This is a genomic window from Pseudomonas sp. SMN5 (genome assembly GCF_052041925.1).
Lineage (GTDB): Bacteria > Pseudomonadota > Gammaproteobacteria > Pseudomonadales > Pseudomonadaceae > Aquipseudomonas.
Genome location: NZ_JBKGGX010000003.1, coordinates 230685 through 287273, shown reverse-complemented (window position 1 = coordinate 287273; position 56589 = coordinate 230685). Strand labels below are relative to the sequence as shown.

The window sequence follows — 56589 nt, the reverse complement described above, 5'->3', positions numbered from 1 at the left end:
TCGAATCGGCCCATCCACGCGGCTCGTTGCGCCTGGGCATCGGACGGATGATCAGCCCGTCGCTGCGGCGTACCCAAGCCATGTCCCGTCGTTGCGCATCCAGTTTCCAACAAAGGGATACGAAGGGCGCCGGCTGCCAGGTGACGGTGCGGAACGCGGCCTCAGGGGCATCGCTCGGCGCAAGCACAAAACCCTCTCCCAAGACCTGTGACCAGCGTGTCAGCGTTTCGCCGGCACTCAGGATGGACTCCAGGGCCGGGTCCAGCCCGCGGGTGATCGAACTCAACAGCAATTGCTCGTCGTGGATCACATACACCAGGACATCGACGGACTGATCTTCGCGGGTGATGTGCTGGACGACATGGACCACACCCTGCGCATCGGCCTCGACGCGCTCGATGCGGGTTGCCACGTTGCTGGTGCTCCACAACCAGTAACGATGGCTCAACAGCCCGGTGACTGCATCGACTTGCCAGATGATCAGGTTCTGCGGGTCGTAGAAGTAGCCGAAATCGTCCACCACCGCCCCCAGCACCGCTTCATCGACGCCCGGCAGGTCATTGCGGATGTAGAGGAAACGATCGCCCTGCGCGTCGTACCAGGCGGTGATATAGCGCGGCTCATCCGGTTTCTCGAAGGGAACCAGGAAGTGATGAATCGGTGTAAATGGCATGACCAGACGATGTTCTCGCGCCAGGGTTCGCAGCCGATCCTGCAGTGCCTGGCGCGCCATGCCCGGTGGCACCTCCTCCTCGACCAGGGTAAGCCTGCGCTCCCCCGACTCGACCTGGAACACCTGCCCATTGGCGAGCCTGAGCAGCGTCTGATGGCGACCGGTCCCGGTGAATGCCAGCTGCACATCGCCGATGAACAGCTTGCCGTAGCCCTCGAACCGAACATCCCCTTCAGCGGCCCAAGGAACATCCAGGACCCAATTCGATTGCTTCAGGCTCGGTGAGTCGAGGGTCACGCTGATCCCGGGATGAAGCACCAATGCGCAACGCTTGCCGGCGCCGCGGATCTTGTAGGCGACCTTGCCGTGCCAGGGCGTCGGCAGGACCGGGACGACCAGCGACCGGTCGACTTCGTCGAGCACCACATCGATGGTCGTGGGCCGATAGTCAGGAACCATGCGATAGAGGATGTAGTCGCTCGGAAACGAGTAGAAGGAAAACAGAAACAACCAGCCGCCATCGGCTTTCTTTTTCTCCAGGCGCCGCGCGATGTCGAAGCCGGGGTCATGGCGCAGTCGTGCGAACGGTAGCGCCTTGTATTCGTAGCGATAACAGGTTTGCGGTGTGCAGGGCAGGACGATGACTGAACCGGCGGCCGGGCTGAAGGTGCTGCGTCCCGGCAGCCTCAACTCACGCCGTATATCGATCGCCCTGGCGTAATCATCATCGAAGGTCGGTACCCCGAAATGGTCACGCAGCGGATACAGCCGGGGGCCGTCCAGCACCAGCTCGGCGCGGGTCAGGTCCAGCGTCTGGAGGATCAACGACGAATGCGGCGACCAGGTTCCCTGCCTGGCATCGAAGCGATAAGCCTCCAGGTGCGCCTTGCTCAGCTCTTCGAAAAGCAACCCGACCTGCCGGGCCTCTTCGGCAATGCTGGCGAACCCTTGAGCCAGGGCTGTCACGCCGACCGCGAGGCCACCGAGCATCACCGCCGCACCGCCCAGGAACGCTCCGGCGGCCGTGGCACCGACCGCGTAGGCGCCTCCGGACAAGACCAGGCTGGCCGAGTCGAACGCCAGCTGGGTCCCGAACTGGGCACGCTCGACCGCGTTTTGCGCTGTCGCCAGTTGATAGATATCAAACCCGACGTTCGCCAGTTGCAGCAGTCCGCCGGTCGCCTCACTGACACTGCTCCCCACCGCGGCCTTGACCACCGGCGCCACGGTTCGGGCAATCAGTTTTTCTTCCGCCAGGGCCTGGCGGACCAATCCCAGCAGTCCCGCGACATCTGCCGCGTTGCCATGCACCAGTTGCGCGTAATTGACATAGGCATGCAGTCGGACCGCCAGGGTCAGGGGCCGGTCCGCCCCTTCCCGCCCTCGCAACGCGTTCATCAGCGCCTGGATGGCGAAGCCGGCGTTCAGAGTATGGACGCTGCCCACTTCAGCGGGCTCGCTCGGCACGAGCGGCCTGTTGGCCAAGGTGGAAAAACGCTCCGCGAGATAATGCTTGATGCGCAGCAGCCGCGGGTCAGTGGAAACGATCCGCACCGGATGCTCAGGAACGGTCGGATCGATCAGGTTCATTCGGTACGCGCCGTCCGAGGTCACCTCCAGGGTGTCGAACAGCGGCACGAGATGCGTTCCCAGTTTGTTTTCCTGCTGGAGGCGAGCCGTAGCCTGCTCGATCTGCCGGCCCCACCCATAAGCGTCCAGCGTCAGCAGGCAGTTGCCGAGCCGAGGATTACTCTGCAGCGATTGCCCGCGTGCACTGGCCAGCCGTTGCCGGACCGGGCGCTGGGACTGTCCGGGCAAGGCACCGGGTTGGAGCAGTTTCGAAACGTCCATTTCACCCGGCAAGGCGACGCTTGCCACTCGCCCGCCATCCAACTCGATCAGGTCGAAGGTCGGGCGCGCCGCCTCGCCATAGGCCGCGTAATGAGCAGCCATGCCCTCGTCGAGGAAAAACCGTTCCAATGCCTGCCTGAACCGTGCCGAGTGCTCGAACTCGAACACCCCGAAATTCGGGTCATAGAAGTGATAAGTGCTGGTCTCGCCTTCGAAGGTCTTGGCCACCAGCATCGCGTGATTGTCGGAGTTGAGCATCAGCGTGCCGGTCGTTGTCCTGGCGTGCAACAGGTCCACCGCCTCGTTCAGACCCGATCGCGCCAACGTGCGGCCGACGTCGCCGAGCTGCACGTCTCGCAGTGATTCGATGCTGTCGAGGAAAGTGGCCGAGTCGCTGGCGCCGGGTTCGATCACACCGAGATAGAAGCGCTCGCGCAGGGTATTGACCGCCGACTTGCCTTGGGACAACGCGGCGGCCATTGCCAGGCTCAGGGGATAACAACGTCCCCCCACCCTGTCGCCCTCACCCTGGAGCAGCAGATCCTGGGGCACCAGCTTGATGGTGTCGGCTTCGAACCCGTCCAATACACCGCCGAGGCGCTCGACGATTCGCGTCCGGAACTCAAGCTGCGCCACCTGCCTGATCCGCGCCACATGCCGGCCCCACTGGCGCAACGTCAAGGATTGCGCCAGTGCGGCTCTCTTGAGTCCCAGGGCGGTTTCACCGTGCGCTGGCGCGTCATCGCCGGCACTGCGCAGCCCCGCCAGGAAAGCGGGCGCCTGACGTTGATACAGCAACTGCTCGAGCGCGGCATAGCGGCCAGCGGTACCGTGTCCGGAGAAGCTGTTGGTCAGGTTGTCCAACTGCGGACGAATCGCGTCGAAGCTGCGGTTATCCAGGGCGTCAGCACCGATCAAGCCCCCCAGCAACAGGCGCTGTAACGGGCTCAGTTGAATGATCTCGAACCGGCCTTGGGCAAAGCCGTCCAGCAACTGCGCGACAGACAATGAGCGTGTCTGTGCATCGCTTGACGAGACGGGCGGCAACACCTTGGCGCTCTGGCCGCGAATCGACTGGCGCTGATCGAACCCCAGCGGTATCGGCTTGCCAAAGACGACCGTACCGTTATGGCTTCGCCCCATCGCCTGGATAAACGGCTCACCCAGTTCATCGGCCAGGTGCTGCAACAGCTCGGTGGACAAGACATGGCGCCCCTCGACCACCGGCCAGCCTTCATCGAATTTCAGGGTGCGGTACTTGAGCAACTCGGCCATGTCACCGGCATAACGAGTCTTGAACTGCCCTTGCTGCCAACGCTTCTTCTCGTTTTCGAGCCATTTTTCGGTGTCGCTCTGGTTCTCTTTCCAGGAGTGATCCTGCTCCTCCTCGGTCGCCAGATTGACGCTACCGATGGCCTCGATGGCCGCCTGCGCTTGCCATTGTTCAGCGGTCCGAGGAGTGAAATGGGCTCGCTGATAATCGTCCATGCCCACCCGCATGGCGGCGGGCCCGGTCAGATAGATCGTCCCCTCGCTCTGCGGACGAATCCCATCGCTGTAGTAGGTCGCGGCGGCCTCGACCAGCAACATTACGGTCATTTCCACTTCCGCCGACAGCTCATGCAACTCACCGAAAACCTCGATCGCGGCCTGCCGCGCCAGCCCGGTCATGGTTTCGATATCGGTCAGGGCAACGTTTTGCTCGTCGGCCAGGCGCGCGGTGGCATCGACGATCTGGTAGTTGAGCCTGAAACGCTCGATCACCGCCTTGAGCATCGCTGCCCCCGGATGGGCCATCAGGAAAGCGTTGCTCAACGAGTTCCGCACGGTCACGGCACGCAGCTCATCCAGACGTGCCTGTCGTTCAACCGGGATGCGGAAGACTCGGTTCAACCTGGGCTGGCTGGCGGCAAAACGCTCGAGCGCCGGGCGGTGCTCCGCGGGAATGGCGTCGTAGTAATCCGTGTACTGACTACGCAGTGCCTGACGGCCAGGCATCCATTCGGGGTTGCGATCAAGCAGCAGTTGCAACACGCCGATCCGTGCGTCGTTCTTGAACGCGCGGATGTCCACTCCCCCTAAGTGCTCCTGCAAGGGCGGCAGATTATCGACATCGGCATATCGGCCGCCTTCGGCGAACAGTGCTTCGATCCGCACGACATCGGAAGCGCCGGCGAACATCCCTCGCAGATTGACCTCGCGCCGATAGATATCCTGCAAATGCTCCAGCGCCCCGCCGCCGGCAAGATCGCGCAGGACCCATTCGTCCTCAGCCATTGCCTCCAGGCTGCGACGGTTATCGTTCCTCAGGGTCATCAGCCGCGCCCGGTCCTGGCCATAAGCCCGGACTAGCAGATCGATTCTCGCCTCATCAGCACTGCCGCCGTTTTCAATCGCTTTATTGATGTGCGCGTACATTTGCTGTTTCAGGACGATGACCCGTTCTTCATAAAGGTCGCCCAGTTCCAACGCATTATCGCTGGACTCTCCGCCACTGCTCATGGCGTCAGCCTTGGCAGCCTCGACAATGATCCGATTGGTTTCATAAGCCAATAGCGCATCGCTGTCATACCAGAGACTGAGTTGATAACCCTCTGTACCCAGTAGTTGTTTCCAAATACTGATGTAGTCACGCTGGATTGCGCCAATACCGCCTCCCAGCCAGACAAAATGCAGGTTCTTCGGCACTTCGACGGGCGGTTGTTGCAGCAGGTCCAGACTGTTGCGCAGACGCGCCTCGAAAATTTCTATCTTGTCATAGGCCTGCGTCGCGCCCCCAGCCTCATCCGGGCTTGCTGACGACTGCGGCGAACGGCGGTGCCTGCTGCTTCCCTTTAATTCGCCCAGCGCTTGCTTGAGCAGCCCCAGCGGCTTCAACATCTGCGGCGAATCCAGTACGGCGATACAACCGAAGTAATAACGCAGCACCGCGTCATATTCATCGGTGCCTTTATGCGCCATCAGCGCCCGCTCCAGGTCTTTTAATTTAAGCAAACTTACGAAGTTGACGTAGTTATCCGCCAATGAAACTTCAGACTCACTCATAAACGACACTTCCATGTATTGAATTCAACTCATCAGGATTCCTTCCTGAACAGTCGACAACATAACGCCCACCCTAATACCGCTCAAACGATAAGAGATTCAATTAATGTCCAACTTAATATAGAAAACCGGATACGTTTACCGAAGACCGACACCGGCCTCGTGGCGAGGGAGCTTGCTCCCGCTGGGCTGCGCAGCAGCCCCTCATCACCCAATGCAGCATCTACACCTGGCGACTGCTGCGCAGTCGAGCGGGAGCAAGCTCCCTCGCCACGGTAGCCCCTCGCCAAGCTCTGATCAAAAATCGATCAGAGCGGTTTGCTGCCATACCAACGCGGTGTGTAGACCCAATCGCCACCCTCGGCACGAGGGAAAACGCAGGTCGTAGAGGAACCGATCAGCACCATGGTGCGCATGTCCACCTGGTCCGGCGTCAACTGCCCCAAGGTGGTAACACGCAAGGTCTGGCCTGGGCGCCCGATATCGCGCCCCAGCACCACCGGCGTCTGGGCCGTGCGATGTTGCCCGACGATTTCCAGCGCCCGGCCCAGTTGCCATGGCCGTGAACGCGAGATCGGGTTATAGAAGGCCAGGGCCAGGTCCGCTTCGGCCGCCAGGTCCAGGCGTTTCTCGATGATTGACCACGGCTTGAGGTTGTCCGACAGCGACATCACGCAAAAATCATGGCCCAGCGGCGCGCCGGCCTGGGCGGCGGTCGCCAGGGACGCCGAAACGCCCGGAAGAATCTGCAGGTCAACGTTGTGCCAGTGCGCATCGGTCGACTCGTGCAAGGCTTCCAGCACGGCGGCAGCCATGGCGAACACACCCGGATCGCCCGACGACACCACCACCACCGAACGGCCCTGGACGGCCAATTCGAAGGCATGTCGGGCACGCTGCATTTCTTCGCGATTGTCGGTGCAATGTTGCACCTGATCGGCACGGAACGGGCCGGCCATGCGCACATAGGTTTCATAGCCCAATACGTCGGTGGCGCGGTCGAGCTCAGCGCGTACCGCCGGCACCATCAGCTCGGCAGCGCCAGGGCCGAGGCCGATCACCGCCAGGCGTCCACGTGGCCGGCCAATGTTTTGTGGATCAACAGGCTGCTCGGCCACGGCGATGGCGTGGTCGCCCACCGTGTGCACCGAGGCCGGTTGCGCGATGGCGTCCGCCATCCATTGGACGGCATCGCCACCGGCCTGCACGAACCGCAGCGGCACGTTCAATTTGAACGCGGCGTCATGCAGTTCGGGACGCGCCATGTCACTGTCCGCTGCCAGCAGGCAGGCCAGCGACTGCATCGCCAGACCGGCCTCGCGCAGGACCTCATCAATGTTCGGCAACGCGCCGGCGCTTACCGCCACCACCACATTGCGTGGATAAATACGCAGCTCGTGCGCCCCAGGCGTACCGGCGGCACTGTCGACACGAATCGCCAGCCGCGCCTGTGCATCTTCCGGTAACCGCGCCTGATCCAGCCACGGCGCAACGCCCTCGATGCGCACAGATTCACCGGTCAGCAGGTCGGAGACAAAACGCTTGCCCTGTTCCAGGTCAGCGAGGCTGTAGCCGCTCGGCGGATTGAGCAGGCACGTGCCGAAACGCAGTTCACCGCTGGTGGTGATCGCGGGCGCGACTTGCAGGGTTTGTGCGATATCCCGCGCCATGACGTTGACCCCGCCCAGGCCGCCCAGCAAGGGCACCACGGCGCTGCCATCCTCGGCCACTGCCAGCACCGGCGGCTCGACACCTTTTTCCAGCAGCAACGGCGCCAGGGTGCGGATGACGATACCGGCGGCGCACAGTGCGATGATCGGCGTGTCCTGTTGATAGAGTTCGCGTAGCGTCGCACCAAATTCCTGGTATGGACGGTCCGCGCCCTCGACCCGCCCGGCCAGACCGTGGATCAGGGCCTCGGGATAGCGCTGCTGGATCCGGCGTGCAGTGGCCAGACTGCCGGGGCCGAGGATAACGATGGCCGGTATCTTGGCCGTCATCCTTGCCACCGTTCGCCCGGCACGATGATCAACGAGAAATATGGCGAGGACATCGGCTCGACTTCATCCAGCGGAACGATTTTCTGGTTCGCCATGGTCGCCCGCTCGACGTACAGCGCCCGGCCCTCCAGACCCAGCTCCTCCAGCACCTGGCGAACCTTGGGGAAGTTGCGCCCCAGTTTCATGATCACCGCCGCATCGGCATCAGCCAGGCGGCGCTTGAGTTCGTCATGAGGTAGCACGCCGGAAAGTACCGACAGGCTCTGGTTGCGATAGACCAGCGGCGCGCCGAGCACCGAGGCGCCACCGAGCATCGAGCAGACGCCGGGAATCACTTCGGCATCGTAGCGCTCGGCCAGGCGATCGTGCAGGTACATGTAGGAACCGTAGAAGAACGGATCGCCCTCGCAGATCACCGCCACGTCGCGGCCGGCGTCCAGGTGCACGGCCAACTGTTCGGCGGCGGTGTCGTAGAAATCGGCGATCACCTGTTCGTACGACAGCGGCGCCGGCAGCGCTTCGGTGGTGACCGGGTAGACCAGCGGCAGCAAGGTCTGCTCAGTCTGCAAATGCGCCTCGATGATGCCGAAGGCGTTGCCCTTCTTGCCCTTGGCAACGAAATAGGCGACCACTGGCGACTCGCGCAGCAAGCGCAGGGCCTTGACGGTAATCAGTTCAGGATCACCCGGGCCCACGCCGAGGCCGATCAGACGTCCAGGCTGCTGCATCATTCGATCTCCGTGGCGAGGGCATTGACGGCGGCCGCGGCCATGGCGCTACCGCCCAACCGGCCTTGCATGATCACGAACGGCACGCCACGGCTGTCGGCCGCCAGCATCGCCTTGGACTCGGCGGCCCCGACGAAACCCACCGGGAAGCCGAGGATCAGCGCCGGTTTCGGCGCGCCGGCGTCGAGCATTTCCAGCAGGTAGAACAGCGCGGTCGGCGCGTTGCCGATGACCACGACGCTGCCTTCCAGGTGCGGACGCCATAACTCCAGCGCGGCGGCTGAACGGGTGTTGCCCAGCTCCAGGGCCAGCTCCGGCACGCGCTCGTCGCGCAGGGTGCAGATCACCGGGTTGTTGGCGGGCAGGCGGGCACGGGTCACGCCTTCGGAGACCATCCGCGCGTCGCAAAGAATCGGCGCACCGGCGGCCAGCGCCTGGCGCCCGGCCGTACCCGCGCCTTCGGAAAACTGCAGGCCATCGACGGCTTCGACCATGCCGCAGGCGTGGATCACCCGCACCGCGAGTTTCTCCAGGTCAGCCGGGATGCGCGCCAGGTTGGCTTCGGCGCGGATGATCGCGAAGGAGTTGCGATAGATCTCCTGACCGTCGCGGATGTAATCAAGCATCAAGTGGGGCTCCGGGGCGAGCGTCGAGCCGGTGGCTGAGCGCTTCAATAGTGAGGTTACGGGCCTGCAACACGCCGAAACCCGGCTGCGTGGCCTCGCGAAAATACAGGTCATAACGACCGGGGGCGACGGCCAGCAAGGTGACGGGCGCGATATGGGCCGCCGCACAGGAACGTGGGCAACCGGACAAATGGACTTTCGGGGAGCTGCCCTGGCGTTGCAGCAGCCCGGCCAGCTGCCGGGCATCGGCTTTCGTATCGGCCAGGGCTTTACCGCAACCGCTGGAACCCGTGCAGGCAATCAGTTGTGCCAGAGGCTGACCGACCGAGCACAGCAGACCCAGGCCTTCGAGCTGCGCCAGCACCTCGTCTGCGTCTTTGAGGCTGACGTTAGGCAGCAGCAGGCTTTGCCAGGGCGTGAAGCGCAGCGTGCCGTCGCCCTTCTCCCGCGCCAGTTGCGCGGCGCCTCGCAACAGGGTGGCGTCGAGCCGGCCAAGGGGCGCCGCCGCGCCGACGTAGAACCGCTCGTCGTGCTGGGGATGGATGCCGAGATGCAATCCGTCGATGGCCGCACCGCGCTGCCAATCCCGGCAAGGTTGCGACGGCACCCGGCGGGCCAGTTGGGCAATCAGCTCGTGCCGTGGGATTTCGCCCAGCAGATGCCGCATGCGGGTCTGATCCGGACGGGCCAGGTCGAGAAACAATTCCAGCACCGCCACCACCAAGGCGTGCCCCTGGGCCAGCGGCACGCTGCCGGCCGGTTGATCCAACGGCGTGCCGGCCAATCCGAAGGCCAGCCAGGGTTCGCCATGCTGGAAAAAGGCCGACAACCACAGGTCATGGGGATGTTCGAGCATCGCCATGGCCTCGCCGCCATCCAGTTGCACGGCGAACTTGGCCGACAACTCATGGAAGCGCTCATGGGTCTGCAAGGTGAACAGAATCTGCTCGGCCAATGGCCGGATATCGAACTGCATCTGCCGGTCGATACCCGCCGAAGGGCTGAGCATCAGGTTGCGCACGTCATCACCGGCCGGTTTGCGCGGGCCAAGCCCGGCGGCCAGCAACTGCTCGATCAACGCCCCATGCTCCGGACCAATGCCACGGATCTGCAGGTTGCCCCGGTTGGTCGCCTCGATCACACCACCGGCAAACCGCTCCGCCGCCGACGCCACGGCCTCGGCCTGATCCGCCCGGATGGCACCGCCGTCGAGCTTGATCCGACAGATCCCACCGTCCAGCGCCTGGACGACACGCAACAACCCCGGACAACCCGAGGGGCGGATGACGTTGGAGGATGGATATTCGTTCAAGGGCAAACCGGCAGATAAGACACGCCACGACGGCGAAGGAGCGCCATTATGCCTGCTTTGTCGGGGGGCATGAAAAGCTTGCTGGTCGGATTGAGGTAGCGCAGGGGCAAATGGGGAAGTGAGATTGCTCGCGATATCGGTCTGCCTGTGATGAAACTATTGAATGCGCCGCAGCCATCGCGAGCAAGCTCGCTCCCACAACGGGATCGCAGGCCGGCCGAGAAAAACAAGCCGCCCACCAGGCCGCCTGGCTTTGGCTCTGGCTTTGGCTCTGGCTTTTGATCTTGAGCGCCCCATTAACCACAAGGGCCGAACGCAGGCATTGCGCAGTGGGCATCCCGGCATGGATGCCGGGATAGCCGCGCAGGGCCATGGATGGCCCATCGCGGCGGGCCCACGGAGCAATGCCGGAGTGAGGGAACACCGAGCCTTGGCGAGGTGCCCAGTGGTGGGGCAAGAGCGTTTTGCTTACTTTTGCGCTCTATCAAAAGTAAGCCGCCGTCAGGGCGGAACCCTAAGCCGCCGTTACCGCAGCAATGGATATGAACACAGAAATCCAGGTCGACTGCCAGACCGCTATGGATCGAACGCAACCTTAACCAAACACTCACGGTATGATGACGGCCCGGTTCGCGGGCATCAGCCTGCCTATCAAACAGATCCAGTCGAGGAACAAAAATGACGCCCTGGTTGACCGTAGTGGGCATCGGCGAAGACGGCTTCAAGGGCCTGGGCCGCACCGCCCGGCATGCTTTGCTGCGGGCGTCGCGTATTATCGGCAGCACCCGGCAACTGGCCCTGTTGCCGCGGTGTATTCGCGGCGAACGGGAGCTATGGCCCAGTCCGTTTTCCCTGGAGCCGCTGCTGGCCCGTCGAGGCGAGGCGGTGTGCGTGCTGGCGAGCGGCGATCCGATGTTCTACGGCGTGGGCGCCAGCCTCGCTAAACAGGTTTCAGGCGACGAGATTCAGGTCATCCCTGCCCCATCGTCCTGTTCGCTGGCAGCGGCGCGCATGGGTTGGCCGTTGCAGGATGTGATGACCCTATCGCTAGTGGCGCGCCCCCTGGCGGTGCTCAATGCCCACTTATCCACCGGCGTCAGGCTGCTGTTGTTGAGCAACGACCGGCACAGCCCGGCCGCCGTGGCGACGCTGCTGCGCGAGCGCGGGTTCGGCCCCAGCGCCATGACGGTCCTGGAACACCTGGGCGGTGGCGCGGAGCGGCGGATCGAAGGCTACGCCGCGCAATGGTCCGACCCGCTCGTTGCAGACCTCAACCTGATCGCCGTCGAATGCCGGGCCGAACCCTCGACGCCGCGCCTGTCACGCCTGGCCGGGTTGCCGGACAGCGCGTTCGAGCATGACGGCCAGTTGACCAAGCGCGACGTACGGGCCATCACCCTGGCCCGTCTCGCGCCGACCCCCGGCGAGCTGCTATGGGACGTCGGCGCCGGCAGCGGCTCTATCGGCATTGAATGGATGCGCACCCACCCCAGCTGCCGAGCCCTGGCGATTGAAGCCGATGAAAGCCGCCAAGCCTTGATCGAGCGCAACCGCGACAGCCTCGGCGTGCCCGGCCTGCAACTGATCCGCGGCAAGGCTCCACAGGCACTGGACGACCTGGAGCCGCCGGACGCCGTGTTCATCGGTGGCGGCGTCACCCGCGAAGGCGTGCTCGATAGCTGCTGGGCCCGCCTCAAGCCCGGTGGCCGGCTCGTGGCGAACGCCGTGACCCTGCAAAGCGAGATGACCCTCATGAACTGGCGCGAACGCCACGGCGGCGAACTGACCCGGATCCACATCGCCCAGGCCCAGCCATTGGGCGATTTCGATACCTGGCGCCAGGCCCTGCCGATCACCCTGCTGGACCTGACGAAGCCTGCCGATGCGTGACGAAACCGCCGAACAGCCCGCGCCCCTGCGCAGCGGCCTGACCACCGGCAGCTGCGCCACGGCCACCAGCCTGGCGGCGGCCCGGCTATTACTGTGCGGCATCGACGCCGATGCCGTGGAAATCGTCCTGCCCAAAGGCAAGCAGGTGCAGATGCGCCTGGAGTTCTGTCGACGCACCGAGCAGGGCGCCGAAGCCGGGACGATCAAGGACGCCGGCGATGACCCGGACGTGACCCACGGAGCCCTGCTGTTTTCCCAGGTGCGATTGATCGCCGAAACCGGGGTACGTTTTGTCGCCGGGCGCGGCGTGGGCACCGTAACGCGGCCAGGGCTGGTGTTGAATGTCGGTGAACCGGCGATCAACCCGGTCCCGCGCAGAATGATCACCGATCACCTCGGCCGGCTCGCCGCTGATACGGGCTATGCCGGCGGCTTCGAGGTCACGGTCAACGTCGAGGACGGCGAGGCGCTGGCGCTGAAAACCATGAACCCGCGCCTGGGCATCCTCGGAGGTCTGTCGATCCTGGGCACCAGTGGCATCGTCCGGCCGTTTTCCTGCGCGGCCTACATCGCGTCCATCCACCAGGGCATCGATGTGGCGAAAACCAACGGTTACCTGCACATCGCTGCGTGCACCGGCAATGCCAGCGAAGACACCATGCGCCGGGTCTACAACCTGCCGGAAATCGCCCTGATTGAAATGGGCGACTTTGTCGGGGCCGTGCTCAAGCATTTGCGCAAGGTCCCGGTGGACAAACTCAGCCTGTGTGGCGGCTTCGGCAAGATCAGCAAACTCGCCGCCGGCCACATGGACCTGCACAGCCGTCACTCCAGCATCGACCTGCCGCAACTGGCGCAATGGGCAGCCGCAATCGGCGCCGACGCGCCCCTGCAACAGCAGATCCGTGACGCCAACACCAGCCAGCAAGCCCTGGCATTAGCCAGCGCCGCCGGCATCGCCCTCGGTGACGCGGTGTGCGAGCACGCCCTGGCCTTCGCCCGCAGCGTCGTGCCGCCGCAGGTCCAGGTCGAAGTCTTCGCCATCGACCGCCAGGGCGGGATCGTCGGCCACGCTGGATCACTGAAATGAACCGTATCCTGCTGCTGGGCGGCGTCACCGAAGCGCTGGCCATCGCCCGCACGCTCGGGCCGCAACACATCTACAGCCTGGCGGGCATCGGTCGCGTCCCGACGGACCTGACCTGCCAGGTCCGCGTGGGCGGCTATGGCGGGGCTGAAGGGCTGGCACAATTCATCCGCGAGCAAGGCATCGACCTGCTGCTCGACGCGACCCACCCCTACGCCGCACAAATCAGCCACAACGCCGCCGAGGCAGCCCGTGCCTGCGCCATCGCGTGCTGGGCCCTGCGCCGTCCGGCGTGGCAGCCCCAAGCCGGCGATGACTGGCGCGAAGTTGCCGACTGGACCGAACTGACCCAGGCCCTGAAACCCTTCCGCCGCCCCCTGTTCACCCTTGGCCGCGAACCGCTGCAACATCTGGATGAAATTCCCCTCGATCAATTCTGGACCCTGCGCGCCCTGGAGGTTTACCCCGGCAACGAACGCTGCGAAGTCATCGGCGCCCGTGGACCGTTCCGCCTCGAAGACGAACGCGAGCTGTTCCAGCGGCGCCAGATCGATGCGCTGGTCAGCAAGAACAGCGGCAGCAGCGCCACCGAGCCAAAGCTGGAAGTGGCCCGGGAGCTTGGGGTGCCGGTGCTGATATTGAAGCGGCCGGTGTTGCCGGCTGTTGATCGGGAGTTTTGGACTTTTGAAGAAACACTTGAGGCGTTGGCACCTTCAGGCTCATGAGCCAATATCTCGGCCTTGCATGAACAGTAACCTATTTGTTACCTTCAAGGCTGAACGTGATCTCACTCGAAGAATATATCCAAGACAACGACACAAGCCCCTTCCAACGCTGGTATTCCAATCTGGATGCCCTGGCGGCATATAAAGTGTCTAGCGCCCTGATGCGGTTAGAGATGGGCAATACCTCAAACATCAAATGGTTCGACGGTTTGGGCGAGTACCGCATTAATTGGGGACCAGGCTATCGCGTGTACTTGGTCCAGGAAGGTAAACGTCTGATCATTTTGTTTGGTGGCGGTGACAAGTCCACCCAGAAAAAAGACATCAAGCAAGCAAAAACTCTAATTGCCGAATTCCGAGCACGGAAGCGGGCAGAAAAGAACATGAGGTAACCCAATGGCTCTCACTCGAAGCTATAAACATACGATTGCCGAACGCGCCAAGCGCGACCCTGAGTTTGCGCAAATTTTGCTGGATGAGGCCGCTACTCTATTTTTAAATGGAGAGCCGGAAATGGCGCGAATGATTCTCCGTGATCTCGTCAATGCCACTGTTGGTTTCGAAGAGCTGGCGAAGGAAACCTCCAAGCCGAGCAAGAGCTTGCATCGAATGCTCTCAGCCAAGGGCAATCCAAGCATGGATAATCTGGCAGCGATATTTGCGGTTATCCGCACGACCTTGAAAGTGGATATGCAGGTTCACGCTATTCCGGCGCATTGAGAAATGCACACTGGCTCCGTCACCGCACCAATACGCACCCGACAATCTATTGCTACTGTTAATCCAAGCCCTGCGACCCTACACCGCACGTGGCTTTTTTACTTCTACCCCCCGATCAGGCTAAATACCGCCACCTGATCGCCCAATCGAGCGGATTCGCCCATGTCCCGACAACGGCTTGCATTTGCCTGGATCGCCTGCTTCGCAGTGCTGTTCAACATGCTCGCCATGCCGCTTTCCGGCAGCGCTGTCGCTAGGGCAGAGGCTCCGTCGGAGCAGTTGTTGTGGGGCAGTTTCTGTTCTTCGGGTGGCACGAAGAGCGTGGCGGTTTCCCTCGGCAAGCTCGAACAGAGCGCACCGCAGCAAGACGATCATTCGAACATGCAGCATTGCTGGTGCTGCGCCGGTTCAGCCGCGCTGGTGGCGCTGGCCGCAAACACGCCACAGCTGTATCTGGACGCACGACTGGCCCACCAAGGCGCCGCCCCGCCATCGTTCGATAACCCCACGCCCCGCCAGCAATGGCCCAGTCTCAACCCCCGCGCCTCGCCTCCGGCCTGATTCTTCCCGCAAAACCTGCGCCTTGAATCGTTTCGGAGAATTGCCATGTTGAACAGACTCATCCTGCTGGCCGCCCTGCTGCTGCCTGTCGGCTTCGCCCAGGCCCACCAGTACAAAGCGGGCGAGCTTGAGATCGCCCACCCGTGGTCCCAGGAACTGCCGCCGAACGCGCCGACCGTGGCCGCGTACTTCGTGATCCATAACGCCGGCTCCAACGCCGACCGGCTGCTCGGCGTCGACTCGCCGATTGCCGGCAAAGCCGAGCTTCATGAGCATGTAAAGCAAGACGACCTGATGAAGATGCAACCGGTGCCGGTGGTGGATATCGCCCCGGGCGCGACCGTGACCTTCGCGCCGATGGCCTATCACGTGATGCTGCTGGACCTGAAGGACCGCAGCCTGCTGAGCGATGGCAAACGCTTTCCCATGACGTTGCATTTCCAGAAAGCCGGGGACGTTGTCGTGGATGTAGCGGTGCAGAAAAAAGCCCCCGACGGCACCAAGACGCACGTGCACGCCCAGTAGACGTAGCCGCCCGTGCAATCTCCTCGCACCAGACTGTCCACGCCCCGCCGCCCATCCATGAGCCTGGCGCGCGGCAGCTGGATCAGCCTGTTCGCGATGCTGATGATCTTCATCGGTCCACTGATTTCTCAGTCGATGCCGATGGATCAGCGCATGTCGCCGGTCATGAACATGTCCATGCCAATGGACATGGATATGGACATGTCGGCAAGTGCCCATGGCGACCATAAAGCACCGACTGCCAAACACTGCCGGCCCCAGAGCGAGCACCATGCGCTGTGGGAAAAATGCGGCTATTGCAGCCTGCTGTTCAACTGCCCGGCCTTGCCTGGCGGCCAGACCTTCGCCGTTTTCGACACACCACAAATCAACAGTTTTACCGCCCCTTCTCCACGGCTGGGCCATGCCCGCGCCTCATTCTTCCCGGGTGCCCGCACCCGCGCCCCGCCCCTCGACGCGTAAGCCCCGGCACTTACTTACCCGGTCGCACAAGACAGCCCCAGGCTGCCCGACCGTGTCGTTTACGTCTGTTCGATGGAATCATCATGTCCAGGATTTCTGCTGGCATCGCTTTGGGCACTGCCCAGGTTCGCTGCCCCCCGAACGAGCCACGGGTTCGTTTTCGCCATACGGTCGCCGCGCTGTGCGGCCTGCTGCTGTCACCCCATGTGCTTGCCGACGAGCACGAGCATCATGAGACCCAGGTCGAGGAGCTGAGCCCGACGGTCATTACCGCCATCGCCCCCAGTTCCCCGCTGACGGTCGTCACCAATCCCAAGGACCCACGCCAGCCGGTCCCGGCCAGTGATGGCGGTGACTACCTCAAGACCATTCCCGGCTTTGCCCTGGTGCGTAACGGCGGCACCAACGGCGACCCGGTGCTGCGGGGCATGTTCGGCTCGCGGCTGAATATCCTCACCAACGGCAGCATGTTGCTGGGCGCCTGCCCAGGGCGGATGGACGCGCCGACGTCCTACATCTCGCCGGAGACCTACGACAAGCTCACCGTCATCAAGGGCCCGCAAACCGTACTCTGGGGCCCCGGTTCATCGGCTGGGACCATCCTGTTTGACCGCGAACCGGAGCAGTTCGGCGAACTCGGCACGCGGGTCAACGCCAGCGTGCTGGCCGGTTCCAACGGCCGCTTCGACAAGGTGGTGGATGCCGCCGCCGGTGGACCGCTGGGTTATGTGCGGGTGATCGGCAACACTGCGCATTCCGACGACTACCGTGACGGCAATAACGATACGGTGCCGTCGCGCTACGAGAAGTGGAACGGCGACGTCACGGTCGGCTGGACGCCGGATGCCGATACCTTGCTGGAGCTGACCGCCGGCAAGGGCGACGGTGAGGCGCGATACGCCGGACGCGGCATGGACGGCGCGCAGTTCAAGCGCGAAAGCCTCGGGCTGCGTTTCGAGCGCTCGAACCTCGGCGAGGTGTTGGACAAGATCGAGGCCCAGGTCTACTACAACTACGCCGACCACGTGATGGACAACTACACGCTGCGCACGCCGTCCGGCACCGGGATGATGGCCGGGCCGATGGCGTCCAACGTCGACCGCCGGACCCTCGGCGCCCGCATCAAGGCCACCTGGCGCTGGGCTGATGTGCAGTTGATCAGCGGCCTGGACGCCCAGACCAACGAGCATCGCCAGCGCAGCAGCATGGGCATCGACACCTACAAGGACCTGCCCCGGACCAAGGACGCCGATTTCCACAACTACGGCATGTTCAGCGAACTGACCTGGTACGCAGCCGACCGCGACCGGCTGATCACCGGCGCCAGGCTCGACCGAGCGTCGGCCAAGGACTACCGGCAGACTGTCGGCTCCGGCATGTCGGCCCGCCCCAACCCCACCGCCGACGACACCCGCGCCGACACGCTGCCCAGTGGCTTCGTACGCTACGAACATGACCTGGCCGACAGCCCGACCACGTTGTACGCAGGGCTGGGCCACGCGCAACGCTTTCCGGATTACTGGGAGTTGTTCTCGCCAAACGCCGGCCCCAGCGGTTCGTTGAATGCCTTCGACTCGATCAAGCCGGAGAAAACCACCCAGCTCGACTTCGGCCTGCAATACAAGACCGATGCCCTCGAAGCCTGGGCATCGGGATACATCGGCCAGGTCCGCGACTACATCCTGTTCGACTACACCCCCGGCATGATGGGCAGCACTTCGCGGGCCGAGAACATCGATGCACGGATCATGGGCGGCGAGCTGGGCGCGGCCTACAAGCTGACCGAGCGCTGGAAAGCCGATGCGACCCTGGCCTATGCCTGGGGCAAGAACAGCAGCGACGGCACGGCCCTGGCGCAGATGCCACCGCTGGACGCCCGCCTGGGCCTGACCTACAGCGAAGACCGCTGGAGCGCCGGAGCCCTGTGGCGGGTGGTGGCGGCGCAGCATCGCGTCGATGAAAACAAGGGCAACGTGGTGGGCAAGGACTACGGCAAAAGCGCGGGCTTCGGCGTGTTCTCCCTCAATGGCGCGTATCGCATCAACCCGCATTGGAAGGTCAGCAGCGGCGTCGACAATCTGTTCGGCAAAGCCTACGCCGAGCACCTGAACCTGGCCGGCAACGCCGGGTTCGGTTTCCCGGCGAACGACCCGCAAGCCATCAACGAACCGGGGCGCACGCTCTGGACGAAGGTGGATATGAGTTTCTAGGCCTGACACCGACCTCTTGTGGCGAGGGAGCTTGCTCCCGCTCGATCGGTCCGACGCCGCGGGCGTAGCGACCGAAAAAACCAGGACTGCTGCGCAGTCCAGCGGGAGCAAGCTCCCTCGCCACAGGGTCTTTGTTTTACCGCACTACATAACAACCCAATTTGCCTGCGGAGCGCTTTTTCATGAGCCAACCGAAACCGAATTTCTACAACCTCGCCTGGCGCTGGCATTTTTATGCCGGGCTGTTCGTCGCCCCCTTCATGGTGATGCTGGCCCTGACCGGTATCATCTATCTGTTCAAGCCGCAGCTCGATCCACTGATGTACGGCAGCCTGCTGAACGTACCCGCCGGGCACCACAGCCTGGCGGCGGACGACCTGCTCAAGCAGGTTCGCCAGGCCTACCCGCAAGGCAAGGTCAAGCAGTACCTGCCACCGGTCAACGCCGAGCGCAGCGCGCAGTTCGTGGTGATCGACAAGGGCCGGGAACTGAACGTGTTCATCGACCCGTACCATGGCGACGTCCTGGGCGAGCAGGATGCGAAAAACAATCTGCAAGCCATGGCGCGGGCGATTCACGGCGAGTTGCTGATCGGCACGGTTGGCGACCGCCTGGTGGAAATGGCCGCCGGCTGGGGCGTGGTGCTGGTGGTGTCGGGGCTGTACCTGTGGTGGCCACGCGGGCAATCGACGGCCGGGGTGCTGTGGCCCCGCTGGCGCGCTCGCGGGCGCCTGCTGTGGCGCGACCTGCACGTGGTGGTCGGCTTCTGGGGCGCGGCATTCCTGCTGGTGATGCTGCTCAGCGGCATGACCTGGACCGGCTTCTGGGGCAAGCAATACGCCGACCTGTGGAACCGCTTTCCGGCGGCGATGTGGAATGACGTGCCCAAGTCCGACGTCGAGGCCGGCAGTCTCAACAACGCCCACCGCCAGACCGTACCCTGGGCCATGGAGAACACGCCGATGCCGATGTCCGGCGACCATGCCGAACACATGGCCCACGGTGGCGCCCATGAAGGCCCGGCGGCCCCGATCGTCAGCCTGCAAGCGGTGCAGGACATCGCCACGCAACGCAACGTCGAACCGGGCTATAGCATCACCCTGCCGACCACCGCCGGCGGTGTGTTCACCATCGCCGTGTTCGCCGACGACCCGCGCAACGACGCGACCCTGCATGTGGACCAGTACACCGGTAAAGTCCTGGCGGATGTGCGCTGGGAGCATTACAGCCTGGTGGCCCGCGCCACCGAGACCGGTGTGATGCTGCACGAGGGCAAGATGTTCGGGCCACTGAACCAGATCATCGTTCTGCTGATCTGCCTGATGATCCTGCTCAGCGCCGTCAGTGGCCTGGTGATCTGGTGGAAGCGCCGACCCCAGGGCAAGTTCGGCGTACCGCCGCTGCGTCATGACCTGCCGACCTGGAAGGGCGGCGTATTCATCATGCTTGCCCTGGCGGTGGTGTTCCCGCTGGTAGGGGCGTCGCTGGTGGTGGTATGGCTGTTGGACCGGCTCGTCACCCGGATCAATCGCCAGCCTGAGGTGGCTTCATCTTCAAGTTGAACACAGTGAGTTAACGGCAAGCGGCGCGAAGGCTCTACAATCGCGCCCGCTACCGAACTGCAAACACAGCCCCCTGTGGGAGCGAGCTTGCTCGCGATGGCGTCGGCACATCAACATTGGTGTGACAGACAAACCGCTATCGCGAGCAAGCTCGCTCCCACAGGGGATGTGCGCGCCACCAAAGACTTCGAGTACACGCATGACCTCGCTCACCCTCTCCCACCTCGCCTGGACACCCCTGGGCCACGGGCATTGCCATCACCAGTTCCAGCTGCATGACGTCACGTTGCAGGTGGCGGACGGGGAGTTCGTCGGGTTGATCGGGCCCAATGGCAGCGGCAAGACCAGCCTGTTGCGCTGCGCCTATCGCTTCAGCCGGCCGGAACGTGGCGAGGTGAAATTCGAGCATCACAATGTGTGGAAACAGTCGTCACGCTGGTGCGCACAACGCATCGCCGTGGTGCTGCAGGAGTTTCCCGAAGCCTTTGGCCTGACGGTACAAGAAGTGGTCGCCATGGGCCGCACGCCGCACAAAGGTCTGTTCGACACCGACACCCATGACGACCGGCGCCTGGTGCTCCAGGCACTGGCGGCGGCCGGGCTTGAAGGCTTCGGCGCGCATGCCTTCGCCACGCTGTCGGGCGGTGAGAAGCAGCGGGTGATCCTGGCTCGCGCCCTGGCCCAGCAACCACGACTGCTGATCCTCGACGAGCCGACCAATCACCTCGACCCGCACTATCAACTGCAACTGCTGCAACTGATTAAGGGCCTGGGCATCGGTACCCTCGCCAGCCTTCACGACCTGAACCTGGCCGCCGCGTTCTGCGACCGGCTGTACGTGATCGAACACGGGCGCATCGTCGCCAGCGGCACACCGAGTGATGTCCTCACCGCCGAGCTGTTGCGCGAGGTGTTCGGCGTGCAGGCGCTGGTGGACGAGCATCCGCTGTCCGGCTACCCCCGAATCACCTGGATAACCCAACCATGACTTTGCGTTTTCTGCTGCTCCTGCCCTTGCTACTGGGCAGTGCCCAGGCCCTGGCCGAGGCCACCCACTATCCGCTGACGATCCAGAGCTGCAACCGCCAGGTGCAGTTCAACCAGGCACCCCGGCACGCGGTCAGCCACGACATCAACATGACCCAGATGATGCTCGCCCTGGGGCTCAAGCCGCGCATGGTCGGCTACAGCGGCATCAGTGGCTGGAAATCGGTGACGCCCGAGATGGCGAAGATCCTCGACGGCCTGCCGGAACTGGCAGCCAAGTACCCGTCGGTGGAAACCCTGCTCAATGCCAACGTGGATTTCTTCTTCGCCGGTTGGGACTATGGCATGCGTGTAGGCGGCGACCTGACGCCGCAGACCCTGCAACCGCTGGGCATCAACGTGTATGAACTGACCGAGTCCTGCGCCTTCGTGATGAAACGTCCGGCGGCGTCGCTGGAAGACACCTACAACGACCTGCGCAACCTGGGAAAAATCTTCGATGTGCAGGATCGCGCCGAAGCCCTGATTGCAACGATGCAGGCCCAAGTGGCCGAGGTCCGTAAGCAGCTGCCAGCGGATCGACCTCGGGTGTTCCTGTACGACAGCGGCGAAGACCGGGCCATGACCTCCGGCCGTCTGGGCATGCCCCAAGCGCTGATCGACGCCGCCGGCGGTCGCAACATTCTCGACGACGTGGAAACCAGCTGGACCCGGGTCAATTGGGAAAACGTCGTGGAGCGCAATCCCCAGGTCATCGTGATCGTCGACTACGGCGAAGTCAGTGCCGAGCAGAAGCAGCAGTTCCTGCTGGACAACCCGGCCCTGCAATCGGTGGACGCGATCAAGCACCGGCGCTTCATCGTGATCCCCTACGTCCAGGCCACGCCGGGGATCGATAACGTGCTGGCGGTGCAAACCCTGGCGAAGGGTTTTCAACGTCCATGAACGATCGTCGCTATGGCGCGCTGCTGGTGCTGCTCGGCGCGTTGCTGCTGGTGTCGTGCGTGGTGTCCCTGGGCTTCGGCCCGGCGCGGGTGCCGGTGGCCGTGGTCTGGGACATCCTGCTGAACAAGGCTTTGGGCATCGGCGACGTCCATTGGACGCCCGGCCAGGAGCACATCGTCTGGCTGATCCGCGTGCCGCGCCTGCTGCTCGGCGCCCTGGTGGGCGCGGGACTGGCGTTGATCGGCGCGGTGCTGCAGGCGGTCACGCGCAATCCGCTGGCCGACCCGCACTTGCTGGGGGTCACGTCCGGCGCAACCCTGGGCGCGGTCATCGTGGTGCTGCATGTCGGCGAAATCGTCGGCCTGCTGACCCTGCCCCTCGCTGCGTTCATCGGTGCACTGCTGAGTATGTTGCTGGTGTTGGCGATTGCCAGTCGCCAGGGTCGCCTGGAAAGCGATCGCCTGTTGCTGTGCGGGGTGGCGGTGTCGTTCGTGATGATGGCGGCGGCCAATCTGTTGCTGTTTCTCGGCGACCATCGCGCCAGCTCGGCGGTGATGTTCTGGATGCTCGGCGGCCTGGGCCTGGCGCGCTGGGAATTGCTGGCGGTGCCGGCCGTCAGCGTACTGCTCGGACTGGTGTTGCTGCTAGGCATGGCCCGGCCGCTGAATGCGTTGATGGCCGGTGAGCAGACCGCCGTGACCCTGGGCCTGAACGCAGCGCGAGTGCGCTTGTGGATATTTCTGATCGCCTCGCTGATGACCGGTGTGCTGGTGTCCATCAGCGGCTCGATCGGCTTCGTCGGGCTCATGGTGCCGCACATTGCCCGGCGCCTGGTAGGCGCCGAGCACCGTCGGCTGCTGCCGGCCTGCGTGCTGCTGGGCAGCCTGTTCCTGGTCTGGGTGGACGTCGCCGCCCGTACCCTGATCGCCCCGGAAGATTTGCCGATTGGTGTCGCTACAGCCGCTATCGGCGGGCTGTTTTTCATCGGACTCATGCGGCGCCGATAAAGGCAGGCTGACGCCAACCGTGGCGAGGGAGCAAGCTCCCGCTGGGGTGCGAAGCGCCCCCGGATTCTGAGTTCTGGGGCAATCGCTGATGACTTTGCCAAATGGGGGCTGCTTCGCAGCCCAGCGGGAGCAAGCTCCCTCGCCACGGGTCTGTATTCACAAGCAGAGTCATGCCAAGGCTTCAACCCCGCGCCCCAATGTAGAGCATCTCCTCGCACCAATCCTCATGATGCGACCGCTCATGGTGCGCCCGCGTTTTTCTTAACCTCGCCAACTCCCTGTTTCCGCGCCTCCGCCCAACCGGGCACACCCCTTGCAAAAGCCTCCTTCAGCGTCTGCATCTGCCAACCAAGAAAACTCATAAAGTCCACGGAGATCGCACAATGAAGCGTCGTAGCTTGATCAAGGCTTTTACACTCTCGGCAAGCATTGCCGCGATGGGCATGGCCTGGACCGTCCAGGCCGCCGAGACCATCAAGGTCGGTATCCTGCATTCGCTGTCCGGCACCATGGCGATTTCCGAGACGTCTCTCAAGGACATGGCCCTGATGACCATTGACGAGATCAACGCCAAGGGCGGGGTGAACGGCAAGAAGCTTGAAGCGGTGGTCGTGGACCCGGCGTCGAACTGGCCGTTGTTCGCGGAAAAGGGCCGGCAGTTGCTGACCCAGGACAAGGTCGCGGTAGTGTTCGGCTGCTGGACCTCGGTGTCGCGTAAATCGGTGTTGCCGGTATTCGAAGAACTCAACGGCCTGCTGTTCTACCCGGTGCAGTATGAAGGCGAAGAGATGTCGCCGAACGTGTTCTACACCGGCGCAGCGCCGAACCAGCAGGCGATCCCGGCGGTGGAATATTTGATGAGTGAAGAAGGCGGCAGTGCCAAGCGCTATTTCCTGCTGGGCACCGACTACGTCTACCCGCGCACCACCAACAAGATCCTGCGCGCATTCCTGCATTCCAAAGGTGTGGCGGACAAGGACATCGAAGAGGTCTACACCCCGTTCGGCCACAGCGATTACCAGACCATCGTGGCGAGCATCAAGAAGTTCTCGGCCGGCGGCAAGACCGCCGTCATCTCCACGGTCAATGGCGACTCCAACGTGCCGTTCTATAAGGAACTGGCGAATCAGGGCCTGAAAGCCACCGACGTTCCGGTGGTGGCGTTCTCGGTGGGCGAAGAAGAACTGCGCGGCATCGACACCAAGCCGCTGGTGGGCAACCTGGCGGCGTGGAACTACTTCGAGTCGGTGGATAACCCGGCGAACAAGAAATTCGTCGACGCCTGGAAAACCTACGCCAAGGCCAAGAACCTGCCGGGCGCCGACAAGGCGGTGACCAACGACCCGATGGAAGCCACCTATGTAGGGATCCACATGTGGGCCCAAGCGGTGGAGAAAGCCAAGTCCACCGATGTCGACAAAGTCCGCGAAGCCCTGGCCGGCCAGACCTTCGCCGCACCGTCGGGCTACACCCTGACCATGGACAAGACCAATCACCACCTGCACAAGCCGGTGATGATCGGCGAGATCCAGGACGACGGTCAGTTCAACGTGGTCTGGCAGACCGAAGGCCCGATCCGCGCCCAGCCATGGAGCCCGTTCATCGCCGGCAACGACAAGAAGCCCGACTATGCGGTGAAGAGCAACTGAGCCCATGGGTGTCGGCTTGAGCACGGTGCTTAAGCCAACACAACTCCCTTGTGGGAGCGAGCTTGCTCGCGATGACGGCGGCACATTCAGCATAACTGCACACTGAACCACCGCTATCGCGAGCAAGCTCGCTCCCACATTGTCCGCGTAAGGCGATTTTCTATGCCCACTGCCCTCTACCGCCTCATCCTCGCCCTGGTGCTGCTGTTACCAGTGGCCACCCACGCCGGCGACGCCGAAGACTTCGTCGCCGCCAACCCGACCCAGCAGGCCAGGCTCCTGGAAACCTGGGCCGCGCAGCCCGAGCCTGGGCGCGTCGAGTTGATCGACGCCTTGCAGCAAGGCCAGTTGACCCTCGACGGCCAACCCAAGACCCTGCGCTTGAACAACCGCTTGCGCGGGCTGATCGAAACCGCCCTCGCCAGCCACCAACTGCTCGCCGCCGATGCCCGCGTGCGCCTTGACGCCGCCCGGCAGTTGCAGAAAAGCGCACGCCCGGCCCAACTGGCGTTTCTCGACCGGCAACTGGCCGGTGAACAGAACGAAGACGTGCATGCCGCCCTGAGCCTGGCGCTGGCCAATCTGCAACTGGTGGATAGCAACCCCGGCGTGCGCCTGGCCGCCGTCCGGCTGCTGGGAGAAACCGGCGACCCGCTGGCTCGTACTCGCCTCGAGGGCTTGCTCGAACCCGGCGTCGAAACCGATGCCAACGTACGCACCGCCGCCGAAACCAGCCTCAGCCAGGTCAAGCGCAAGTTGCTGGTCGGCGAGCTGCTCGGCCAGGCCTTCAGCGGCATGTCCCTGGGCTCGATCCTGCTGCTCGCCGCCCTCGGCCTGGCGATCACCTTCGGTCTGCTGGGGGTGATCAACATGGCCCACGGCGAAATGCTGATGCTCGGCGCCTATTCCACCTACGTGGTGCAGATGCTGTTTCAGCGCTTTGCCCCCGATGCCATCGAGTTCTATCCGCTGGTCGCGCTGCCCGTGGCGTTTTTCATCACCGCCGTCATCGGCATGGCCCTGGAACGCACGGTGATCCGCCACCTCTATGGCCGTCCGCTGGAGACCCTGCTCGCCACCTGGGGCATCAGCCTGATGCTGATCCAACTGGTGCGCCTGGTATTCGGCGCGCAGAACGTCGAGGTCGCCAACCCGGCCTGGCTGTCGGGCGGGATCCAGGTATTGCCGAACCTGGTGCTGCCGTACAACCGCATCGTGATCATCGCCTTTGCGCTGTTCGTGGTAGTGCTGACGTGGCTGTTGCTGAACAAGACGCGCCTGGGTCTCAACGTGCGCGCCGTGACCCAGAACCGCAACATGGCGGCCTGCTGCGGCGTGCCTACAGGCCGCGTCGACATGCTCGCCTTCGGCCTGGGTTCGGGAATCGCCGGGCTCGGCGGCGTGGCCCTGAGCCAGATCGGCAACGTCGGCCCGGACCTGGGCCAGAGCTACATCATCGATTCCTTCCTGGTGGTGGTGCTCGGCGGCGTCGGTCAACTGGCCGGTAGCGTCTATGCGGCCTTCGGCCTGGGCATCGCCAACAAGATCCTCGAACCGCAGATCGGCGCCGTGCTCGGCAAGATCCTGATCCTGGCGTTGATCATTCTGTTCATCCAGAAGCGTCCGCAAGGCCTCTTCGCGCTCAAAGGACGGGTAATCGACTGATGAACCAGCCCCTGATCGTCACGGCCACGCAAAAGGCCGGTCCCAAAGTCACCCTTGTGGTCGGCGCGTTGGTGCTCGCCGTGCTGCTGAGCCTGCCGTTGCTGTCGCTGTTGTCGGCGGACAACCCGCTACAAGTCTCGGCCTATACCCTGACGCTGGTGGGCAAAATCCTTTGTTACGCCATCGTTGCCCTGGCGCTGGATCTGGTCTGGGGTTACGCCGGCCTGCTCTCCCTCGGCCACGGCCTGTTCTTCGCCCTGGGCGGCTACGCCATGGGCATGTACCTGATGCGCCAGGCGGCCGGCGATGGCCTGCCGGCCTTCATGACCTTCCTGTCATGGACCGAATTGCCCTGGTACTGGACCGGCACCGACAGCTTCCTCTGGGCGTTGGCCCTGGTGGTGCTGGCCCCCGGTCTGCTGGCGCTGGTGTTCGGCTTCTTTGCCTTCCGCTCGCGGATCAAGGGTGTGTATTTCTCGATCATGACCCAGGCGCTGACCTTCGCCGGCATGCTGCTGTTCTTCCGCAACGAGACCGGGTTTGGCGGCAACAACGGCTTCACCAATTTCCGTTCGATCCTGGGCTTCGGCATCACCGAGCCGGGCACCCGGGCCGTGTTGTTCCTGGCTACGGTGCTGCTGTTGGTGGTGAGCCTGTTCCTCGGCTGGCGCCTGGCCCGCAGCAAGTTCGGCCGGGTGCTGACCGCCCTGCGCGATGCCGAGAACCGGTTGATGTTCTGCGGCTACGACCCCCGTGGCTTCAAGCTCTTCGTCTGGGTACTGAGCGCGGTGCTGTGCGGCCTGGCCGGTGCGTTGTACGTGCCGCAGGTGGGCATCATCAACCCCAGCGAAATGTCACCGACCAACTCTATCGAGGCCGCCGTGTGGGTGGCCCTTGGCGGACGTGGCACCTTGATCGGACCGCTGCTGGGCGCCGGCGTGGTCAATGGCATGAAGAGCTGGTTCACCGTGGCGTTTCCTGAATATTGGTTGTTCTTCCTCGGTGCGCTGTTCATCGTCGTGACCTTGTACCTGCCCAAGGGCGTGATCGGGTTGCTGAAGAAAAGGGGCGAACAATGAGAATCACACCCACGGCCGACTTCATGCTCGAACCCATCCTGGAACCCAACAAAGACCAGGGCAGCAGCCGCGACGCCATCGGCCTCGGCCAGGCCGCAGGCATTGGCCTGAACACCCGCCACGGCACGATCCTGACCCTGGAGGACATCAGCGTCAGCTTCGACGGTTTCAAGGCCCTGAACGATCTGAACCTGTACATCGGCGTTGGCGAATTGCGCTGCATCATCGGCCCCAACGGCGCGGGCAAGACCACGTTGATGGACGTGATCACCGGCAAAACCCGCCCCAGCCACGGCAAGGCCTGGTTCGGCGAAACCCTGGACCTGACCAGCATGAGCGAGGTGCAGATTGCCCAGGCCGGCATCGGTCGCAAGTTCCAGAAACCCACGGTGTTCGAAGCCCTGAGTGTGTTCGAAAACCTGGAGTTGGCGCTCAAGACCGACAAGTCGGTGTGGGCCAGCCTGCGGGCCAGGCTGAGCGGCGAGCAGCATGAGCGCATCAGCGAAGTGCTGGAGACCATCCGCCTCACCACCTCGGTCAATCGCCCCGCCGGGTTGCTGTCCCACGGACAGAAGCAGTTCCTGGAGATCGGCATGCTGTTGGTCCAGGATCCGCAACTGTTATTGCTGGACGAACCGGTGGCCGGCATGACCGACGCCGAGACCGACTTCACCGCCGAGCTATTCAAGTCCCTGGCGGGCAAGCATTCGCTGATGGTGGTGGAACACGACATGGGCTTCGTCGGCGCGATTGCCGACCACGTCACCGTGCTGCACCAGGGCAGCGTGCTGGCCGAAGGGTCGCTGGCGCAGGTGCAGGCCGATGAACGAGTCGTTGAAGTTTATTTGGGAAGATGAATCGGCCAGCTTCGAGCCGCAAGCTTCAAGCGGCCAGTTAAAGCAAGTCTCGCACCGTCCCGCTCTTACTTGCCGCTTGAAGCTTGCCGCTTGAAGCCCTACGAACGGAGTTCAAATGTTACAGGTCCAACATCTTCACCAATACTACGGCGGTAGCCACATCCTGCGGGGCCTGTCGTTCGATGTGAAGGTCGGCGAGGTGACGTGCCTGTTGGGGCGCAACGGCGTGGGCAAAACTACCCTGCTCAAGTGCCTGATGGGCCTGTTGCCGGCCAAGGAAGGCGCGGTGAACTGGGAAGGCCAGCCGATCACCACATCCAAGCCGCACCAACGGGTGCATGCCGGCATCGCCTATGTGCCCCAGGGCCGCGAGATTTTCGGTCGGCTGACGGTGGAAGAAAACCTGCTGATGGGCCTGTCGCGTTTCCCAGGCTCCGAGGCCAAGGAAGTACCGACGTTCATCTATGAACTGTTCCCGGTGCTGTTGCAGATGAAACAGCGTCGTGGCGGTGACTTGTCCGGCGGCCAGCAACAGCAACTGGCGATTGGCCGGGCGCTGGCGAGCCGACCGCGGCTGCTGATCCTCGACGAACCCACTGAGGGCATCCAGCCGTCGGTGATCAAGGAGATCGGTGCCGTCATCAAGAAACTGGCGGCCCGGGGCGACATGGCGATTCTGCTGGTGGAGCAGTTTTACGACTTCGCCGCCGAACTGGCCGATCAGTACCTGGTGATGTCCCGAGGCGAGATCGTGCAACAGGGGCGCGGGGAAAATATGGAAGCCGAGGGTGTACGCGCACTGGTTACGATCTAGTCTGTAGCGTCCCGAGAATCATCAGAAACCATGAACCTACCTGTCTTTCCGTTGGCGCCCGCGGCGCTGTTCACCCCCAGCTGGCAAGCGGCGCTGGAGCTCGGCTACGCCCGGTTCGGCGACTGTACCCGCCCGGTCCAACGCCGCCATAAAGGCCCGTTGCGGGTGCAAAAGCATTTGTACGCCGAAGGGCCCGAGGTGTGCCAGCACATCATCGTCCACCCACCGGGCGGAATTGCCGGAGGCGACCGCCTGGATATTTCGGCCAGTGTCGGCCCGGGCGCCTGGGCACAGCTGACCAGCCCTGGCGCGGCCAAGTGGTATCGCGCCGGCGGCCCGGCGTATCAGAACCTGACCCTGGAGGTCAGCCCCGGCGCGACCCTGGAATGGCTGCCTCAGGAAACCATCGTCTTCAGCGCGGCCCAGGCCGAACTCAGCACCCGCATCGACCTGCAAGGCGATGGGCGTTTGTTCTATTGGGACGTAGTCGCCCTGGGCCGACCGGCCAGCGGTGAGCGATTCGACCTCGGGCATTTCCAGTCGCGGCTGGACATTCGCCGCGACGGCCAGTTGCTGTGGCATGAACGCCAGCGCATCGTCGGCGACGACGGATTGCTGGACTCGGCCATCGGGCTGGGCGGGGATCCGGTGTTCGCCACGTTGCTGGTGACGGGTGAAATCGATAGCGAATTGTTGGAGCAATGCCGATCCCTGGACCATGCGGTGCGCGGTGACCTGACCCAACTGCCTGGGCTGGTCGTGGCGCGGTGCCTGGCGAGCGAGGCGTTGCTGGCGCGGGGGTGGTTGGTTGAGTTGTGGCGTTTGCTGCGGCCAGCGTTGCTCGGTCGAGAGGCCGTCCCCCCAAGAATCTGGAGCACATGATTTGGCTTTTCTGTGGGAGCGAGCTTGCTCGCGATAGCAATGGAAGCTTCAACATAGCAGTTGACCGACACACCGCTATCGCGAGCAGGCTCGCTCCCACAGGGGCTGTGTGTAGTTAACCCGAATTTATTTAACTGCCTTTACGGACTGCCCATGGACCTGACTCCACGCGAAAAAGACAAGCTGCTGATCTTCACCGCCGGCCTCGTTGCCGAGCGGCGGCTGGCCCGTGGCTTGAAACTCAACTACCCCGAGGCCATGGCCTATATTTCCGCAGCCCTGCTCGAAGGCGCCAGGGACGGCCAGACCGTGGCCGAGCTGATGCACTACGGCACCACGTTGCTGACCCGCGAACAGGTAATGGAAGGTATCCCGGAAATGATCCCGGAGATCCAGGTGGAGGCGACATTTCCCGACGGCACCAAACTGGTCACCGTTCACCAACCCATCGCTTGAGGCCGCGCCATGACTTATCACGTTCGGGATGCCCGGCACACTGACCTGCCAGCGATCCGCGACATCTACAACGACGCGGTACTGAACACCACGGCGATCTGGAACGAGCAGGCCGTGGACCTAGGCAATCGCCAGGCCTGGTTCAGCGCCCGGCAAGCCCAGGGTTATCCGGTATTGGTGGTGGTCGATGCCGACGACAACGTCCTCGGCTACGCTTCGTTCGGCGACTGGCGGCCCTTCGACGGCTTCCGCCACACCGTCGAGCATTCGGTGTACGTGCGCAATGACCAGCGCGGCAATGGTCTCGGCCCGCAGTTGATGAGCGCGCTGATCGAACGCGCCAGGACCTGTGGCAAACACATCATGGTGGCCGCCATCGAAAGCGGCAACGCGGCCTCGATTCGACTGCACGAGCGGGCCGGTTTCGTCACCACCGGGCAAATGCCCCAGGTGGGCACCAAGTTCGGTCGCTGGCTGGACCTGACGTTCATGCAGTTGACCCTCAATCCCGGCGCACCTGCGCCTGCTGCCAACAAGGAGTGAACCGCGATGAACGCTGCCCAGTTGCGTCGAGTCCACGCTGAGAGCTTTGCGCATTATCGCCAGGGCCTGATCGATCTGTTGCTTGATGCCGTGGGACACGGCGCCAGTGTCGGCTTCATGGCCGACCTCGATGCGGCCCAGGCCCGTGCCTATTTCGACGAGGTCCAGGCCAGCCTCAACCAAGGCAGTCTGTTGCTGTGGGTAGTGGTCAAGGATGAGCAAGTCCAGGCCAGCGTCCAGCTTGCCCTGTGCCAGAAACCCAACGGCCTGAACCGGGCCGAAGTGCAGAAGCTGCTGGTACGCGGCGATGCCCGCCGCCGCGGCCTGGGCCAGCAGCTGATGAACGCCCTGGAACTCGGCGCACGCCAGCACAAGCGCGGCCTGCTGTATCTGGACACCCAGGCCGGCTCCGAAGCCGAAGCGTTTTACAAAGCCCTGGGCTATACCCGTGTCGGCGAACTGCCGGACTACTGCCAGAGCCCGGACGGGACCTACACCCCGACCGCCATCTACTACAAGACTTTGGGGCAACCGCAATGATTCCAGGCCAATACCAGGTCCAGCCCGGCGAAATCGAACTCAACGCCGGGCGCCGCACCCTGACGCTGAGCGTTGCCAACAGCGGCGACCGGCCGATCCAGGTCGGCTCGCACTATCACTTCTTCGAGACCAACGACGCCCTGACCTTCGACCGCGCCGCCAGCCGCGGCATGCGCCTGAACATCCCGGCCGGCACCGCCGTGCGCTTCGAGCCGGGCCAGAGTCGGGAAGTCGAGCTTGTCGATCTGGCTGGGTTGCGGCGAGTTTACGGGTTCGCGGGACGAATCATGGGCGACTTGTAGACTTCATCTGCAAGTCTCTAGCTGCAAGCTGCAAGAAACAGCGGTTTGCGGCGCTCCCCTTCGCTTTGTTGTTACTTGAGGCTTGCAGCTTGAAGCTTGCAGCTCAGTTCCGAGGAACCATGAAATGAAAATAAGTCGTCAGGCATATGCCGACATGTTCGGCCCCACCGTCGGCGACAAGGTGCGCCTGGCCGACACCGAGTTGTGGATCGAAGTGGAAAAAGACTTCACCACCTATGGCGAAGAAGTGAAATTCGGCGGCGGTAAGGTGATTCGCGACGGCATGGGCCAGGGCCAACTGCTGGCCGCCGAGGTCGTGGACACCTTGATCACCAATGCGCTGATCATCGACCACTGGGGTATCGTCAAGGCCGATGTCGGCCTCAAGGACGGACGCATTGCCGCCATTGGCAAGGCCGGTAACCCGGACATCCAGCCGGATGTGACCATCGCCATCGGCGCCAGTACCGAAGTGATCGCCGGCGAAGGCATGATCCTCACCGCTGGCGGCATCGACACCCACATTCACTTCATCTGCCCGCAGCAGATCGAAGAAGCGCTGATGAGCGGCGTCACCACCATGATCGGCGGCGGCACGGGGCCGGCCACCGGGACCAACGCCACCACTTGCACGTCCGGCCCCTGGCACCTGGCGCGCATGCTCCAGGCCGCCGATGCCTTCCCGATGAACATCGGCCTGACCGGCAAAGGCAACGCCAGTCTGCCGGAGCCGTTGATCGAACAGGTCAAGGCCGGCGCCATCGGCCTGAAACTGCACGAAGACTGGGGCACCACGCCGGCGGCCATCGACAACTGCCTGAGCGTGGCCGACCAGTACGACGTCCAGGTGGCGATCCACACCGACACCCTCAACGAATCAGGCTTCGTCGAAACCACCCTCTCCGCGTTCAAGGGCCGCACCATCCACACCTACCACACCGAAGGCGCCGGTGGCGGTCACGCACCGGACATCATCAAGGCCTGCGGCTTCGCCAACGTGCTGCCGAGCTCCACCAACCCGACCCGGCCGTTCACCCGCAACACCATCGACGAACACCTGGACATGTTGATGGTCTGCCATCACCTGGACCCGAGCATTGCCGAAGACGTGGCGTTCGCCGAGAGCCGTATCCGCCGCGAGACCATCGCCGCCGAAGACATCCTCCATGACCTCGGCGCGTTTTCGATGATCAGCTCCGACAGCCAGGCCATGGGCCGCGTCGGCGAAGTCATCACCCGCACCTGGCAGACCGCCGACAAGATGAAAAAACAGCGCGGCGCATTGCCCGGCGATGGCGAAGGTAACGATAACTTCCGGATCAAGCGCTACATCGCCAAGTACACCATCAACCCGGCGATCACCCATGGCATCAGTCATGAAGTGGGCTCCATCGAAGTCGGCAAGTGGGCCGACCTGGTGCTGTGGCGCCCGGCGTTTTTCGGCGTCAAGCCGACCCTGATCCTCAAGGGAGGGGCCATTGCCGCCAGTTTGATGGGCGACGCCAACGCCTCGATCCCGACGCCGCAGCCAGTGCATTACCGGCCGATGTTCGCCAGCTTCGCAGGCTCGCGCCACGCCACCAGCCTGACCTTCATCAGCCAGGCCGCCGCCGCAGCGGGGCTGCCGGAGCAGCTCGGGTTGAAAAAGAAAATCGCCGTGGTCAAAGGCTGCCGCGACGTGCAGAAGACCGACCTGATCCACAACGACTACCTGCCGAGCATCGACGTCGACCCACAGACCTATCAGGTCAAGGCCGATGGGGTGTTGTTGTGGTGTGAGCCGGCTGAAGTGCTGCCGATGGCGCAGCGGTATTTTCTGTTTTGACGATGGCCTGACCCGTTTCCTGTGGCGAGGGAGCTTGCTCCCGCTGGACTGCGCAGCAGGCCCATTTTTTCAGGGCCGCTTCGCGCCCCAGCGGGAGCAAGCTCCCTCGCCACAAGGCTTACATCTGGCTCAGGAATATATGCTTCACTCCACCAACCGCCCCAACCGCTGCTTGAGCATGCGGTTTTCGTTGCGCAGGTGCTGCACTTCCTCCAGCAGGTCCAGCGCCAGGGCGACGCCTTCCCATTCCAGCTCCAGCTCGCGGCGCAGCCTGGCGGCGCGGCGGGCCAGGACCAGTTCGTAGTCGGTGAAACGCCAATCCTTCGGCGCCGCGCCGTGGGGTTCGAGGATGCCATGGGCGACGATTTCGATGACATGGACATCCTGCAACGCGGCGGCTTCGCAGAATTCGCTCAAGTTCAGTTCAATGATCGGGTTGTTCATGGTCTGCTTCTCCCAATGCCTTGACTGTCGAGTCTAGCCCTCAAACAATCAGAAATTCTCCCGTGGGTCGAACGCGGCTTTCTTCGCCAGCTCCGCCCATAGGCCCTTGATTGTGTCGTCGCTGGCCTTGGGCATCACAGCCTTGAGCTGGACGAACAGGTAACCGCGCTCACCGGCCTTGTTACGCAAGCCGTGGCCCTTGGCGCGCATGCGCTGGCCGTTCTGGCTGCCGGCCGGAACCTTGAGGTTGATCTTGCCGGTGAGGGTCGGGACCGCCACTTCGGCGCCCAGCGCCAACTCCCATGGAGCCAGGGGCAAGGTGATGATCAGGTCCTGACCCTCGACGTCGAACTTGGGGTGCGGCGCGAAGCGGATGGTCAGGTACAAGTCGCCATTGGCGCCACCGCCAATACCCGGCGCGCCCTGGCCCTTGAGGCGGATGCGCTCGCCGTCGGTCACGCCCAGCGGGATCTTCACGTTCAGGCTTTTACTGGTGTTGCTCACGTGCTGGCCCGCCGCGTTGTATTGCGGCACCTGGTAGCTGACTTTTTTCGACTCGCTCGCGAGGGTTTCTTCCAGGAAGATCGGTAATTCCAATTCCACGTCTTGTCCTCGACGGCCGGCGCTGCGACCTGAATGTCCGCCGCCGAAACCCGGCCCGCGATTACCGAAAATCGAACTGAAGAAATCCGAAAAGTCGCCGGTGTCCTGACCGCCAAAACCACCGCGGCTCTGCCAGCCCGGCGGGCCCTGGAATGGTTGGCCGTGCTGGCCGTAGCGGCGCAGGTCGTCGTATTCGGCGCGTTTGTCGGCGCTCTTGAGCGCTTCATAGGCTTCGGAGACGTCCTTGAACCGGGTCTCGGCGTCTTTTTCCTTGCTCACGTCCGGGTGATATTTGCGCGCCAGTTTTCGATAGGCGGCCTTGATCGTGGCATCGTCGGCCGTCGGCTCGACACCCAGGATCTTGTAGTAGTCTTTGAAATCCATCTAAGCATCACCATCCGTTATCGATGTCGCACCGCCACGCACAGCCTGCCCGGATGACCGGACAGCGGGTTGACCGACCTCAAGATTGGGACCGGGCGGTACGTCAGAAGTTTATCGGCAGAAGGTGGCGGTTCTTGTAACCGCCCTGTGCTGCCAGACCCATGCCAGCAAGTTTGGGGACAAAACCGCGTCTTTCAAGGCCGATGTTCCGGAATTAGCAGATCGCCGGCCTTCGAATCCGCGCCGCACTGGCATACACTGCGCGGCCGTTTTTTCACCCGGAAGCTGAAAGACATGAAAAACGCATCCCCAGCCCGTGCCTGCGGCATCGACTTCGGCACGTCCAACTCCACCGTCGGCTGGCTGCGCCCCGGTATGGAAACGCTGATCGCGCTGGAGGACGACAAGATCACCCTGCCCTCGGTGGTCTTTTTCAATCTAGAGGAGCGTCGCCCGGTATACGGCCGCCTGGCCCTGCACGAATACCTGGAAGGCTACGAAGGCCGGTTGATGCGCTCGCTCAAGAGCCTGCTGGGTTCCAAGCTGATCAAGCACGACACCAGCGTGTTGGGCACGGCGATGCCATTCAAGGATCTGCTGGGATTGTTCATCGGCCAGCTGAAAAAACGCGCCGAAGCCACCGCCGGTCGGGAGTTCGAAGAGGTGGTGTTGGGTCGTCCGGTGTATTTCGTCGACGATGATGAGGCGGCCGACCAGGAAGCGGAAAACACCCTGGCGGATGTGGCCCGCGCCATCGGCTTCAAGGAAGTCTCGTTCCAGTACGAACCCATCGCGGCGGCGTTCGATTATGAATCGACCATCACCAAAGAAGAGCTGGTGTTGATCGTCGACATCGGCGGCGGTACCTCGGACTTCTCCCTGGTGCGCCTGTCACCCGAGCGCCGCATGCACGACAACCGCCACGCCGACATCCTCGCCACCGGTGGCGTGCACATCGGCGGCACCGACTTCGACAAGCAATTGTCGCTGGCCGGCCTGATGCCGCTGTTCGGCTACGGCAGCCGCATGAAGAGCGGCGCCTACATGCCCACCAGCCACCACATGAACCTGGCGACCTGGCACACCATCAACGGGGTGTACTCACAGAAATCCACCCTGGCCCTGAGCAGCATGCGCTACGACATTGAAGACACCGGCGGCATCGACCGGCTGTTCAAGCTGATCGAACAACGCGCCGGGCATTGGTTGGCGATGGAAGTGGAAGAAACCAAGATCCAGCTGACCCACACCGACCAGCGCCACGTGGCCCTGGACCGGATCGAACCGGGCCTGAGCGTGGACCTGAGCCGGGCCCTGTTCGAGTCGGCCATTGATGGTCTGCTGGAGCGAGTGCGCACCAGCGTCACGCAATTGCTGGGCGATGCCAACGTCGGCGTCGATCAGGTCGACACGGTGTTCTTCACCGGTGGTTCCAGCGGCATCCCGGCGCTGCGCAACAGCGTCTCGGCCATGCTGCCCCAGGCACGGCATGTGGAAGGCAACATCTTCGGCAGCATCGGCAGCGGGTTGGCGATCGAGGCGATGAAGCGCTATGGATAAAAAGCAGCTTCGAGCTTTGAGCTGCAAGCTTCAAGGAAGAGCAGTCGGGTTATCGCCGATAGCTTTTACTTGAAGCTTGAAGCTTGAAGCTTGAAGCTCGCAACCGGCAACCGGCAACCGGCAACCGGCAACCGCTGTCCTAGACCATCCCGATCTGCTTCAACTCACTCTTGAGATACGCATAATAGATCGGCCCCGCCACTACCCCAGGCAACCCGAACGCCGCCTCGAACACCAGCATCGCCATGAGCAGTTCCCAGGACTTGGCGCTGATTTGCCCGCCAACGATCCGCGCATTGAGGAAATATTCCAGCTTGTGGATCACGATCAGGTAACCCAGCGCCGCCACCGCCACCCAGATCGACAGCGACAGGCCGACGATGGTGATCAAGGTGTTGGAGAGCAGGTTGCCGATGACCGGCAGCAAGCCCAGCAGGAAGGTCATTACGATCAGGGTCTTGGTCAGCGGCAATTTGATGCCGAACAGCGGCAGCACCACCGCCAGGAAAATCCCGGTGAAGAAGGTGTTGAGCAGGGAAATCTTGATCTGCGCGAAGACGATATTGCGAAACGCCTTGACCAGCAGGTTCAGGCGATCGAACAGCGCGGCGGCCAGGGGTTTGCGCTTGGTCAGGTCGGGGATGCGCTGCAGGGCGACGATGGCCCCCAGGACCATGCCGATCAGCAGCGTCACGAACATATGGGCCGCATCCTTGCCCACCAGTTGCAGCTCGCTCAGGTGCTTGCTCATCCAGGCGCCGATGGCCACCCGGAACTCGGCGGCGCTGGCCGGCAGGTAGGCGTCGATGAACGGCGGCAGTTGTCCACGGGCTCGGTCGACCACACCCATGAACTTGTCCAGGGACGCACCGGGGTTCTCCGCTTCATGCAACAGGAAACTGATTGCGCCGGCGAAAATCAGCGTCAGCACACTGACCACCAGCGTTCCCAGTAGCGCCACCGCCAGCCAACGGGCCCGTCGGCCTTCGATCAAACGCTGCAACTGGGGCGTGAGCATGTTGACCAGCTCGAACACCAGCAACCCGGCCAACAGGCTCGGCAGCAGGCGCAGCGGCAGCACCAGCAACAACCCACCGAAAATGATCACCCAACTGATCACCAACAACACATGACGCTGAGAAAACGTTGGCATACAGCCTCAAGAACGAACGGCGTGAAAGGATTGGCAGTCTGCCAGCCTTCAGCGAGCAGCACTAGGGATTGTATCGGCCGATCTCTGGCGCAGTTCAGAGGTTTTTGCAGCGTCTGTGCAGGCCCATCGCGAGCAAGCTCGCTCCCACAATGGACCGAGCCACGCCAATCCTATGTGGGAGCGAGCTTGCTCGCGATGAGGCCCGCACTGACGCAAAACGTCACTTGTTCTTCAGGCAATCACTCATGAACGCCTTGCGCTCATCACCCTTGAGCGCCTTGGTGGTGGCAACGGCATTGCAGTTCTTCATGCGCTCCTGCGGCGTGCCGCCTCGCACCTCTGGCGGCTTGGTCTTGAGGCATTCGCTCATGAACGCTTTGCGCTCATCGCCCTTGAGCGCCTTGGCGCTGGCGTCGGCGTTGCAGGTGGTCATCTTGGTCTGTTGCGCCGTCGCGGCGAAGCCCTGGGAGCATGCCAGCAAACCGATCAGCAACAACGGGACACGCAGCATTTTCATGGAATTTCTCCTGAAGGCCGCCCGGAGGGTACGGCGACGTGTTGCAGTGTAGACAAAGCCTGTTACACCTTCCTCAGGTCGATCTGCCCGAATGCCGTCATCGCGAGCAGGCTAGCTCCCAAAAGGTAGCCATTTGCGCACCCGCCCGCGAAACCCTGTGGGAGCGAGCCTGCTTGCGATGAACGATTACACGGTGCTGCTCGATGGCCTAAACCCCAGCCGCTTTCAATCGCTCTGCATGCTCGACAAACAACCGGATCGGCTCGGCACCCTTGCCCACCAGCCCCAGCGACTGATTGACGATGTCGAAATGATCCAGCGGATAGTCATCGCCAATGACCGTGCCCAGGTGCGAGCTGAACCGTCCGACCATGCCGTCGCACTGCCCCGCCTCGCGCACGAATGTGCGGGCGAACAGGCGGCAACTGCGGTGGGTGCCGTCGAACAGGTTGCGGCCCCTGTCGGTCTTGCCCGGCTGCAGGGTCCCGGACCAGGAGTAATAGCGCACGCCGTTGACCTCCTCCGTTCCGTGCCCGCCCCAGTGCTGTGGCAGTCCTTGCGGATAACGCTGGTTGAACAGTGCCACCCCGGCCGTGGTGAGGGAGGCGTGGGAGGCCTGGATATCCACCGGCAACCTGGGCCCGCGATAACCGGTCTCCAACAGGCTCATCAGGGCATTGACCAGGCGCAGGGCGGCACTGAGCAGGCGGCCCTTGGCACTGTCGGCCGGGTAGTGGGTTTGCAGGTAGTCGGCCAGTTCGGAGCCGTGATTGGTACCGGCCACGGAAGTGACCGAGGCCACCAGGTCCGGGCGCATGGCGGCGGCGTAGCGGGCAGTGAGACTGCCCTGGCTGTGGCCGATCAGGTTGACCTTCTGCGCGCCAGTCTGGCGCAGGACCTCCTCGATGCGCGACAGTAGCTGCTCGCCACGCACCTCGGATGAATGCAGCGGCGAAACTTTCACCTCTACCACCACCGCACCTTCCTGGCGCAATGCCGCGACGATCCCATACCAGTACGGATACAGCACCAGGCGAATGAACCCGAGCATGCCCGGAACCAGTACCAGGGGGTAGCGAGTGGCGCAGCGTTGCGACATGGCAACATCCTTGTGATCAAGAGGTGGTCAGCATCGACATCGATGATGACCAGTCTATGACACCTGCGTCACTTCAGCCCGGCCACGCCCGCCACTATCAGCCCCACCGAAACGACTTTCATCAGCGTCAGGCTCTCACCGAGCAGCGCAACCCCCAGGAACACCGTGCCCAATGAACCGATGGCGGTCCAGATCGGGTAGGCCACGCTCACTGGCAGTTCGCGCATCGACAGGGTCAGGCAGCCGATCCCGCCCACGGCGGCCAGCACTGTGACCAGCGAGGGCCAGAACCGGGTGAAGCCCTCGGCGTATTTCATCCCCATGGCAAAGGTAACCTCGAACCCGGCGGCGACCAGCAGCAGGACCCAGGCCATCAGAAGCTCCGGGCCAGGGTCAGCAAGCGCTGTTCTGCCTCGGCGCAAGACAACGCAAAGCTGCGCTCGGCCGACTCCTCGCCTTCGGCGGCCACCACCGTCACGTCGGTGATGCCGATGAAACCCAAGACCGTACGCAACAGCGTGTCGGCGTGGTTCATGCCCTCCAATGGGCCACCGGGGCCAAAGCCGAAGTCGCCACGGCTGGTCACGATCAAGGCCTTCTTGCCCAGCAGCAACGGCTCGTAGTGCGATACACCATTGTCCAGGCTGTGATTGAACGTCAGGCCGATCCGCACGATCTGGTCGATCCAGGCCTTCACACCGCTGGGCACGCTGAAGTTATGCATGGGCGCGGAAATCACCAGCCGGTCGTGGGCCTGCAGCTCCGCGACCAGGGCGTCGCTCAGGGCCAGGTCCGCCTGCATGGTCAGCGGCCGGGCCTGGGGCTCGGGGTAGAACGCGGCGGCGATGAAGGCTTCGTTGACGGGAGGAACCAGTGTGCGCCCCACTTCGCGACGGGTCGGCACAGCATCGGGATGCACCGCCTGCCAGGCGGAGAGAAACGCCTCGGCCAGACGCCGCGAATGGGAACGTTCGCCACGGGGGCTGCCATGTACCACAAGAATATTGCTCATCTGAAGCTCCTGTTGTTCAGCTACACTCAGAACTGCCTGGAGCCATCAGATTGACGGTCGATTGCATTTCCCGACAAACGAACGCTAATCAAGCTGGATGAGCTTTTCTCACCCATAACCGAGCGCCCGTCGATGTTCTCTGCCCTGCCTCTCAACGCCTTGCGTGCCTTCGAATCCGCCGCGCGCCTGCTCAGTTTCAAGGCAGCCGCCGAAGAGTTATCAGTGACGCCCACTGCGGTTTCCCATCAGATCCGCGCCCTGGAAACCTGGCTGGGCGTGCAACTGTTCGAACGCTTGCCACGTCAGGTACGTCTCACCGACGGCGGCCAGCGGTTGTTTCATAGCCTGCATGGGGCCTTGCTGGACGTGGCGCAAAGCGTCGAGACCCTGCGCCCGCAACGCAGCAACACGCACCTGACACTCTCCACTACGGCGGCGTTTGCCGCGCTGTGGCTGGTGCCGCGCCTGGGACGGTTTTACGCACGTCACCCGAACATCAATGTGCGCCTGGACACCCACTGCGAGGTGATCGACCTGCATCAGGATGCCAGCGTCGACCTGGTGCTGCGCTATAGCCTGGACAGTTACCCGAACCTTTATGGCCTGTGCCTGTTCGACGAACATTTTGGCGTCTACGGCTCGCCCGACCAGGTGTCCCTGGCAGCGCGGCAGCCCCCCACATTGATCAGCGTGCGCTGGCACAACTCCAAGCTTTATGCCCACGGCTGGGACGCCTGGTGCGCCCGGGCCGGGGAAGATTGGCTCACCCGGCAACCTTGCGTGCGCGAGTACGACGAGGAGCATTACGCCTTGCAGGCGGCGATTGCCGGACAGGGCCTGGTGCTGGCGAGCAACATTCTAGTTTCTGCGAGCGTGGCCAGCGGCTTGCTGGTGGCTTATCGGCCCGAGATTCAGGTCAAGGGCGCCGGTTATAGCGCCCTGTGCGTACCGGGGCGCGAACGCCATGCGCCGGTGCGCGCATTCTTCCAATGGCTTGAGGAGGAGGCACGCCTGTCTGCGGTTTGATTGGGAGGCCAGGGGAAGAGCCTGCTGAAAGATCCGGTAAAACTTTTCCAGGCGCGAGTCACTCAGATTCAGAGCGATCGCGCCTGCAGAGCGCGACACCTCAACCGGATCAGCCTCCAGGAGAACGAGATGAACGACATGCACTTGACCGACGTAACCACCTTGCGCGAGCGCGCCCGGCAGAATGTGCAGAACGGCGCGGTGACCGAGGGCTACGGTGCCGACCGACAGGAAATCATCCGCCTGCTCAACGAAGCACTGGCCACCGAACTGGTGTGCGTGCTGCGCTACAAGCGCCACTATTTCATGGCAACCGGCCTCAAGGCCGGCGTGGCGGCCGGGGAATTCCTCGAACACGCGACCCAGGAAGCCGAACATGCCGACAAACTGGCCGAGCGCATCGTGCAACTGGGCGGCGAGCCGGAATTCAACCCCGACCTGTTGACCCGGCATTCCCATGCGCAATACGTGGCGGGCAATACGCTCAAGGAGATGGTCTACGAAGACCTGGTGGCCGAACGGATCGCCATCGACAGCTACCGGGAAATCATCCAGTACATCGGCGAAAAAGACCCGACCACCCGGCGCATCTTTGAAGACATCCTGGCTCAGGAAGAAGAGCATGCCGATGACATGGCCGATATCCTCGCTGACCTGTGATATCGCCATCGCGAGCAGGCTCGCTCCCACAGGTGATCGTGTTCTTCCTGAAGAAACCCGTTCGATGTGGGAGCGAGCCTGCTCGCGATAGGGCCGGCTGCTTCACTGCAACTTAATGATTGATCAACGCGTCGGCTTCACCGTCACCGGCGCCTTGCCCGCCTTCATTTGCTCCAGCAACGGCGCGCACTGGTTCGGCTCACCACCGCTGGGTGCAACCAGCGCCAGCAATCCCGCCGCCGGCGCGGCGATCACCCCCAGGGCGACCATCCCGGCGCCGCGCAGCATCAGCGGCACCGCCTTGACGCCGGCAGCGGGCTTGGCGAACGTGCCCCGCACGTACAGCGGCGAGCGCAGGGAAATCAGGCGCCAGCCCTTGGACTCGGGCGTCACCGTCAGGTCCAATTGTTCGGTCGCCATGTTTGCGGTGCCGTCGATGTAGATGATCGCGTTCTCGGTGTCGAACACGAACAGGCGGCTGGTCGCCAAGCCGGTCTTGATATCGAAATCCGCCGCCGCGCAATTGATCTTCACTTCCTTGTCGCCAAAGATTTTCCCCACCACATAGTTACCGACGTTCAGCCCCGCCAGCTCCATCAGCTCGCGACTGATGGCGCCGTCGTTGATGAGCATCTTCAGGGTGCCGTTGGAGGTGCCGAGCAACGCCGCGACCGAATTGCCGCGCCCGCTGATGTCGGCATCGCCATTCAATTCGCCGAAGCTGGTCTTCATCGGTTCGAAACCCGGGAACAGCTGCTTGAGCTTGAAGCCGCGCGCCGTCAACCTGGCCTGGCCTTCAAGAGGCTGGGTGTGCCCGTTGAGGCGAACCTGCGCATCGAGCTTGCCACCGGCCACGCCAAAGCGCAGGGGTTCGAGGCTCAACTGGCCGTCGTGGAGTACCAGATGAGTGTAGAGATCGGTGAAGGGCAACTGCTCGCTATGGACGATGCGTTTACCGGTGAATTCCACATCGGCGTCCATCGCGCTCCAGCGCTCGGTGCGAAACTCTTCCACCGGCAGGACCTTGTCGCTCGGCTGCTTGCTCGCAGCGCCACGGGCCTTTTGCTCAGTGCTGGAGTCCGCACCGATCAACGGCGCCAGGTCACTGAACAACAGTTGATTGGAGACCAGCGCGCCGCTGAGTTTCGGCCGGGGCTGGCTGGCGGCATAGGCCAGGTCGCCATGGATGTCGCTGTCACCGATCTTGCCCTTGAACCCTTCATAGCGAAACAGCGCGCCAGTCGGCTCGTGGAGCTTGGCGATCAGCCGGCCATCGGTGGCATAGGGCGGAGAATCCGGCAGGGTCACACCGGTGAGCGGGTACAGGTGCGCCAGGCTGTTGCCGGCCAGTTTCAAGCGCAGGTCCAGGGCGCCGAGGTTCATCGGATCGGTCAGGGTACCGGCCAGTTCAATGCGCGTGTCGGCAATCTTCGCCTGGGCCTGCAATGGAAAAGGCCGGGCCGCATCCTGCAAGGCCAGCAAACCGCCGACCTTGCCCGAGCCGCTCAGGTCCTGCCCGTGATATTGCCCGTTGACCTTGAAGGCGAATGCATAGTCCTGGGCCGCCGCGCCCTGCTCCTGGACCTTTTTGGCCGCCTTGTCGCCAACGATCTCGCTGAACGCAATGGGTTTGCCCAACGGGTCGATCATCAGGTCGAGCCGGGTCTTGAGGGTCTGGTCGTCCAGTGTGACGTGGCCTTTGTCAAAGCCGATCGCGCCAATGTCCACGACCCAACTGGAGGGCTCGGCGTCGGGGTCTTTCGGGTCGAACTGGAAGGTCCAGTTGGCGCGGCCGTCGGCAAGCCGTTGCAGATTGGCATTGGGATCGGTCAGGTCAATGCGCGGGATCGACACCCGGCGGGCCAGCAGCGCCAACGGCGAAATGCGCAATTCGACACGCTTGAGCGTGGCCATCTGCGGGGTCTTCGACCAGTCAGGGTTGCCCAGGCTCAAGTCCTCGGCCACGACATGGGGCCACGGCAGCCAGGCTCGCCAACCGCCCTCCTCCGGCTCGCGCTGCCAGACCACCGCCAAGTTCCCGTTAATGGCGAACGGGCGGTGCAACTCCTCGGAAACCTTGGCGTTGAGCGTGGGCTTGATCCGGTTCCAATCGAAGAACGCGATGACCAGCACCAGCACGGCCAGCAAGACGAAAAGACTGGCAAGGCTCCAGGCGAGGATTTTTGAAGTGCGCGTCATGCACAAGGCTCCTGATGACAAATAGGGCGTCCAGACCGCGACGCTTGGAAAGACGAACCTGTGCTCGGCCCGTTCGTGATGGATTGGACTGGCGAAACGGCCAACTGGTTTAACACCAGGGCCGATGAACGGCATCAGAAGACCGGCCAATCCTGACCAATCCGCCAGCTATCTGTTACCGCTCCCGCACGTTTGTGAGGCACGAGTGAGTACAAAATACCCACTTACGTGCAAAACCATCCCGCTGAAAGGCCCGATCTAGAGCCTCTCTGCGGAACAATCAATTCGGTTGATTATTACCATTGCGTTTATGAACTTTTATATCGACTTATCGAGAGTAGCATTGCCTCCGTACCCACTTTATCGCCCTCCCAAGGAGCAATGATCATGAAACGCCAATTACTGATGAGTCTGTCCCTTTCACTGCTGGCTTCCACTGCTTTCGCACTGCCGGCTTCCGAACAAGCCACGCCACAGGTTAAAGATAGCCATTCGGTCTACAGCCAGACCGTCGCAGAAGGTGGCCGGGATCGCCTGGAAGAAAAAGGCCTGGTCCAGGACGGTGGCGACCGCACCCCACAAGGCCAGAGCCTGGCAGCCGACGGTTCCGACCGCACTCCACTGGGTGAAAGCCTCGCAGCCGACGGTTCCGACCGCACTCCACTGGGTGAAAGCCTGGCAGCCGACGGTTCCGATCGTACCCCACTGGGTGAAAGCCTTGCAGCCGACGGTTCCGACCGTACCCCACTGGGTGAAAGCCTTGCAGCCGACGGTTCCGACCGTACCCCACTGGGTGAAAGCCTTGCAGCCGACGGTTCCGACCGCACTCCACTGGGTGAAGCCCTCGCCGAAGGCGGCGGTGACCGTGTGATCGAACGCAACCGTACAGCGAGCTGAGCCCATGCTGGCCCAGAAAAAAGCCCGATTCCTGCAATCGGGCTTTTGATTTTTCAAAGCGCTTGTTTCCCACGCCCCTTTCTACCGTTCGACGTCGGCAAAGCCGATTTGCTAGAGTGCGTCGCTCCCATGACTCGGAAGTCAGTCCTGCGATGCTGCCCCGCGCCGAACAGAAACAACAGACCCGAATTGCCCTGATGGACGCTGCCCGTCATCTGATGGAGTGCGGACGGGGGTTCGGTAGCCTGAGCCTGCGGGAGGTCGCCAAGACAGCGGGCATCGTGCCCACCGGATTCTACCGGCACTTCGACGACATGGACCAACTGGGCCTGGCCCTGGTCTGCGAGGTCGGCCAGACCTTCCGCGAAACCATCCGCCTGGTGCGCCACAACGAGTTCGTCATGGGTGGCATCATCGACGCATCGGTGCGGATATTCCTCGATGTCGTGCAGGCCAACCGGTCACAGTTCCTGTTCCTGGCTCGCGAACAGTACGGCGGCTCCCTGCCGGTGCGCCAGGCCATCGCTCGACTGCGCGAAGACATCAGCTCGGACCTGGCCGCTGACCTGGCCTTGATGCCCAAGCTGCAGCATCTGGACTTCGCCGGGTTGAGCGTGATGGCCGATCTCATCGTCAAGAGTGTGTTCGCCACCCTGCCCGACATCATCGACCCACCCGCCAAAGCCCTGCCTGAACACCTCACGCCCCAGGCGAAGATCACCCAGCAACTGCGGTTCATCTTTATCGGCCTCAAGCATTGGCAGGGGTTGGGAAGCGTCGAATAATCATTGAAAAAATTCTCCCTGTGGGAGCGAGCAGGCTCGCTCCCACAAAGTTTTTTCTTGAGCCGCAAAATAGTGCACGCCGCTTAGTCTTCGCACCAAAAAGAACCACCCACCCCCACCCCCACCTCCCAGTTTCCCTGCCGTTTCCTACAGCCCAGTCAATTGGCAAGCCCCTTGCTCTAAACACAGCACCGTTCATTGCTGGAAGCACGCCGATGCTGGTGATTCACCGCAGAATCGATCCTGAACCCCACTGGGACGCCGAGCTGCACCTGACTTTCGACGCCCGCAGCAAGAGCCGCTTGCGCTGTTTCAGTGCCGAGGGCGAAGACGTCGGCCTGTTCCTGGAGCGCGGCCAGTCGCCGCTGTACGACGGCGAATGCCTGCAAGCCGAGGACGGTCGCATCGTGCGGGTCTGTGCCCGCCCCGAACAATTGCTGCATGTCACCTGCGCCAACGCCTTCGAACTGACCCGCGCCGCCTACCACCTCGGCAATCGCCATGTTGCCCTGCAAGTGGGCGATGGCTGGTTGCGCCTGCTGGACGACTACGTGCTCAAGGCGATGCTCGAACAATTGGGGGCCGTCGCCGAAGCCATCGAAGCCCCGTTCCAGCCGGAACACGGCGCCTACGGCGGCGGCCATCATCATTCCCGGCATGGCGACGACGACTTCAACTACGCACCGCGCCTGCATCAGTTCGGCGTGCGCACATGAACCCGGCCTGGGCGCTCCTGCGTCTGGCCAGCCCGCAACTGCCGATTGGCGGCTACAGCTATTCCCAAGGCCTGGAAATGGCGGTGGACACCGGCCAGGTCAAGAGCTGCGACGACGCCCGGCGCTGGCTCAGCGATCAATTGCTGCTGAACCTGGCACGCTTCGAGGCCCCCTTGCTGCTGGCGCACTGCACCGCAGCGGCCGCCGATGACTGGCACGCCCTGGCGCAACAGTGCCAGGCACACCGCGCCAGCCGGGAAACCCGCGAGCTGTACCAGGAGAGCCGGCAGATGGGCTACTCGCTGCAACAACTGCTCAACGGCTTGCCGGAACTCGACACCGCCGCACGGCGCTTCTTCGAACACACCAGCGAACCGCACCTGGCCTTGTGCTGGGCCCTGGCCGCTCGTGCCTGGGGTATCACGCCCCAGGATGCACTCACCGCCTGGCTGTGGAGCTGGCTGGAAAACCAACTCGCGGTGCTGATGAAAACCCTGCCGCTGGGCCAGCAGGCCGCCCAGCGCCTGACCAGCGAACTGCTGCCGCTGCTGCAACAGGCCCAGCACCACGCCTCGAATATCGAGCCCGATCACTATGGCAGCGCCGCGTTTGGCCTGTCCCTGGCGTGCATGGCCCATGAGCGCCAGTACAGCCGTCTGTTCCGTTCCTAGGAGACACACCGTGAATACACAACCTCTGCGCGTCGGCATCGGCGGCCCGGTAGGTTCCGGCAAGACCGCCCTGACTCTGGCCCTGTGCCTGGCCCTGCGTGATCGCTACAACCTGGCGGTGGTCACCAACGACATCTACACCCGCGAAGACGCCGATTTCCTGGTGCGCAACGAAGCCCTGGCGCCGGAGCGGATCATTGGCGTTGAAACCGGCGGCTGTCCGCACACCGCCATCCGCGAGGACGCCTCGATCAACCTCGAGGCGGTGGACCAGTTGAACCGGCGCTTTCCCGGCCTGGACCTGATCCTGGTGGAGTCCGGTGGTGACAATCTTTCGGCGACCTTCAGCCCGGAGTTGTCGGACCTGACGATCTACGTGATCGACGTCTCGGCCGGCGACAAGCTGCCGCGCAAGGGCGGGCCGGGCATCTGCAAGTCCGACCTGCTGGTGATCAACAAGATCGACCTGGCGCCGCTGGTGGGCGCGTCCCTGGACATGATGGACGGCGATACCCGGCGGATGCGCAACGGCAAGCCGTTCGTGTTCAGTAACCAGAAAACCGGCCAGGGCCTGGACGAGATCATCGCCTTCATCGAACGCCAGGGCCTGCTGACCGGCGCATGACGACTCATTCCAATTTACAAACCGATTACAAGGAAGCCTCTCCATGACCCTCAAACGCATCCTCGGCGCCTTCGCGCTTTTGCTGACCCCGACCCTGGCCTTCGCCCATCCGGGTCATGGCGACAATGGCCTGATGGCCGGTCTCGGGCACCCCATCGGCGGACTGGATCATCTGCTGGCGATGCTGGCGGTCGGCTTGTGGGCCGCGCAGCAACAAGGCGCGGCGCGTTGGGCGCTGCCGTGCACCTTCGTTGGCACGATGCTGATCGGCGGCTTGCTGGGTTTCGCAGGACTGGAGCTGCCGGTTATGGAAAGTGGAATCGCCGCTTCGGTACTGGCCCTGGGCCTGGCGGTGGCATTGGCGGTGCGTCCGCCATTGAGCCTGGCGGTCGGCGCCACGGCCGTATTCGCGTTGTTCCATGGCGTCGCTCACGGTCTGGAATTGCCAGACATGTCGAGCCCTTGGGCCTACGCGGCAGGGTTTGTCGCAGCCACGGCGGCGCTGCATGGCGTCGGTTTCGCGGTGGTGCGTGTATTGCCACGGGCAGCGGCGCCGCTAGTACGGCTGGCCGGAGCGGCTTCAGCGGGGGCTGGGGTCTGGTTGCTCGCAGGTTGATTCCATAGCGTTTGTCCGGGCCTCATCGCGAGCAGGCTCGCTCCCACAGGGACGGCGTACACCGCCCGAATCTGGGAGCGGGTTTGCTCGCGAAGGCGGCCTGCCAGGCACCGCACCTCTCAAGTCACACCCCACAATTGATCGGTGTACACCGCCCCCTTTGTGGGAGCGAGCTGCTCGCGATGGCGGCCTTGCCGGCACCCTCTCTCTGAAGCCAACCACTCTGCTACCATGTCGCGCAATCGCCCCTCCAGCCGTGACGAACGCCGCCCATGCCTGATGCCTCCCGCCCCGCTCCTTCGCCTGAATTGATCACGCTGTTCGCAGCGGTGCGCCGGCATTTTCACGAGGTGATCGTGCCGATGTGGCAAGGCCCGGGCTGGAACGGCGAACTGGCATTGCCCTATGAATCCCTGGATGCCGACCACGCCCCCCTGCCGCCGCAACGTTACCGCGCCATGGCCTGCGCACGGCAGTTGTATCTGTTCGCCAGCCTGATCGGCGAGGTGCCGCAGGCCGAAGAACGTGCGGCTGCGCTGTTTCGTTCGTTGCAACGGCACTTCCACGATGCCGAACATGGCGGCTGGTTCTACAGCATCGACCCACAGGGCGCGCCGCTGGACACCGGCAAGGACCTCTACACCCACGCCTTTATCCTGTTCGCCTGCGCCCATTACTGGGGCAAGGTTCGCGAACCGCTGGTGGAGTCGGTGCTCAACGCCGCGCTGGAAGTCATCGCCCGACGCTTCGCCACGGGTGACGGTCTCTACGAAGCCAGCCTCAAGCGCGATTGGTCGACTGTCGAATCCGGCCCGCTGCAAAACCCATTGATGCACCTGGCCGAAGCGCTCCTTGCCGTCCTTTCGGTTCGCGAAGACGCCAACGTACGCCAGGCATTGCTGAGCCTGTGCGAGGCGATGTTCAAGTGTTTCACCGACCCGCAACTGGGCGTGATGATGGAAAAACCGCTCAAGGCTGTGGATAACTGGTTCGAGCCCGGGCACCAGTTCGAGTGGTACTACTTACTCGCATCGTCGCCCTTGTTGCGCGACGGCAAGCTGCGCATGGCCCTTGAGCGAAGCTTCGAATATACCGAGCAGCGTGGCGTAGACCGAAAGTCCGGCGCGGTATGCGCGATGCTGAGCCTGGAGCCGCATGCCGTCCCGCGGGACGCGACCCAGCGCATCTGGGCCCAGGCCGAATACCTGCGCGCACTTACCTTGCGTGCGCACGGTCAGCAGGCTTTGCTGCCGCAGCTACAGGCCCTGCAGCAACACTTCCTGCATGCCAAGGGCTGGAACGAATGCCTGGATGCCGATGGCATCGTCAGCCGGCGGGACATGCCGTCCACCACGCCCTATCACCTCATGACCTGCTATCTCGGGTTGGCCGACTGCCTGGCGTAATGCTTTTGTGGCAAGGGAGCTTGCTCCCGCTCGGCTGCGAAGCAGTCGCAAGCTTTTGGGGTCGCTGCGCGCCCCAGCGGGAGCAAGCTCCCTCGCCACAGGTTTCCGTAGACAGCCCCAACCAACTCAGCGGTCAGGCCTTGTTACGCTCAATCGCAAACCCGGCCCAGGTCTGGCTCACCGGCATCAGTTCCAGACTGTTGATGTTGATGTGCGCCGGGGCATTGAGCACCCAGAAAATAGTATCGGCGATGTCCTGCGGTTGGATCGGCTCGGCGCCGGCGTAGGTCGCGTTGTAGCGCTCCTGGTCGCCGCCGAAGCGCACCAGGGAGAATTCGCTCTCGCACAGGCCCGGCTCGATGTTGCTCACCCGCACACCCGTGCCTTGCAGGTCGCAACGCAGGTTCAGGGAAAACTGTTTGACGAACGCTTTGCTCGCGCCATAGACGTGGCTGCCAGGGTACGGGTAGTTGCCGGCGATTGAGCCCAGGTTGATGATGCTCGCGCCACGCCCATGGGCGATCAAGCGCGGCAGCAACAGACGGGTGCTGTAGATCAGGCCCTTCACGTTGGTGTCGACCATGGTGTCCCAGTCATCGAGATCGCACTTGGGCGCCGGGTCAACGCCCAGGGCCAGGCCGGCGTTGTTGATCAATCCGCGCAATTTGGCGAACGACGGTGGCAAGTTAGCGATGGCCTCTTCCATGGCCTTGCGGTCACGCACGTCCAGCACCAGTCCATGGACTTCGGTCTGCTTCGACAACTCGGCACACAGCGCATTGAGGCGTTCTTCACGACGACCGGTCAGCACCAGCTTCCAACCGGCCTCGGCGAAACGACGGGCGCAGGCTTCACCAAAACCGGACGTCGCGCCGGTGATAAACAGGGTGTTGGACATCGTGTTCTCCTTGCTTGGGCTTTCGCCGTGAATGGAAATCGGCCCACAGCATGCCCGGCCATGCCCATCGGGGGCAAGGCTTGCCAGGCTTGCATGACTGCTCATAAAACAGCCAATTCGCGCCAAGCCCGATTTTCCGCGGCTTACAGCCAGTTGCCCGCATCTTATCCACAGGCACGTCCACAATAATCGGGGGCAAGTGCAGACGCTGCAAGCCGCTGTGCATAAGGGTTTGCGAGGTATCTGGAAAATTTTTTCCCTTGACCCTGCAAGTCAGGTTGTGCAGACCCGGTTATCTGCTATAAGCCAAACGAGAAAGCGAGATGGCTCCAAGCCAGTAACTACGGCCCTCCGGGAGGTCTTTCCAGAGTTTAATCACAGAGTTATCCACAGGCCTGTCCACTCCCATAGTCCCTTGTTGCAAGGCTTATAAAATGGTTGACAATCCTCGTTGTCGCTTGGGCAAAAACGCCTGATCAAAAAACAACCACACCTCTACAAGCTACGTATTACAAGGCCTGCAACCAGATACACCCACGTTACCCACAGCCAGTTCCACAGCAAACGGGGACAAGTCAAAACGCCGACAAAACAACTATTTGCGGCGACTTTATGTCGCGGTTTGGCAAGGGTTCAGGATTGTTGTCCACAATTGCTGTTGGCGCATGAGACTGTGGGAGCGAGCCTGCTCGCGATAGCGGATCGTCAGCCGAAATTTCGGTGACTGAGCCAGCGCCATCGCGAGCAGGCTCGCTTCCACAGGGGGTCACCGGTGTTTGAGGAAGAAAAAAACCCGGCGATCACTCGCCGGGTTTCTTCATTGCAAGCCTGCGTCAATGCCCACCCAGATACGCGTTGCGCACCTCTTCGTTGGCCAGCAACTCCTTGCCGGTGCCGGTCAAACGGATTTCACCGTTGACCATCACGTAGGCCCGGTCCGACAACCTGAGGGCGTGGTTGGCGTTCTGCTCCACCAGGAAGATGGTCATCCCGGTAGACGCCAGTTCACGGAGGGTGGCGAAGATCTGTTTCACCACGATGGGCGCCAGCCCCAGGCTCGGTTCGTCGAGCAGCAACAACTTCGGCCGGCTCATCAACGCCCGGGCAATGGCAAGCATTTGCTGCTCGCCGCCGGACATGGTCATGGCGCGCTGGTTACGACGCTCCTTGAGCCTTGGGAACAGCTCGAACATGCGCTGCATATCCTCGCCGGCGTACTTGTCACCAATGGGAATGGTGCCCATCAGCAGGTTTTCCTCGACGGTCATGTCGGGAAACACACGCCGACCTTCAGGCGACTGGGCGATACCGTTGGAGGCAATGTAGTGGGAGGATTTATGGGTGATGTCGACGCCCTGGTAAATGATCTGCCCGCCCGCCGCACGCGGCTGGCCGAAGATCGACATCAGCAACGTGGACTTGCCGGCACCGTTGGAGCCGATCAGGCTCACGGTCTCGCCTTCGCCAATGTGCAGCGAGACTTTCTTCAGGGCCTGGATCGGCCCGTAGAACACGTCCAGTTCCTTGAGTTCGAGGATAGGCGTACTCATACCAGTTCCTCTTCATCGGCGCCCAGGTAGGCCGCGATCACCTTCGGATCGTTGCGAATCGCCTCGGGCCCGCCCTCGGCGATCACGTTGCCGTGGTCCAGCACCACGATGTGGTCGGAAATACTCATTACCATGCCCATGTCGTGTTCGATCAGCACCACGGTCAGATCATGCTCGTCGCGCAGCAGCCGGATCATCGCGCTCAGCGCTTCGGTTTCCTGAGGGTTCAGGCCTGCGGCCGGCTCGTCCAGGCAGATGATCTGTGGACGGGTGCACATGGCCCGGGCGATTTCCAGGCGCCGTTGCTGGCCGTAGGAAAGCTCCCCCGCCAGGCGGTTGGCGCAGTCCACCAGGTCCACCACTTCAAGCCAGTAGAAGGCATGGTCCAGCGCGTCGCTTTCAGCCTTGCGGTAGCCCTTGGTGTTGAGGATGCCGGCCACCAGGCTGCGGTTGACCCACATGTGCTGGGCCACCAAGAGGTTTTCCAGCACCGACATTTCCTTGAACAGGCGGATGTTCTGAAAGGTACGCGCCAGGCCGGCGCGGTTCACCAGGTGAGTACCGCCGAACATCTTGTAGTACAGCCGGCTGGCAAAGGATTTCGGCGATACGAAATCCGTCGGGCGAAACGCCTCGCCCAACAGCTGGATCACATTGGTCCGCTCACCACGCACGTTGAGCTCGATCTTCCCGCCGGTCGCCTTGTAGAACCCGGTCAGGCAGTTGAAGACCGTGGTCTTGCCCGCACCGTTGGGACCGATCAGGGCGAAGATCGAGTTGCGCTTGACCTGCAGGCTGACGTCACTGAGGGCCTTGATCCCACCGAACTGCATCATCAGGTTTTCAACGCTGAGTACGACTTCGCTCATGGCGCTACTCCTTTACGCGGCGTCACCCCGGTGCGACTGATCCGGATCAGGCCACGAGGTCGCCAGATCATCATCAGCACCATCAACACGCCGAACAACAGCACCCGGTATTCGGAGAAGCTGCGCAGCAGCTCCGGTGCCACGGTGAGCACGAATGCCGCGATCACCACGCCCACCGTCGAGCCCATGCCGCCCAGGACCACGATCGCCAGGATCAGCGCCGACTCGAAGAAGGTGAACGACGATGGGTTGACGAAGCCCTGGTAACTGGCGAAGAACACCCCGGCCAGGCCAGCGGTGGAGGCACCGATGGTGAACGCCGAGAGCTTGACCAGCACATGGTTCAGCCCCATGGAGCGGCACGCGATCTCGTCTTCACGCAGGGCTTCCCATGCACGCCCGACTGGCATGCGGGTCAGGCGATGCTTGATGTACAACACCAGCAGCACCACGATGAACAGCACGATATAGATGAACAGGAATTTCAGGTTGGGGTTGTAGTCGATGCCGAAGAACTCATGGAACGGCACCCCGCCATCCTTTGCCCTGCGACCGAATTCCAGACCGAAAAAGGTCGGCGATGGCACTGGCATGCCGTTCGGCCCGCCGGTGAAAGACAGCCAGTTGTTGAGCACTAGCCGGATGATTTCGCCAAATCCGAGGGTCACGATTGCGAGATAGTCACCGTGCATTCGCAGCACCGGGAAGCCGAGTATGCATCCCGCCATCGCGGCGGTAATGGCAGCCAATGGCAGCACCGTCCAGAACCCCAGTCCCAGGTATTGATAACCCAGCGCCAGACCGTAGGCACCGATGGCATAGAACGCCACGTACCCCAGGTCCAACAACCCCGCCAGGCCGACCACGATGTTCAGGCCCAGGCCCAGCAGCACGTAGATCAGCCCGAGAATAACCACGGTGAGCACGTATTTGTTGGCGAAGAACGGGAACACGATGGCGATCACGATCAGCGCCGGGATGATCCAGCGCAGGCGCGACTTGTAGTCCGGTGGAAGTACATGCACGCCGGAGCCGGTACTTTCGAAACCCTGGAGCACCTTGAGGCCCTTGGGCGTTTGCAGAAACAGGCTCAAGGCAAAGCGCCCGATCATCACGATCGCCACCAGCCAGCCGACGCGGGCCGGTTGCAGGTTGAAGCTGTAGCCGTCGAGCACCACGCCGACAATCGGCCCGAACACGATCAGCGAGATCAGCCCGGCCAGGATCGCATCGATGACGCTCTGTTTGATATCAAGCGGTTTATTGGCAGCAGACATACTTATACCTTCGCCACGAGTGGGCGACCCAACAGGCCTTGGGGACGGAAAATCAGAATCAGCACCAGCAGCGAGAAACTGAACACGTCTTTGTAGTCAGAGTTGATCAGACCGGAGAACAGCGACTCGGAGATCCCGAGGATGATCCCGCCCAGCATCGCCCCGGGCAGGGAACCGATGCCGCCGAGTACCGCCGCGGTGAACGCCTTGATGCCGATGATGAAGCCGGCATAGAAGTCGAACGTGCCGTAGTTCATGGTGATCAGCACACCGGCCAGGGCCGCCATGGCTGCACCGATGACGAACACGTAGGAAATCACCCGGTCGGTGTTGATCCCCAGGATGGAGGCCATCTTGCGGTCTTGCTGGGTGGCACGGCACATGCGCCCCAGCTTGGTGTACTTGATGATGTAGGTCAGCAGGGCCATGCCGGCGAATGCAGCGACCAGAATGAAGATCTTGGTGTAGGTCAGTTGGACGAAACCACTGCCGATGTCGACGCGCATGGCGCCTTCGAGCAGGGTCGGCACACCTTGCTGGCGGGCACCCTGGCTGATCTGTGCATAGTTCTGCAGGATCAGCGAGATGCCGATGGCGCTGATCAGCGGTGCCAGTCGGGTGGAGTTACGCAGGGGTTTGTAGGCGACGCGTTCGATGACCCAGCCATACACTCCGGTGACCACGACCGTGAACACCAGCGTGCCAAGGATCATCAGCGGGAAGGATTCGATACCGAAGTAAGCCAGCAGAGCCAGACTGATTGCCGCCAGGTAAGCGGAAATCATGTAAACCTCGCCGTGGGCGAAGTTGATCATGCCGATGATGCCGTAGACCATTGTGTAGCCGATGGCGATCAGACCATAGACCGACCCGAGGGTCAGGCCGTTGATCAGTTGCTGCAGGAAAATACCATCCATAACGCGATCTCACGCAGTAAGAGACGGCACAACCTCGATGCCATGAAGACGGGTCCGGGGCTGTGCGGCTCGTAGAGAAAAAACAGACGGGCCTGCCGGCGTTCGCCGGCGAGGGAAGGCTGAGCGCAGTCTCTGTGGCGAAGGAGTCGGCCTCCTCGCCACAGGCTGGTCATCCCTTCGAATTACTTCTGCTTTTCCAGCTGATGGTATTTGCCGTCCTTGTCCCACTGGTAAACCACGTAGTCGGAGACTTTCAAGTCACCCTTGGAATCCCACTCCTTCTTGCCCATCACGGTCTGGACCGGATTGGCCTTTAGCCATTTGGCCGCGTCCTCGCCTTTGTTGGACTTGGCGCCGTTGAAACCGGCCGCCAGTGCCTGGACCGAGGCATAGGCGTACAAGGTGTAACCTTCAGGCTCGACGCCCTGGGCACGGAAGGCATCGACCACAGCCTTGCTGTCCGGCAGCAGGCGTGGGTCGGCACCGAAGGTCATGTACACGCCATCGACGTATTGCGCGCCGCCGGCGGTGGTGACCAGTTCATCGGTGACGATGCCGTCATCGGACATGAACTTAACGTCCTTGAGGCCTTGTTCACGCAGTTGGCGCACCAGTGGGCCAGCTTCCGGATGCAGGCCACCGAAGTACACCACGTCGGCGCCGGCGGCACGGATCTTGGTGACCACGGCGCTGAAGTCTTTCTCGCCGCGGGTCAGGCCTTCATACAGCACCGCCTTCACGCCACGCTTCTCAAGCTGTGCCTTGGTGGCATCCGCCAGACCCTGGCCGTAGGTGTCCTTGTCGTGCAGCACAACGACCTTCTTGCCCTTGAGCACGTCGACGATGTAGTCGCCCGCCACGATGCCTTGCTGGTCGTCACGACCGCACATGCGGAACATCGCGCTCAGGCCGCGCTCGGTGACCTGTGGGTTGGTCGAGCCCGGCGTGATGGCGATGACGCCGGCTTCATCGTAGACCTCTGAAGCGGGAATGGTGTTGGACGAGCAGAAGTGCCCGACCACGCCGATGACTTTGTCCTGGTCAACCAGACGGTTGGCCACGGCCACGGCCTGCTTGGGTTCGCAGGCATCGTCGCCGGCGACCAGCACGATTTTCTCCCCGTTGACGCCACCTGCCTTGTTGATGACATCGGCTGCCGCCTGGGCACCCTTCATGT

The 56589-nt window shown here is 62.8% G+C and carries 53 protein-coding genes (2 of these 53 running past the window's edge); 34 read left to right on the top strand and 19 right to left on the bottom strand.

The features are described 5' to 3' along the window. The 5 genes from ACLEJR_RS04645 to cobG all read right to left on the bottom strand — a co-directional run. On the bottom strand, positions 1-5569 hold the 5' portion of the coding sequence (locus ACLEJR_RS04645) for a TcdA/TcdB pore-forming domain-containing protein (RefSeq protein ID WP_440812431.1). It extends 1508 nt beyond the left edge of the window; the window shows 5569 of its 7077 coding nt (coding positions 1-5569); its start codon is at positions 5567-5569; its stop codon lies off the left edge, out of view. A gap of 308 nt (positions 5570-5877) precedes the next feature. Next, positions 5878-7569 (bottom strand): precorrin-3B C(17)-methyltransferase, encoded by a 1692-nt coding sequence (gene cobJ / locus ACLEJR_RS04640; RefSeq protein WP_440812429.1) that lies wholly within the window; start codon positions 7567-7569, stop codon positions 5878-5880. Further along, positions 7566-8297 carry a precorrin-2 C(20)-methyltransferase gene (locus ACLEJR_RS04635; RefSeq protein ID WP_440812519.1) on the bottom strand — a complete coding sequence of 244 codons (732 nt, stop codon included), beginning with the start codon at positions 8295-8297 and terminating at the stop codon, positions 7566-7568. Before ACLEJR_RS04635 ends, cobJ begins: the two co-directional genes overlap by 4 nt. Further along, complete coding sequence (locus ACLEJR_RS04630; protein ID WP_440796568.1) at positions 8297-8923, bottom strand: precorrin-8X methylmutase; 627 nt, start codon at positions 8921-8923, stop codon at positions 8297-8299. Before ACLEJR_RS04630 ends, ACLEJR_RS04635 begins: the two co-directional genes overlap by 1 nt. Then, positions 8916-10235, bottom strand: a complete 1320-nt coding sequence (cobG, locus tag ACLEJR_RS04625; protein ID WP_440812427.1) for a precorrin-3B synthase — start codon at positions 10233-10235, stop codon at positions 8916-8918. Before cobG ends, ACLEJR_RS04630 begins: the two co-directional genes overlap by 8 nt. 678 nt (positions 10236-10913) lie before the next feature. Here cobG and cbiE point away from each other — a divergent pair. The 24 genes from cbiE to ureC all read left to right on the top strand — a co-directional run bounded on the left by cbiE (position 10914) and on the right by ureC (position 33528). Continuing rightward, a complete protein-coding gene (gene cbiE / locus ACLEJR_RS04620) occupies positions 10914-12125 on the top strand; it encodes a precorrin-6y C5,15-methyltransferase (decarboxylating) subunit CbiE (RefSeq protein ID WP_440812425.1) in 1212 nt (403 codons plus the stop codon). Further along, on the top strand, positions 12118-13215 hold the full coding sequence (locus ACLEJR_RS04615) for a cobalt-precorrin-5B (C(1))-methyltransferase (protein WP_440796565.1): 1098 nt from the start codon (positions 12118-12120) through the stop codon (positions 13213-13215). The genes cbiE and ACLEJR_RS04615 overlap by 8 nt, the downstream gene beginning before the upstream one ends. After that, a complete protein-coding gene (locus ACLEJR_RS04610; RefSeq protein ID WP_440812424.1) occupies positions 13212-13937 on the top strand; it encodes a cobalt-precorrin-6A reductase in 726 nt (241 codons plus the stop codon). The genes ACLEJR_RS04615 and ACLEJR_RS04610 overlap by 4 nt, the downstream gene beginning before the upstream one ends. Positions 13938-13993: 56 nt before the next feature. Further along, positions 13994-14329, top strand: coding sequence for a type II toxin-antitoxin system RelE/ParE family toxin (locus tag ACLEJR_RS04605; protein ID WP_440796563.1), 336 nt, complete (start codon positions 13994-13996; stop codon positions 14327-14329). A gap of 4 nt (positions 14330-14333) precedes the next feature. Beyond that, positions 14334-14657: a helix-turn-helix domain-containing transcriptional regulator gene (locus ACLEJR_RS04600; protein WP_440796562.1), complete on the top strand. Its 324-nt coding sequence runs from the start codon at positions 14334-14336 to the stop codon at positions 14655-14657. Positions 14658-14819: 162 nt separating this feature from the next. After that, positions 14820-15218 carry a DUF2946 domain-containing protein gene (locus ACLEJR_RS04595; protein ID WP_440812421.1) on the top strand — a complete coding sequence of 133 codons (399 nt, stop codon included), beginning with the start codon at positions 14820-14822 and terminating at the stop codon, positions 15216-15218. 45 nt (positions 15219-15263) lie between these two features. After that, entirely contained in the window at positions 15264-15743 is a 480-nt protein-coding gene (locus tag ACLEJR_RS04590; protein WP_440812419.1) for a copper chaperone PCu(A)C, read from the top strand. A gap of 57 nt (positions 15744-15800) precedes the next feature. Continuing rightward, a complete protein-coding gene (locus tag ACLEJR_RS04585; RefSeq protein WP_440812418.1) occupies positions 15801-16205 on the top strand; it encodes a DUF2946 domain-containing protein in 405 nt (134 codons plus the stop codon). An 83-nt stretch (positions 16206-16288) separates the two neighbouring features. Then, complete coding sequence (locus tag ACLEJR_RS04580; RefSeq protein ID WP_440812416.1) at positions 16289-18415, top strand: TonB-dependent copper receptor; 2127 nt, start codon at positions 16289-16291, stop codon at positions 18413-18415. A 182-nt stretch (positions 18416-18597) separates the two neighbouring features. After that, positions 18598-19977, top strand: a complete 1380-nt coding sequence (locus tag ACLEJR_RS04575; protein WP_440812414.1) for a PepSY-associated TM helix domain-containing protein — start codon at positions 18598-18600, stop codon at positions 19975-19977. A 199-nt stretch (positions 19978-20176) separates the two neighbouring features. Beyond that, the gene (locus ACLEJR_RS04570; protein WP_440796556.1) at positions 20177-20965 is read left to right on the top strand and encodes an ABC transporter ATP-binding protein; all 789 of its coding nucleotides are present in this window, start codon (positions 20177-20179) and stop codon (positions 20963-20965) included. After that, the gene (locus tag ACLEJR_RS04565) at positions 20962-21909 is read left to right on the top strand and encodes an ABC transporter substrate-binding protein (protein WP_440812413.1); all 948 of its coding nucleotides are present in this window, start codon (positions 20962-20964) and stop codon (positions 21907-21909) included. The genes ACLEJR_RS04570 and ACLEJR_RS04565 overlap by 4 nt, the downstream gene beginning before the upstream one ends. Beyond that, positions 21906-22916, top strand: a complete 1011-nt coding sequence (locus ACLEJR_RS04560; RefSeq protein WP_440812411.1) for a FecCD family ABC transporter permease — start codon at positions 21906-21908, stop codon at positions 22914-22916. The genes ACLEJR_RS04565 and ACLEJR_RS04560 overlap by 4 nt, the downstream gene beginning before the upstream one ends. Positions 22917-23299: 383 nt before the next feature. After that, on the top strand, positions 23300-24565 hold the full coding sequence (urtA, locus tag ACLEJR_RS04555) for an urea ABC transporter substrate-binding protein (protein ID WP_440796553.1): 1266 nt from the start codon (positions 23300-23302) through the stop codon (positions 24563-24565). A gap of 162 nt (positions 24566-24727) precedes the next feature. Then, on the top strand, positions 24728-26230 hold the full coding sequence (urtB, locus tag ACLEJR_RS04550; RefSeq protein ID WP_440812410.1) for an urea ABC transporter permease subunit UrtB: 1503 nt from the start codon (positions 24728-24730) through the stop codon (positions 26228-26230). Then, the gene (urtC, locus tag ACLEJR_RS04545) at positions 26230-27309 is read left to right on the top strand and encodes an urea ABC transporter permease subunit UrtC (RefSeq protein ID WP_440812408.1); all 1080 of its coding nucleotides are present in this window, start codon (positions 26230-26232) and stop codon (positions 27307-27309) included. Before urtB ends, urtC begins: the two co-directional genes overlap by 1 nt. Further along, a complete protein-coding gene (gene urtD / locus ACLEJR_RS04540; RefSeq protein ID WP_440812406.1) occupies positions 27306-28166 on the top strand; it encodes an urea ABC transporter ATP-binding protein UrtD in 861 nt (286 codons plus the stop codon). Before urtC ends, urtD begins: the two co-directional genes overlap by 4 nt. Before the next feature lie 115 nt (positions 28167-28281). Beyond that, positions 28282-28980 (top strand): urea ABC transporter ATP-binding subunit UrtE, encoded by a 699-nt coding sequence (urtE, locus tag ACLEJR_RS04535; RefSeq protein ID WP_440796549.1) that lies wholly within the window; start codon positions 28282-28284, stop codon positions 28978-28980. A gap of 30 nt (positions 28981-29010) precedes the next feature. After that, positions 29011-29862, top strand: coding sequence for an urease accessory protein UreD (locus tag ACLEJR_RS04530; protein ID WP_440812403.1), 852 nt, complete (start codon positions 29011-29013; stop codon positions 29860-29862). A gap of 153 nt (positions 29863-30015) precedes the next feature. Next, complete coding sequence (gene ureA, locus ACLEJR_RS04525) at positions 30016-30318, top strand: urease subunit gamma (protein ID WP_047227360.1); 303 nt, start codon at positions 30016-30018, stop codon at positions 30316-30318. A 9-nt stretch (positions 30319-30327) separates the two neighbouring features. Then, positions 30328-30861: an N-acetyltransferase family protein gene (locus ACLEJR_RS04520; protein ID WP_440796547.1), complete on the top strand. Its 534-nt coding sequence runs from the start codon at positions 30328-30330 to the stop codon at positions 30859-30861. 6 nt (positions 30862-30867) lie between these two features. Beyond that, positions 30868-31401 (top strand): GNAT family N-acetyltransferase, encoded by a 534-nt coding sequence (locus ACLEJR_RS04515; protein WP_440796546.1) that lies wholly within the window; start codon positions 30868-30870, stop codon positions 31399-31401. Beyond that, on the top strand, positions 31398-31703 hold the full coding sequence (locus ACLEJR_RS04510; RefSeq protein ID WP_440796545.1) for an urease subunit beta: 306 nt from the start codon (positions 31398-31400) through the stop codon (positions 31701-31703). Before ACLEJR_RS04515 ends, ACLEJR_RS04510 begins: the two co-directional genes overlap by 4 nt. A gap of 124 nt (positions 31704-31827) precedes the next feature. Further along, the gene (gene ureC, locus ACLEJR_RS04505; RefSeq protein ID WP_440812401.1) at positions 31828-33528 is read left to right on the top strand and encodes an urease subunit alpha; all 1701 of its coding nucleotides are present in this window, start codon (positions 31828-31830) and stop codon (positions 33526-33528) included. A 144-nt stretch (positions 33529-33672) separates the two neighbouring features. Here the strand turns inward: ureC and ACLEJR_RS04500 are convergent, their stop codons facing one another. Then, on the bottom strand, positions 33673-33972 hold the full coding sequence (locus ACLEJR_RS04500; protein WP_245138702.1) for a chaperone modulator CbpM: 300 nt from the start codon (positions 33970-33972) through the stop codon (positions 33673-33675). 48 nt (positions 33973-34020) lie between these two features. Beyond that, a complete protein-coding gene (locus ACLEJR_RS04495) occupies positions 34021-34959 on the bottom strand; it encodes a DnaJ C-terminal domain-containing protein (protein ID WP_440796543.1) in 939 nt (312 codons plus the stop codon). Positions 34960-35253: 294 nt separating this feature from the next. Between ACLEJR_RS04495 and ACLEJR_RS04490 the strand changes: the two genes are divergently transcribed. After that, positions 35254-36519 carry an Hsp70 family protein gene (locus ACLEJR_RS04490; protein ID WP_440812399.1) on the top strand — a complete coding sequence of 422 codons (1266 nt, stop codon included), beginning with the start codon at positions 35254-35256 and terminating at the stop codon, positions 36517-36519. A 139-nt stretch (positions 36520-36658) separates the two neighbouring features. Here the strand turns inward: ACLEJR_RS04490 and ACLEJR_RS04485 are convergent, their stop codons facing one another. The 5 genes from ACLEJR_RS04485 to ACLEJR_RS04465 form a co-directional block, all read right to left on the bottom strand. Then, positions 36659-37672 carry an AI-2E family transporter gene (locus tag ACLEJR_RS04485; protein ID WP_440796541.1) on the bottom strand — a complete coding sequence of 338 codons (1014 nt, stop codon included), beginning with the start codon at positions 37670-37672 and terminating at the stop codon, positions 36659-36661. 220 nt (positions 37673-37892) lie between these two features. Continuing rightward, positions 37893-38189, bottom strand: coding sequence for a PsiF family protein (locus ACLEJR_RS04480; RefSeq protein WP_440796540.1), 297 nt, complete (start codon positions 38187-38189; stop codon positions 37893-37895). Positions 38190-38397: 208 nt separating this feature from the next. After that, the gene (locus tag ACLEJR_RS04475; RefSeq protein ID WP_440812396.1) at positions 38398-39288 is read right to left on the bottom strand and encodes an alpha/beta fold hydrolase; all 891 of its coding nucleotides are present in this window, start codon (positions 39286-39288) and stop codon (positions 38398-38400) included. 68 nt (positions 39289-39356) lie between these two features. Then, positions 39357-39662, bottom strand: coding sequence for a DMT family transporter (locus ACLEJR_RS04470; protein ID WP_440796538.1), 306 nt, complete (start codon positions 39660-39662; stop codon positions 39357-39359). Continuing rightward, positions 39662-40300, bottom strand: coding sequence for an FMN-dependent NADH-azoreductase (locus ACLEJR_RS04465; RefSeq protein WP_440812393.1), 639 nt, complete (start codon positions 40298-40300; stop codon positions 39662-39664). Before ACLEJR_RS04465 ends, ACLEJR_RS04470 begins: the two co-directional genes overlap by 1 nt. 132 nt (positions 40301-40432) lie before the next feature. On the opposite strand from ACLEJR_RS04465, the gene ACLEJR_RS04460 reads away from it, so the two are divergent. Both ACLEJR_RS04460 and ACLEJR_RS04455 read left to right on the top strand, forming a co-directional pair. Continuing rightward, on the top strand, positions 40433-41326 hold the full coding sequence (locus tag ACLEJR_RS04460) for a LysR substrate-binding domain-containing protein (protein WP_440796536.1): 894 nt from the start codon (positions 40433-40435) through the stop codon (positions 41324-41326). Between the two features lie 129 nt (positions 41327-41455). Continuing rightward, the gene (locus ACLEJR_RS04455; protein WP_440796535.1) at positions 41456-41986 is read left to right on the top strand and encodes a ferritin-like domain-containing protein; all 531 of its coding nucleotides are present in this window, start codon (positions 41456-41458) and stop codon (positions 41984-41986) included. 123 nt (positions 41987-42109) lie between these two features. Here the strand turns inward: ACLEJR_RS04455 and ACLEJR_RS04450 are convergent, their stop codons facing one another. After that, positions 42110-44185, bottom strand: coding sequence for an AsmA family protein (locus tag ACLEJR_RS04450; RefSeq protein WP_440812390.1), 2076 nt, complete (start codon positions 44183-44185; stop codon positions 42110-42112). 387 nt (positions 44186-44572) lie between these two features. On the opposite strand from ACLEJR_RS04450, the gene ACLEJR_RS04445 reads away from it, so the two are divergent. The 7 genes from ACLEJR_RS04445 (at position 44573) to ACLEJR_RS04415 (ending at position 49901) form a co-directional block, all read left to right on the top strand. Beyond that, positions 44573-45082: a hypothetical protein gene (locus ACLEJR_RS04445; RefSeq protein ID WP_440812387.1), complete on the top strand. Its 510-nt coding sequence runs from the start codon at positions 44573-44575 to the stop codon at positions 45080-45082. A gap of 152 nt (positions 45083-45234) precedes the next feature. Further along, complete coding sequence (locus tag ACLEJR_RS04440) at positions 45235-45867, top strand: TetR family transcriptional regulator (RefSeq protein WP_440812516.1); 633 nt, start codon at positions 45235-45237, stop codon at positions 45865-45867. A gap of 215 nt (positions 45868-46082) precedes the next feature. After that, the gene (ureE, locus tag ACLEJR_RS04435) at positions 46083-46583 is read left to right on the top strand and encodes an urease accessory protein UreE (RefSeq protein WP_440812384.1); all 501 of its coding nucleotides are present in this window, start codon (positions 46083-46085) and stop codon (positions 46581-46583) included. Next, a complete protein-coding gene (locus ACLEJR_RS04430) occupies positions 46580-47254 on the top strand; it encodes an urease accessory protein UreF (protein ID WP_440812381.1) in 675 nt (224 codons plus the stop codon). Before ureE ends, ACLEJR_RS04430 begins: the two co-directional genes overlap by 4 nt. Positions 47255-47264: 10 nt before the next feature. Beyond that, a complete protein-coding gene (ureG, locus tag ACLEJR_RS04425; protein ID WP_440796530.1) occupies positions 47265-47879 on the top strand; it encodes an urease accessory protein UreG in 615 nt (204 codons plus the stop codon). Positions 47880-47922: 43 nt separating this feature from the next. Continuing rightward, on the top strand, positions 47923-48495 hold the full coding sequence (locus ACLEJR_RS04420; RefSeq protein ID WP_440812379.1) for a HupE/UreJ family protein: 573 nt from the start codon (positions 47923-47925) through the stop codon (positions 48493-48495). A 272-nt stretch (positions 48496-48767) separates the two neighbouring features. Further along, positions 48768-49901 carry an AGE family epimerase/isomerase gene (locus tag ACLEJR_RS04415; protein ID WP_440812377.1) on the top strand — a complete coding sequence of 378 codons (1134 nt, stop codon included), beginning with the start codon at positions 48768-48770 and terminating at the stop codon, positions 49899-49901. A gap of 133 nt (positions 49902-50034) precedes the next feature. Here the strand turns inward: ACLEJR_RS04415 and ACLEJR_RS04410 are convergent, their stop codons facing one another. The 6 genes from ACLEJR_RS04410 to ACLEJR_RS04385 form a co-directional block, all read right to left on the bottom strand. Then, positions 50035-50799: an SDR family oxidoreductase gene (locus ACLEJR_RS04410; RefSeq protein WP_440812374.1), complete on the bottom strand. Its 765-nt coding sequence runs from the start codon at positions 50797-50799 to the stop codon at positions 50035-50037. A gap of 833 nt (positions 50800-51632) precedes the next feature. Beyond that, positions 51633-52349 (bottom strand): ABC transporter ATP-binding protein, encoded by a 717-nt coding sequence (locus ACLEJR_RS04405; RefSeq protein ID WP_440796526.1) that lies wholly within the window; start codon positions 52347-52349, stop codon positions 51633-51635. Next, positions 52346-53218 (bottom strand): ABC transporter ATP-binding protein, encoded by an 873-nt coding sequence (locus ACLEJR_RS04400; RefSeq protein WP_440796525.1) that lies wholly within the window; start codon positions 53216-53218, stop codon positions 52346-52348. The genes ACLEJR_RS04405 and ACLEJR_RS04400 overlap by 4 nt, the downstream gene beginning before the upstream one ends. Next, a complete protein-coding gene (gene livM, locus ACLEJR_RS04395) occupies positions 53215-54495 on the bottom strand; it encodes a high-affinity branched-chain amino acid ABC transporter permease LivM (RefSeq protein WP_440796524.1) in 1281 nt (426 codons plus the stop codon). Before livM ends, ACLEJR_RS04400 begins: the two co-directional genes overlap by 4 nt. 2 nt (positions 54496-54497) lie before the next feature. Continuing rightward, on the bottom strand, positions 54498-55412 hold the full coding sequence (locus ACLEJR_RS04390; RefSeq protein ID WP_440796523.1) for an ABC transporter permease subunit: 915 nt from the start codon (positions 55410-55412) through the stop codon (positions 54498-54500). Between the two features lie 182 nt (positions 55413-55594). Beyond that, positions 55595-56589, bottom strand: partial view of an ABC transporter substrate-binding protein gene (locus ACLEJR_RS04385; protein WP_440796522.1) — the 3' portion only. Its footprint extends 142 nt past the window's final position; the window shows 995 of its 1137 coding nt (coding positions 143-1137); its start codon lies off the right edge, out of view; its stop codon occupies positions 55595-55597.

What these genes read in the sequence shown, in the direction of transcription:
- ACLEJR_RS04460 (WP_440796536.1), top strand. Translation starts at nt 40,433, where the DNA reads ATGTTCTCTGCCCTGCCTCTCAACGCCTTGCGTGCCTTCGAATCCGCC.
- ACLEJR_RS04570 (WP_440796556.1), top strand. Translation starts at nt 20,177, where the DNA reads ATGACCTCGCTCACCCTCTCCCACCTCGCCTGGACACCCCTGGGCCAC.
- ACLEJR_RS04490 (WP_440812399.1), top strand. Translation starts at nt 35,254, where the DNA reads ATGAAAAACGCATCCCCAGCCCGTGCCTGCGGCATCGACTTCGGCACG.
- ACLEJR_RS04600 (WP_440796562.1), top strand. Translation starts at nt 14,334, where the DNA reads ATGGCTCTCACTCGAAGCTATAAACATACGATTGCCGAACGCGCCAAG.
- cobJ (WP_440812429.1), bottom strand. Translation starts at nt 7,569, where the DNA reads ATGACGGCCAAGATACCGGCCATCGTTATCCTCGGCCCCGGCAGTCTG.
- ACLEJR_RS04450 (WP_440812390.1), bottom strand. Translation starts at nt 44,185, where the DNA reads ATGACGCGCACTTCAAAAATCCTCGCCTGGAGCCTTGCCAGTCTTTTC.
- ACLEJR_RS04415 (WP_440812377.1), top strand. Translation starts at nt 48,768, where the DNA reads ATGCCTGATGCCTCCCGCCCCGCTCCTTCGCCTGAATTGATCACGCTG.
- urtC (WP_440812408.1), top strand. Translation starts at nt 26,230, where the DNA reads ATGAACCAGCCCCTGATCGTCACGGCCACGCAAAAGGCCGGTCCCAAA.
- ACLEJR_RS04465 (WP_440812393.1), bottom strand. Translation starts at nt 40,300, where the DNA reads ATGAGCAATATTCTTGTGGTACATGGCAGCCCCCGTGGCGAACGTTCC.
- ACLEJR_RS04420 (WP_440812379.1), top strand. Translation starts at nt 47,923, where the DNA reads ATGACCCTCAAACGCATCCTCGGCGCCTTCGCGCTTTTGCTGACCCCG.
- ACLEJR_RS04520 (WP_440796547.1), top strand. Translation starts at nt 30,328, where the DNA reads ATGACTTATCACGTTCGGGATGCCCGGCACACTGACCTGCCAGCGATC.
- ACLEJR_RS04500 (WP_245138702.1), bottom strand. Translation starts at nt 33,972, where the DNA reads ATGAACAACCCGATCATTGAACTGAACTTGAGCGAATTCTGCGAAGCC.
- cbiE (WP_440812425.1), top strand. Translation starts at nt 10,914, where the DNA reads ATGACGCCCTGGTTGACCGTAGTGGGCATCGGCGAAGACGGCTTCAAG.
- ACLEJR_RS04455 (WP_440796535.1), top strand. Translation starts at nt 41,456, where the DNA reads ATGAACGACATGCACTTGACCGACGTAACCACCTTGCGCGAGCGCGCC.
- ACLEJR_RS04445 (WP_440812387.1), top strand. Translation starts at nt 44,573, where the DNA reads ATGAAACGCCAATTACTGATGAGTCTGTCCCTTTCACTGCTGGCTTCC.
- ACLEJR_RS04530 (WP_440812403.1), top strand. Translation starts at nt 29,011, where the DNA reads ATGAACCTACCTGTCTTTCCGTTGGCGCCCGCGGCGCTGTTCACCCCC.
- ACLEJR_RS04585 (WP_440812418.1), top strand. Translation starts at nt 15,801, where the DNA reads ATGAGCCTGGCGCGCGGCAGCTGGATCAGCCTGTTCGCGATGCTGATG.
- ACLEJR_RS04485 (WP_440796541.1), bottom strand. Translation starts at nt 37,672, where the DNA reads ATGCCAACGTTTTCTCAGCGTCATGTGTTGTTGGTGATCAGTTGGGTG.
- ACLEJR_RS04565 (WP_440812413.1), top strand. Translation starts at nt 20,962, where the DNA reads ATGACTTTGCGTTTTCTGCTGCTCCTGCCCTTGCTACTGGGCAGTGCC.
- ACLEJR_RS04630 (WP_440796568.1), bottom strand. Translation starts at nt 8,923, where the DNA reads ATGCTTGATTACATCCGCGACGGTCAGGAGATCTATCGCAACTCCTTC.
- ACLEJR_RS04390 (WP_440796523.1), bottom strand. Translation starts at nt 55,412, where the DNA reads ATGGATGGTATTTTCCTGCAGCAACTGATCAACGGCCTGACCCTCGGG.
- ACLEJR_RS04590 (WP_440812419.1), top strand. Translation starts at nt 15,264, where the DNA reads ATGTTGAACAGACTCATCCTGCTGGCCGCCCTGCTGCTGCCTGTCGGC.
- urtA (WP_440796553.1), top strand. Translation starts at nt 23,300, where the DNA reads ATGAAGCGTCGTAGCTTGATCAAGGCTTTTACACTCTCGGCAAGCATT.
- ACLEJR_RS04575 (WP_440812414.1), top strand. Translation starts at nt 18,598, where the DNA reads ATGAGCCAACCGAAACCGAATTTCTACAACCTCGCCTGGCGCTGGCAT.
- ACLEJR_RS04430 (WP_440812381.1), top strand. Translation starts at nt 46,580, where the DNA reads ATGAACCCGGCCTGGGCGCTCCTGCGTCTGGCCAGCCCGCAACTGCCG.
- ACLEJR_RS04635 (WP_440812519.1), bottom strand. Translation starts at nt 8,297, where the DNA reads ATGCAGCAGCCTGGACGTCTGATCGGCCTCGGCGTGGGCCCGGGTGAT.
- ACLEJR_RS04475 (WP_440812396.1), bottom strand. Translation starts at nt 39,288, where the DNA reads ATGTCGCAACGCTGCGCCACTCGCTACCCCCTGGTACTGGTTCCGGGC.
- ACLEJR_RS04610 (WP_440812424.1), top strand. Translation starts at nt 13,212, where the DNA reads ATGAACCGTATCCTGCTGCTGGGCGGCGTCACCGAAGCGCTGGCCATC.
- ACLEJR_RS04560 (WP_440812411.1), top strand. Translation starts at nt 21,906, where the DNA reads ATGAACGATCGTCGCTATGGCGCGCTGCTGGTGCTGCTCGGCGCGTTG.
- urtB (WP_440812410.1), top strand. Translation starts at nt 24,728, where the DNA reads ATGCCCACTGCCCTCTACCGCCTCATCCTCGCCCTGGTGCTGCTGTTA.
- ACLEJR_RS04470 (WP_440796538.1), bottom strand. Translation starts at nt 39,662, where the DNA reads ATGGCCTGGGTCCTGCTGCTGGTCGCCGCCGGGTTCGAGGTTACCTTT.
- ACLEJR_RS04405 (WP_440796526.1), bottom strand. Translation starts at nt 52,349, where the DNA reads ATGAGTACGCCTATCCTCGAACTCAAGGAACTGGACGTGTTCTACGGG.
- ACLEJR_RS04580 (WP_440812416.1), top strand. Translation starts at nt 16,289, where the DNA reads ATGTCCAGGATTTCTGCTGGCATCGCTTTGGGCACTGCCCAGGTTCGC.
- livM (WP_440796524.1), bottom strand. Translation starts at nt 54,495, where the DNA reads ATGTCTGCTGCCAATAAACCGCTTGATATCAAACAGAGCGTCATCGAT.
- ACLEJR_RS04515 (WP_440796546.1), top strand. Translation starts at nt 30,868, where the DNA reads ATGAACGCTGCCCAGTTGCGTCGAGTCCACGCTGAGAGCTTTGCGCAT.
- ACLEJR_RS04440 (WP_440812516.1), top strand. Translation starts at nt 45,235, where the DNA reads ATGCTGCCCCGCGCCGAACAGAAACAACAGACCCGAATTGCCCTGATG.
- ureE (WP_440812384.1), top strand. Translation starts at nt 46,083, where the DNA reads ATGCTGGTGATTCACCGCAGAATCGATCCTGAACCCCACTGGGACGCC.
- ureC (WP_440812401.1), top strand. Translation starts at nt 31,828, where the DNA reads ATGAAAATAAGTCGTCAGGCATATGCCGACATGTTCGGCCCCACCGTC.
- ACLEJR_RS04615 (WP_440796565.1), top strand. Translation starts at nt 12,118, where the DNA reads ATGCGTGACGAAACCGCCGAACAGCCCGCGCCCCTGCGCAGCGGCCTG.
- ureA (WP_047227360.1), top strand. Translation starts at nt 30,016, where the DNA reads ATGGACCTGACTCCACGCGAAAAAGACAAGCTGCTGATCTTCACCGCC.
- ACLEJR_RS04495 (WP_440796543.1), bottom strand. Translation starts at nt 34,959, where the DNA reads ATGGATTTCAAAGACTACTACAAGATCCTGGGTGTCGAGCCGACGGCC.
- ACLEJR_RS04510 (WP_440796545.1), top strand. Translation starts at nt 31,398, where the DNA reads ATGATTCCAGGCCAATACCAGGTCCAGCCCGGCGAAATCGAACTCAAC.
- urtE (WP_440796549.1), top strand. Translation starts at nt 28,282, where the DNA reads ATGTTACAGGTCCAACATCTTCACCAATACTACGGCGGTAGCCACATC.
- urtD (WP_440812406.1), top strand. Translation starts at nt 27,306, where the DNA reads ATGAGAATCACACCCACGGCCGACTTCATGCTCGAACCCATCCTGGAA.
- ACLEJR_RS04480 (WP_440796540.1), bottom strand. Translation starts at nt 38,189, where the DNA reads ATGAAAATGCTGCGTGTCCCGTTGTTGCTGATCGGTTTGCTGGCATGC.
- ACLEJR_RS04400 (WP_440796525.1), bottom strand. Translation starts at nt 53,218, where the DNA reads ATGAGCGAAGTCGTACTCAGCGTTGAAAACCTGATGATGCAGTTCGGT.
- ACLEJR_RS04410 (WP_440812374.1), bottom strand. Translation starts at nt 50,799, where the DNA reads ATGTCCAACACCCTGTTTATCACCGGCGCGACGTCCGGTTTTGGTGAA.
- ACLEJR_RS04595 (WP_440812421.1), top strand. Translation starts at nt 14,820, where the DNA reads ATGTCCCGACAACGGCTTGCATTTGCCTGGATCGCCTGCTTCGCAGTG.